The organism is Shewanella sp. ECSMB14102 (assembly GCF_000813075.1).
Taxonomy (GTDB): Bacteria; Pseudomonadota; Gammaproteobacteria; order Enterobacterales; family Shewanellaceae; genus Shewanella; species Shewanella indica.
Genome location: NZ_JWGX01000002.1, coordinates 115,343 through 173,013, shown reverse-complemented (window position 1 = coordinate 173,013; position 57,671 = coordinate 115,343). Strand labels below are relative to the sequence as shown.

Annotated in this window: 43 protein-coding genes and 1 pseudogene (1 of these 44 cut by a window edge); 25 read left to right on the top strand and 19 right to left on the bottom strand. The window is 52.9% G+C overall.

What is annotated here, in order from left to right; all coding sequences use genetic code 11:
* The 5 genes from RC73_RS00770 to RC73_RS20710 form a co-directional block, all read left to right on the top strand.
* Positions 1–264, top strand: partial view of a FecCD family ABC transporter permease gene (locus RC73_RS00770; protein WP_052247902.1) — the final stretch only. It extends 786 nt beyond the left edge of the window; the window shows 264 of its 1,050 coding nt (coding positions 787–1,050); its start codon lies beyond the left edge, outside the window; the stop codon is at positions 262–264.
* Positions 261–1,322, top strand: a complete 1,062-nt coding sequence (locus RC73_RS00765) for a FecCD family ABC transporter permease (protein WP_052247901.1) — start codon at positions 261–263, stop codon at positions 1,320–1,322. Before RC73_RS00770 ends, RC73_RS00765 begins: the two co-directional genes overlap by 4 nt.
* Positions 1,319–2,194: an ABC transporter ATP-binding protein gene (locus RC73_RS00760; protein ID WP_052247900.1), complete on the top strand. Its 876-nt coding sequence runs from the start codon at positions 1,319–1,321 to the stop codon at positions 2,192–2,194. The genes RC73_RS00765 and RC73_RS00760 overlap by 4 nt, the downstream gene beginning before the upstream one ends.
* The gene (fhuF, locus tag RC73_RS00755; protein WP_082014196.1) at positions 2,185–3,039 is read left to right on the top strand and encodes a siderophore-iron reductase FhuF; all 855 of its coding nucleotides are present in this window, start codon (positions 2,185–2,187) and stop codon (positions 3,037–3,039) included. Before RC73_RS00760 ends, fhuF begins: the two co-directional genes overlap by 10 nt.
* 530 nt (positions 3,040–3,569) lie before the next feature.
* A complete protein-coding gene (locus RC73_RS20710; RefSeq protein WP_039032833.1) occupies positions 3,570–3,971 on the top strand; it encodes a hypothetical protein in 402 nt (133 codons plus the stop codon).
* A 60-nt stretch (positions 3,972–4,031) separates the two neighbouring features.
* On the opposite strand, the pseudogene RC73_RS21055 reads toward RC73_RS20710, so the two are convergent.
* The 3 genes and pseudogenes from RC73_RS21055 to fadI form a co-directional block, all read right to left on the bottom strand.
* Positions 4,032–4,274 (bottom strand): annotated as a pseudogene (locus RC73_RS21055) (IS5/IS1182 family transposase); the annotation flags it as partial.
* Between the two features lie 248 nt (positions 4,275–4,522).
* A complete protein-coding gene (gene fadJ / locus RC73_RS00745) occupies positions 4,523–6,661 on the bottom strand; it encodes a fatty acid oxidation complex subunit alpha FadJ (RefSeq protein ID WP_039032832.1) in 2,139 nt (712 codons plus the stop codon).
* Positions 6,662–6,667: 6 nt separating this feature from the next.
* Positions 6,668–7,978, bottom strand: a complete 1,311-nt coding sequence (fadI, locus tag RC73_RS00740) for an acetyl-CoA C-acyltransferase FadI (RefSeq protein WP_039032831.1) — start codon at positions 7,976–7,978, stop codon at positions 6,668–6,670.
* Positions 7,979–8,221: 243 nt separating this feature from the next.
* Between fadI and RC73_RS00735 the strand changes: the two genes are divergently transcribed.
* The 8 genes from RC73_RS00735 (at position 8,222) to RC73_RS00700 (ending at position 16,925) form a co-directional block, all read left to right on the top strand.
* On the top strand, positions 8,222–9,178 hold the full coding sequence (locus tag RC73_RS00735) for an AAA family ATPase (RefSeq protein ID WP_039032830.1): 957 nt from the start codon (positions 8,222–8,224) through the stop codon (positions 9,176–9,178).
* Complete coding sequence (locus RC73_RS00730; protein ID WP_039032829.1) at positions 9,178–10,122, top strand: DUF58 domain-containing protein; 945 nt, start codon at positions 9,178–9,180, stop codon at positions 10,120–10,122. Before RC73_RS00735 ends, RC73_RS00730 begins: the two co-directional genes overlap by 1 nt.
* Positions 10,119–10,622 (top strand): DUF4381 domain-containing protein, encoded by a 504-nt coding sequence (locus RC73_RS19760; RefSeq protein ID WP_052247899.1) that lies wholly within the window; start codon positions 10,119–10,121, stop codon positions 10,620–10,622. The genes RC73_RS00730 and RC73_RS19760 overlap by 4 nt, the downstream gene beginning before the upstream one ends.
* On the top strand, positions 10,616–11,605 hold the full coding sequence (locus tag RC73_RS00720) for a vWA domain-containing protein (protein ID WP_039032828.1): 990 nt from the start codon (positions 10,616–10,618) through the stop codon (positions 11,603–11,605). Before RC73_RS19760 ends, RC73_RS00720 begins: the two co-directional genes overlap by 7 nt.
* Positions 11,602–13,608, top strand: coding sequence for a vWA domain-containing protein (locus tag RC73_RS00715; protein WP_039032827.1), 2,007 nt, complete (start codon positions 11,602–11,604; stop codon positions 13,606–13,608). The genes RC73_RS00720 and RC73_RS00715 overlap by 4 nt, the downstream gene beginning before the upstream one ends.
* Positions 13,602–15,221 carry a BatD family protein gene (locus RC73_RS00710; protein WP_039032826.1) on the top strand — a complete coding sequence of 540 codons (1,620 nt, stop codon included), beginning with the start codon at positions 13,602–13,604 and terminating at the stop codon, positions 15,219–15,221. The genes RC73_RS00715 and RC73_RS00710 overlap by 7 nt, the downstream gene beginning before the upstream one ends.
* 443 nt (positions 15,222–15,664) lie before the next feature.
* Positions 15,665–16,228, top strand: coding sequence for a sigma-70 family RNA polymerase sigma factor (locus RC73_RS00705; RefSeq protein ID WP_039032825.1), 564 nt, complete (start codon positions 15,665–15,667; stop codon positions 16,226–16,228).
* Positions 16,221–16,925 carry a DUF3379 domain-containing protein gene (locus tag RC73_RS00700; RefSeq protein ID WP_039032824.1) on the top strand — a complete coding sequence of 235 codons (705 nt, stop codon included), beginning with the start codon at positions 16,221–16,223 and terminating at the stop codon, positions 16,923–16,925. Before RC73_RS00705 ends, RC73_RS00700 begins: the two co-directional genes overlap by 8 nt.
* A 168-nt stretch (positions 16,926–17,093) precedes the next feature.
* Here RC73_RS00700 and RC73_RS00695 read toward each other — a convergent pair whose 3' ends face one another.
* From RC73_RS00695 to RC73_RS00645, 11 genes are all read right to left on the bottom strand, one after another.
* A complete protein-coding gene (locus tag RC73_RS00695; RefSeq protein ID WP_039032823.1) occupies positions 17,094–17,765 on the bottom strand; it encodes an exonuclease domain-containing protein in 672 nt (223 codons plus the stop codon).
* Between the two features lies 1 nt (position 17,766).
* Positions 17,767–19,614 carry a DUF294 nucleotidyltransferase-like domain-containing protein gene (locus tag RC73_RS00690; protein ID WP_039032822.1) on the bottom strand — a complete coding sequence of 616 codons (1,848 nt, stop codon included), beginning with the start codon at positions 19,612–19,614 and terminating at the stop codon, positions 17,767–17,769.
* Positions 19,615–19,817: 203 nt separating this feature from the next.
* Complete coding sequence (locus RC73_RS00685) at positions 19,818–21,551, bottom strand: sodium:solute symporter family protein (protein ID WP_039032821.1); 1,734 nt, start codon at positions 21,549–21,551, stop codon at positions 19,818–19,820.
* Positions 21,552–21,562: 11 nt separating this feature from the next.
* Positions 21,563–21,829 (bottom strand): DUF4212 domain-containing protein, encoded by a 267-nt coding sequence (locus RC73_RS00680; protein ID WP_039032820.1) that lies wholly within the window; start codon positions 21,827–21,829, stop codon positions 21,563–21,565.
* Between the two features lie 413 nt (positions 21,830–22,242).
* Positions 22,243–22,863: a thiol:disulfide interchange protein DsbA/DsbL gene (locus tag RC73_RS00675; RefSeq protein WP_039032819.1), complete on the bottom strand. Its 621-nt coding sequence runs from the start codon at positions 22,861–22,863 to the stop codon at positions 22,243–22,245.
* A 34-nt stretch (positions 22,864–22,897) separates the two neighbouring features.
* Positions 22,898–23,719, bottom strand: coding sequence for an SDR family oxidoreductase (locus tag RC73_RS00670; RefSeq protein ID WP_039032818.1), 822 nt, complete (start codon positions 23,717–23,719; stop codon positions 22,898–22,900).
* Positions 23,720–23,836: 117 nt separating this feature from the next.
* The gene (locus tag RC73_RS00665; RefSeq protein WP_039032817.1) at positions 23,837–25,045 is read right to left on the bottom strand and encodes an HD-GYP domain-containing protein; all 1,209 of its coding nucleotides are present in this window, start codon (positions 25,043–25,045) and stop codon (positions 23,837–23,839) included.
* Positions 25,046–25,336: 291 nt separating this feature from the next.
* Entirely contained in the window at positions 25,337–25,822 is a 486-nt protein-coding gene (locus RC73_RS00660; RefSeq protein WP_101094802.1) for a DUF2919 domain-containing protein, read from the bottom strand.
* A gap of 357 nt (positions 25,823–26,179) precedes the next feature.
* Positions 26,180–28,186: an NAD-dependent DNA ligase LigA gene (gene ligA / locus RC73_RS00655; protein ID WP_052247898.1), complete on the bottom strand. Its 2,007-nt coding sequence runs from the start codon at positions 28,184–28,186 to the stop codon at positions 26,180–26,182.
* Between the two features lie 74 nt (positions 28,187–28,260).
* Positions 28,261–29,232, bottom strand: coding sequence for a cell division protein ZipA (gene zipA / locus RC73_RS00650; protein ID WP_039032815.1), 972 nt, complete (start codon positions 29,230–29,232; stop codon positions 28,261–28,263).
* 21 nt (positions 29,233–29,253) lie between these two features.
* Positions 29,254–32,679, bottom strand: a complete 3,426-nt coding sequence (locus RC73_RS00645) for a chromosome segregation protein SMC (RefSeq protein ID WP_039032814.1) — start codon at positions 32,677–32,679, stop codon at positions 29,254–29,256.
* Between the two features lie 242 nt (positions 32,680–32,921).
* On the opposite strand from RC73_RS00645, the gene cysZ reads away from it, so the two are divergent.
* On the top strand, positions 32,922–33,692 hold the full coding sequence (gene cysZ / locus RC73_RS00640) for a sulfate transporter CysZ (protein WP_039032813.1): 771 nt from the start codon (positions 32,922–32,924) through the stop codon (positions 33,690–33,692).
* An 80-nt stretch (positions 33,693–33,772) separates the two neighbouring features.
* On the opposite strand, the gene RC73_RS00635 is transcribed toward cysZ, so the two are convergent.
* Both RC73_RS00635 and RC73_RS00630 read right to left on the bottom strand, forming a co-directional pair.
* A complete protein-coding gene (locus RC73_RS00635) occupies positions 33,773–34,897 on the bottom strand; it encodes a beta-ketoacyl-ACP synthase III (protein ID WP_039032812.1) in 1,125 nt (374 codons plus the stop codon).
* 11 nt (positions 34,898–34,908) lie between these two features.
* Complete coding sequence (locus RC73_RS00630; protein WP_052247897.1) at positions 34,909–36,081, bottom strand: RDD family protein; 1,173 nt, start codon at positions 36,079–36,081, stop codon at positions 34,909–34,911.
* A 212-nt stretch (positions 36,082–36,293) separates the two neighbouring features.
* On the opposite strand from RC73_RS00630, the gene cysK reads away from it, so the two are divergent.
* The 5 genes from cysK to RC73_RS00605 all read left to right on the top strand — a co-directional run bounded on the left by cysK (position 36,294) and on the right by RC73_RS00605 (position 45,924).
* Complete coding sequence (cysK, locus tag RC73_RS00625) at positions 36,294–37,262, top strand: cysteine synthase A (protein ID WP_039032811.1); 969 nt, start codon at positions 36,294–36,296, stop codon at positions 37,260–37,262.
* Between the two features lie 221 nt (positions 37,263–37,483).
* A complete protein-coding gene (locus RC73_RS00620; RefSeq protein WP_039032810.1) occupies positions 37,484–38,554 on the top strand; it encodes a methyltransferase in 1,071 nt (356 codons plus the stop codon).
* Positions 38,555–38,645: 91 nt separating this feature from the next.
* Complete coding sequence (locus RC73_RS00615) at positions 38,646–39,650, top strand: TDT family transporter (RefSeq protein ID WP_039032809.1); 1,005 nt, start codon at positions 38,646–38,648, stop codon at positions 39,648–39,650.
* 426 nt (positions 39,651–40,076) lie between these two features.
* Positions 40,077–42,971 (top strand): TonB-dependent receptor domain-containing protein, encoded by a 2,895-nt coding sequence (locus tag RC73_RS00610; protein WP_039032808.1) that lies wholly within the window; start codon positions 40,077–40,079, stop codon positions 42,969–42,971.
* A 304-nt stretch (positions 42,972–43,275) separates the two neighbouring features.
* Positions 43,276–45,924 carry a TonB-dependent receptor plug domain-containing protein gene (locus tag RC73_RS00605; RefSeq protein ID WP_039032807.1) on the top strand — a complete coding sequence of 883 codons (2,649 nt, stop codon included), beginning with the start codon at positions 43,276–43,278 and terminating at the stop codon, positions 45,922–45,924.
* Positions 45,925–46,006: 82 nt separating this feature from the next.
* Here the strand turns inward: RC73_RS00605 and panF are convergent, their stop codons facing one another.
* Entirely contained in the window at positions 46,007–47,455 is a 1,449-nt protein-coding gene (panF, locus tag RC73_RS00600; RefSeq protein WP_039032806.1) for a sodium/pantothenate symporter, read from the bottom strand.
* Entirely contained in the window at positions 47,452–47,664 is a 213-nt protein-coding gene (locus tag RC73_RS00595) for a DUF997 family protein (protein WP_039032805.1), read from the bottom strand. Before RC73_RS00595 ends, panF begins: the two co-directional genes overlap by 4 nt.
* Positions 47,665–48,603: 939 nt before the next feature.
* Here RC73_RS00595 and focA point away from each other — a divergent pair.
* From focA to pflA, 3 genes are read left to right on the top strand one after another with little or no spacing between them, the layout of a single operon-like run.
* Positions 48,604–49,485 (top strand): formate transporter FocA, encoded by an 882-nt coding sequence (gene focA / locus RC73_RS00590; protein WP_039032804.1) that lies wholly within the window; start codon positions 48,604–48,606, stop codon positions 49,483–49,485.
* 29 nt (positions 49,486–49,514) lie between these two features.
* Positions 49,515–51,797 (top strand): formate C-acetyltransferase, encoded by a 2,283-nt coding sequence (gene pflB / locus RC73_RS00585; RefSeq protein WP_039032803.1) that lies wholly within the window; start codon positions 49,515–49,517, stop codon positions 51,795–51,797.
* A 57-nt stretch (positions 51,798–51,854) separates the two neighbouring features.
* The gene (pflA, locus tag RC73_RS00580; protein ID WP_039032802.1) at positions 51,855–52,595 is read left to right on the top strand and encodes a pyruvate formate lyase 1-activating protein; all 741 of its coding nucleotides are present in this window, start codon (positions 51,855–51,857) and stop codon (positions 52,593–52,595) included.
* Between the two features lies 1 nt (position 52,596).
* Here the strand turns inward: pflA and yfbV are convergent, their stop codons facing one another.
* Positions 52,597–53,040, bottom strand: a complete 444-nt coding sequence (gene yfbV / locus RC73_RS00575; protein ID WP_028779375.1) for a terminus macrodomain insulation protein YfbV — start codon at positions 53,038–53,040, stop codon at positions 52,597–52,599.
* 159 nt (positions 53,041–53,199) lie between these two features.
* Here yfbV and ackA point away from each other — a divergent pair, with 159 nt between their 5' ends.
* The 3 genes from ackA (at position 53,200) to RC73_RS00560 (ending at position 57,586) form a co-directional block, all read left to right on the top strand.
* Positions 53,200–54,399 carry an acetate kinase gene (ackA, locus tag RC73_RS00570; protein WP_025011777.1) on the top strand — a complete coding sequence of 400 codons (1,200 nt, stop codon included), beginning with the start codon at positions 53,200–53,202 and terminating at the stop codon, positions 54,397–54,399.
* Between the two features lie 93 nt (positions 54,400–54,492).
* Positions 54,493–56,634, top strand: coding sequence for a phosphate acetyltransferase (pta, locus tag RC73_RS00565; protein ID WP_039032801.1), 2,142 nt, complete (start codon positions 54,493–54,495; stop codon positions 56,632–56,634).
* Between the two features lie 511 nt (positions 56,635–57,145).
* A complete protein-coding gene (locus RC73_RS00560) occupies positions 57,146–57,586 on the top strand; it encodes a hypothetical protein (protein WP_039032800.1) in 441 nt (146 codons plus the stop codon).
* The last annotated feature ends 85 nt before the right edge of the window (positions 57,587–57,671 follow it).

Genomic DNA, 57,671 nt, shown 5'->3' with positions numbered 1-57,671 from the left:
GCCGCAGCCACCGCCATTGTCGGCCCGCTGGCCTTTGTCGGCTTGGCCAGTACCCATCTGGCCAGGCGTTATCTGACACTCAATTTCCGCCTGCTATTACCGGGAGCCGCTTTAATAGGCGGCGCCATGGTGTTACTGGCAGATCTGTTGGCGCGGGTATTGATGCCGCCGGCCGAACTGCTGACCGGCATCATGGTCGCCCTACTGGGAGCGCCGTTTCTGTACCTGATGGCCCGAGGGCAAAACCTGAAGGAGGCGTCATGAACCACACCCGTTTTCCCATCTGGCAATGGGGCCCGATAACCTTAAGAGCCCCCTCCACCGGCGCCATAAGGGCTGCCTTGCTGGCTGTACTTTTGCTTGTCGGTGCACTGCTACTTAGCCTGATGCTGGGACATCAGGGCCTGGCGCCGGTGAGCCTTGCCAAGGCCCTGTTTGCCGAAGCTTCCGACTATGAAAACTGGCTTTTGTGGCAATCACGCCTGCCAAGGGCCCTGTGCGCCCTCGGCGCCGGCATGGCGCTGGGACTCTCCGGCGCCGTGTTTCAAAGTCTGAGCCGTAACCCGCTGGGGAGCCCGGATATTCTCGGGGTCAATGCCGGCGCCAGTGCCGGCGCCGTCCTCTGGTTATTATGGCTGCCGGAACTGCCATTGCTGCCCGGCGCCCTCTTGGGCACTGGGGTTGTGCTCCTGCTGTTTTTCGCAGGGCTTGGACGCCAATGGCAGTTTTCCCGCAATCTGGTGCTGATGGGCATCGCTATCAACGCCTTTGCCATCGCCCTGGTGCAGTTTGTACTGACACTGGTGCAAAGAGAGCAAGCGCAGCAGATGCTGGGGTATCTGTCCGGCAGTCTGGCACACCGCACCTGGGGTGATGTGCTGCTGATAACCTCAGTGTTACTGCTGGCGCTGCCCGCTCTGTTGCTGCTCTCCCGCCGTCTGTCACTGCTGAGCTTGGGCCAGGAACTGGCTCAGGCGCTTGGCAACCCGGTGCGCCAAAGCCAAACACTGGCGCTGCTGTTTGCCACCTTGCTGGCGCTGGGCGCCGTACTCTGCGCCGGCCCTGTAGCCTTCGTCGCCTTGGTGGCGCCACATCTGGCCCGCTTTGGCAATCGTCAACTGGCACTGCTGCGCTCGGCGCTGATAGGCGCGCTGTTGCTGCTAGGGGCCGACACCCTCACCTTATTGCTGCCGGGCAACCAAAGGCTGCCGGTGGGCGTATTGACCGCCCTCATCGGCGGCGTCTATCTGGCGCTACTGTTGAGCCGCGAAATCTGGGGACAACCGCAACTGGCCAAGGGACTGAAAGGAGAAAAATCATGACCCAATACCCTGACTATGACATTGCCCTCAGTGGGCATGAGCTTTATCTCGAGTACGGCCAGAGGCCCATCATAAGCGCCATGAACCTGGCCATCCCCAAGGGTAAGCTGACGGTGATCCTTGGCCCCAATGGTTGTGGCAAGTCGACCCTGCTCAAGTGTTTGAGCCAGGTACTGCCGCCCACACGCGGCCAGGTCATCTTGGGTCACACCCCTTTGGCGCAGATGAGCAACAAGGCCAGAGCCAGGGAGCTGGCATTGCTGGTGCAAAAGCCGGAATTGCCGGAAGGAATAGATGTGCAGGAGCTGGTCAGTCGCGGCCGCTACCCTCATCAGAGCCTGTGGCACCAATGGTCAGAGCAAGATGAGCTGGCGGTTGCCCAAGCCCTGGCTGCCACAGGGTTAACGACACTGGCACAAAGGCCTGTGGCCGAGCTCTCGGGCGGCCAGCAACAGCGAGTCTGGCTGGCGATGGTGCTGGCGCAGCAAACCGACTTGCTGCTGCTCGATGAACCCACCTCGTTTCTCGATATCCGCGCCCAGCTGGCAGTACTCGACTTTTGCCGTGCATTGGTGGATCAGGGTCGCACCTTGGTATTGGTGCTGCATGACATCAATCAGGCTCTGCGCTACGGCGATCACTTGCTGTTGATGCGTGATGGCAAGCTGATTGCCTGCGGCGCACCCGAGTCACTGTTGACCGAGGCCCTACTGGAACAGGTGTTCGATATCAATGCCAGCATAATCACAGATCCCGAGGCCAACTGCCCGATGATTATCCCCAGGCCCAGAGCCCGCCCCAGATCTGCCGGACGCCATGACGGCGAGGATTCGACCAACACTGCCACCGGAGGACTGCCGTCATGGGAATGAATATTGCCAGCGAGCTCAACCAACTATTGGCGCAAAAAGCCGCCTTCTATGGCGAGCATTTCAAGGCCATAGAGAGTCTGGAGCAGTTACCCCAAGAAGCCATCAGCTTGAACTCGGTCTTGAGCCAGGCATATTACCCGGCGCTGCTGCAGCAATTTGCCCTGAGTTATCAAACCAAGGTGTCCACGACTTGTGCCACAAAGCCCGAGATCGACGCCCGGGCACTGCACTCCATGTGGAGTCAGTGGTTTTTCGGCCTGCAACTGCCACCCCTACTGCTGTGGTTATTTGCCAGTCAGCCCGGCAGCGCACTTAACCGCGCCATAACATCAGCAGCTTGCAGTGACAACTGGTACCTTGAACCTTTTGATAACGGCCGGGCAGAAACTTTTTATCTGCTGCTTGATGCGGATGTCAGCCATCCGGCTCCCGCCGGGCAACTTGCCAGTTGGGAAAGCTTACTAGAGCGGTTGCTTATTCCGATTGTCGAGCGTCTGGCAGCGCTGGGGCCAGTGCCATCAAAGCTGCACTTCAGCCATCAAGCCTATATTGTGCATTGGTATCTGGGTGAGTTGTCACTGCCCGTCAGTTGGCGGAAGCAATTGATAAGAGAGATGTTCGAGCAAGCTGAGCTGCAGCCACGTACCTATGTTGCACCGATTGTCCATCCGTTTTGGCGTAAGCTAAGGCTCAAGCAGCAGCAAAGCCCGCGTATCGCCTGTTGCCTGCGGCACAAGCTTCCCTGCACCCCAATGTGCGCCGATTGCCCGCTGGATAAGAACAGGCGCCGTAAGGGTGGCAGTAGCGGGGAAGATACCAGCAAATCTTGTGTATGCTCGGCATAGATTGACAGACTAGGATACAAGGTGCCACTCCTGGGAAATAGCGAATCCTATGTTAGAAACATCGTTAGAAATATCGTTAGAAACATTGCGATTTTTTCATGCCGAGACTCAAGCGGCTAATACACGAGAAAATTCTACTTTTGGCTGCTGTTATGTTTCGGGAGGACAAGCAAACCAGTCCTCCCCCCATTTACTGGGTCGGGCACGGAAGCGGCGGCGCCTAGGGATTTACCCGTTCAGATCCCACAGGACTCAGGATTTGACGACCAAAGCCATTTAAACCAGCCCGCTCACAAAAAAAACATTTTAATTCATAATATTACGCGCCTTCACTTTCTGAGGCTGTACTCTTTTTTGTACCTATTCCGATCAGAACATCACCTTAATTCGGCACTGACACTATCCACTAAATGGCTTAAATATCAGTAGGATGATACAAAGTATTACTGAGATAATACTTTAGTGATATGGACAAAAAGCATACAGCGGATAGCATGGTGTTGCACTTTAGTTAATCATAAGGAGTTGATATGAAAAATATAAGTGTGGCAATGGCATTGGTTTCAGCTGTTGTGTTCTCTCAAACCACGTTAGCGAGCGACAATAGACTTTGCCTTACCAACGATACAGAGTTTGTAGCCAGTGGTTACTCCGTGCAGGATGGCATAGACGACCCAAACTTTGACCCAAGTATTGAGGTCCAGGTTACTTATTCAGGGAAGGTTTGCACATCATCGCCAAAAGAAGTGGATACCCTCTCAGTTCCGGTTCCAAACACTCCTATTGAAGGAGATAAAAGGACAATAGTGCAAACTCGTGGAGGGTGGGTATATACCTGGGAACAGCTCTATACCAGTAGTGGATGGCAGACTACTTTGTTTTCGCAACGCTATATTGGTAATGGCAATGGTAAACATGAAACCCAACGTTAAGTAACAAGTTCTGGGCCGTTCTAGGCCCAGTTTCTTACTTGTTTTCCCCTTCCTGAAAAAGATTGTCGGGCGAACAGGCCTACCAAGTCTTATGACTTTGTTTAATGCCTTAACGCCAGCCAATGCTTCACCCACCTGTCCGTTATAATCACGCAGGCTTAATTTGGCACTGATAAGTTGTTTATCGCGATACATGGCGCTCTCGGACAAGGAGCGCAGATGGCAGTTATTCATCAACTTCCATAGCTTCAACTCTTCTGCCTTGAGTGCATCCACAGTCTTATTTCGAGGATGTCTTGGTTCCCTTTGTCGTCTTGGTTCCCTTTGTCTACTCTGTGCCGAACTCATTTTTAGCTCACTCCAGACTGCGAAAAATATAAAAAAACGCCCCGGTGATTTACAGCCTTACCGGGGCGTTTGGTTGGAGGTTTGCGGCCTGAGGCCGCTTTTACACTAAAGCTGCACTGTTATTCAAAGGCTGTTACTCAAAGGCTGTTACTCAAAGTGCTGTTACTCAAAGGCGATTCGAAGAACAGCCATTCCAATCAGTGTCAGTCGAAGAAGCGTCGTCCTTCTGCGGCCATGGTCTTGAGCAATTCACTCGGGGCGAATCTGTCGCCGAAGCGGCTCTGGAAGCGTTCCAGCTTGGCCAGCAACTGATCGGCGCCCATGGTGTCTATATAGTGGAAAGGCCCACCGAGGAAAGGCGGGAAACCTATGCCGAAGATGGCGCCAATATCCCCATCGCGGGCAGAGGCTATGATGCCCTCTTCCAGACACCGCACCGCTTCATTGAGCATCTGCACCACACAGCGCTCTGCCAGGTTGGCATTTTCGGCGCCAACACCCGGCGCTATCCCCAGCACCTGATAAACGCTCTTGTCCACTTCCTTCTTCTTGCCGGCTTTAGGACCGTAGAGATAGAAGCCCTTGGCATTCTTGCGCCCCTTGCGGTCATCGGCGAGCAGCTTATCGAAGGCAGAGGGGGCAGCGAAACGCTCACCCAACTCTTTTTCGAGTATCGGCGAAATCTTGGCGCCCACATCGATACCCACTTCATCGAGCAGAGTGATAGGGCCGACCGGGAAACCAAACTTCACCAGCGCCTTATCCAGGCTCTCGACACTGTTGCCCTCGAGCAGCAGCTGCGCCGCTTCATTCATATAGAGCGCCAGAATACGGTTAACATAGAAACCGGCGCCATCTTTCACCACTATCGGTGTCTTGCCCTGTTTGCGGGCAAAGGCCACTGTGGTGGCTATCGTCTGGGGCGAGGTTTTATCGTGGGCAATCACTTCCACCAACGGCATCTTCTCTACCGGCGAGAAGTAATGCAGGCCGATGACGTTTTCCGGTCTGGCGGCGGCTTCGGCAATCTGACCTATGGGCAGCGACGAGGTGTTGGAAGCAAAAATAGTGTGTTCACCGCATTCGCGCTCGATATCCCGCACCATTTGATGCTTGAGATTGAGATCCTCAAATACCGCCTCGACCACTATGTCGGCATCCTTGACCCCAACATAGTCTGTAGTCGTCGTCATCAAGGCCATCTGCTTATCGCGCACCGCCGGGGTCATATGCCGACGCTTGACGCCCTTATCCAGCAACTTATAGGCATAGCCCAGCGCATTGCTGAGTCCCTGCTCACTGATATCCTTGACCCGCACCGGGATTTTGGCCTTGGTAGTGGTCACTGAGGCGATACCGCCGCCCATCAGGCCACCGCCGAGCACTACGGCCTTGTGAACCGGACTCGGCTCAGCACCTTCGGCGCCGGTTTCCTTTTTCATTTCTGTGGTGGCAAAGAAGATGGAGCGCAGCGCCGCCGACTCGGGCGTCATCACCAGCTCGCCGAAATGGCGCGCCTCGGTGGCCAAACCTGCCTCTATCCCCTGACTCATCCCCACCCGCACACAGTCGATGATCTTGTCCGGCGCCGGATAGTTACCCTGGGTTTTTCTGGCAACCTGTTTACGGGCCTGATCAAAGATGATTTTCTGCCCAAAGCCGTTGCTTTCGAGCAGCTTGTTCATCATAGGTTGATTATTTTTGCCTTTACCGCGCTTGGCTTTGCCGGCCAATGCCAGTTCAACCGCCGCCTCCAGCAGAATCGACTTGGGTACCACATCGTCCACCAGCCCCATCTTCAGCGCCTGCTTGGGGCGAACCTGTTTACCGGTAAGCATCATATCCAGCGCTGTGGTGATCCCCACCAGGCGTGGCAGACGCTGGGTTCCACCACCGCCCGGCAGCAGACCGAGCTGAACTTCCGGCACCCCCAACATGGTTTTCTTGTCGTCACTGCACACCCGCAGATGACAAGCCAGTGCCAGCTCGAGGCCGCCACCGAGACAGGCGCCGTGAATGGCTGCGACTACAGGAATTTTCAGCCCTTCCAGTTCGGCAAACACCTTATGCCCTGAGCTCGACAGCTCGCGGGCATCGGCGGCGCTTTGACAGGCATCGAGCATGGAGATATCTGCGCCGGCCACGAAGGAGTCGGGCTTGCCTGAAATGATCACCAAGCCCTTGATACTGCTGTCCGCTTTGATTTCGCTCAGCAAGGCGCTGATCTCAGGGCCGAATTCGGCCTTGAGGGTATTCATGCTTTCGCCGGGTACATCCATGGAAAGAATGGCAATGCCGTCGTCGCGGCGGCTGAGGCTAAAACTCTTGTTGCTGTTTTCCATCTGCAATTACTCCACTTCCACTATCATTGCCACACCCAGACCACCGGCCGCACAGGCGGTTGTCAGACCCGTACCGCCACCGCGGCGCTTCAGTTCATTACACACTTGGGTGATCAAGCGAGTACCCGTGGCCGCAAACGGATGGCCATAGGCCAGCGAGCCGCCGAGCACGTTGAACTTGCTCATATCGATTTCACCAATGGCGCGGCTCTGACCGAGTTTTTCCTCGGCAAACTTCTTCGAGGCAAACATCTTCATATTGGCCAAAGTCTGGGCAGCAAAGGCTTCGTGCATCTCTATCAGGGTCAGATCTTCGAGCTGCATACCGGCGCGTTTCAGCGCCAGTGGCGTGGCGTAGGATGGCCCCATCAGCATGTCTTGCCAGACATCTATGGCGCTGAAAGCATAGCTCTTGATATAGCCAATGGGGGTGTAACCCAGGGCCTTGGCTCGGCCTTCACTCATCAGGATCACCGCAGAGGCGCCATCGGTCAACGGGGTACTGTTGGCGGCAGTGACACTGCCGTGCTTGCGGTCGAATACGGGTCTGAGTTTGGCGTAAGACTCAAGGGACGAGTTGTCGCGGATATTGTTGTCACGCTCGATAAAACTTTTGTAGGGCGGCACATGAGCCACCATGACTTCATCCTTGAGCTTGCCTTCGTTCCAGCTCTGGCTCGCCAGGGTATGAGAGCGGTGGGCCAGCGCGTCCTGATCGGCGCGGCTGATGTCGTGGCTCTTGGCCATCTGCTCGGCGGTTTGCCCCATGGACAGGCCGGTGGAATATTCGGCCACAGCAGGCGGCACAGGCAAGAGATCTTTAAACCCCAGACGGCGAACTATGTTCCACTTCTGTCCCAGGGTACGGGCCTTATTAAGATCGACCAAGGCATGGGCCAACTTGCGGGACACCCCGATAGGCAGCACAGAGGAGGAATCCGAGCCCCCGGCTATGCCTATTTCGATATTGCCCGTCATGATCGACTCGGCAATATTGACAGTGGACTGAAAACTGGTGGCACAGGCACGGGTAACACTATAGGCATCTGTGTGCAAATTCATGCCGGTACCCAGGACAATTTCACGGGCAATATTGGGCGCTGCCGGCATCTGTACGACCTGGCCGTAGACAAGCTGCTCAATCAGCTTGGGGTCCAATTCACTGCGACTGAGCAGCTCATTGACCACCATCTTGCCCATATCCAGCGCCGACACGCCGTGAAACGCCGTCGCCTGTTTGGCAAACGGGGTACGCAGACCGGCCACTATGGCAATCCGCTCGCCCCTGGCATTGGTTACCTGTTGTCTGTCACTCATTTGTCACCCTCTTATTAAGCAGCGCACGCCGAAAATGGCCCTGACACTGCGCTTTATTGTTTTTCCATAAGAGACCCGTACTGCCCTAAACAGGTCTGACCATTAAAAGTGTGATCTGATTCTAACTTCTTGTTGGCCGGTTTTAAACACTTGTTTGTTTTTTTAACACTAGCCAAGGGCGCAGGGAATTCTTTACCATAACCGCTGTCTATAGTTGGGCCTTAAAATAAAACGAGTAGCATCATGCCTTTGAGTCGATTTCATGCACTGCAGACCTATCTGGATCAAGTGATCATAGGTCAGCCAATTTTGACCGAAAACCTGCTTATCGCTCTGATAGCCGATGGCCACCTGTTAGTGGAAGGACCACCGGGGCTGGCCAAGACCCGGGCCGTTAAAGCGCTGTGTGATGGCATTGAGGGCGACTTTCACCGCATTCAGTTTACCCCGGACCTGCTGCCGGCCGATTTGACCGGCACCGACATCTATCGAGCCCAAACCGCGACCTTTGAATTTGAGGCCGGGCCGATATTTCACAACCTTATTCTGGCGGATGAAATCAACCGTGCCCCGGCCAAGGTGCAGTCGGCCCTTTTGGAAGCCATGGCCGAAGGCCAGGTGACAGTGGGCAAACACTCCTACAAGTTACCGCCGCTGTTTTTAGTGATGGCGACCCAAAACCCGCTGGAAAACGAGGGCACCTACCCGCTACCGGAAGCCCAGCTTGACCGCTTCCTGATGCACCTGAACCTGGATTACCCGGAAGCAGACACTGAGCTTGAGATCCTGCGTTTGTCCCGCAGCGAAGCCAAGACCCACGGCATGGAGAAAGTCACTCCCATAGGCCAGCAGGAAGTATTCCTCGCCCGGGAGCAGGCGCTGGAGCTGTATCTGGCCGAGCCGCTTGAGCGTTATATTGTCGACTTGGTGATGGCGACCCGTCAGCCTCAGCGCTACAGCGACCAGCTTGCCAAGTGGCTGGAATACGGCGTCAGCCCGCGGGCGACCCAATCCATCGAGCGCTGCGCCCGCGCCCGCGCCTGGTTATATGAACGTGACTTTGTCTCCCCTGAAGATATTCAAGCCGTGGTGCCCAATGTACTGCGTCACCGTTTGCTGCTGAGTTATCAGGCGCAGGCCGAAGGGGTCAGCCGCGATCAGGTGATTGACCATGTGCTCAATCAGGTGGCCGTTCCCTGATGAAAGCCGCAGCAACAGACTCTTCACTGCCACTGTTTGCCGACGGCCTCCACCTGTGTGAGGCCGAGCTGCTTGCCTGCCAGAATATCGCCCGCGCTCTGGGTGACCGGCAAGGAAAAGCCCGCGCGGCCATGGCCGGTCACAGAGCCAGCCTGGTCAAGGGCCGCGGCATGGAATTTGCTGAAGTGCGCCACTATCAACAGGGTGATGATGTCCGCACCATAGATTGGCGGGTCACCGCCCGCACCGGCAAGGCGCATACCAAGCTGTTTGTCGAGGAGCGTGAGCGCCCTATTCTGCTGTTGGTGGATATGAAGCACAGCCTCTATTTCGGCTCCCAGCTGTTATTGCAGTCGGTACAGGTGGCGCATCTGGCGGCGACCTTGGGCTGGAATGCCATCATGCAGGGCGACCGTCTCGGCGCGCTGGTGGTGGGCGATAGCGCCCACAGAGAGCTTAAGCCAAGAGCACGCAATCAGGGGATCCTGGCACTGATATCGGCGCTGGTGGCGGTACACAAGTCGCAGCTCGAAGCGCTGGACAGCCCCCATGAAGATGGTCAGGCGTTAATGCTCCAGGCCTGTCAGCGTCTGGCACGACTGGCCAAACCCGGCTCCCTTATCTGGATAATCACAGACGGCAACGGTTTTGGCAGCGAATGTCAGCAGGCGCTGTCGGAACTCAAACGCCACTGCGAGCTGGCGGCCTTTGTGGTAACAGATCCCATGCGCCAAGGCACACTCGAGCTGCCGCGGCAGTTTGCCCTGCCGGTACGGGAGTCGGGCCGCAGCCTGATCCTGGATCGCAGCGGTTATGATGCCTGGCTCGGTCGTCAGCGCGCCAACCTGGCGCAGTTTGATACCCTGATGCAACAACTCAAGGTCCCGGTTCGCACTCTGGATGCCGGCCGGCGCCTCAATCAACAATTGACACTGTTAAGATGAATCCCAATCAAGCCAATCCGGCGCTGAGTGCGCTCAAGGATATTCAACTACCGGCCGAGGTGCCCTTTTGGCCTCCGGCTCCCGGTATTTGGCTGCTGATGCTGCTGGCCTTGTTACTGCTTGGCGCCGCGGCATTCTTTGGCTATCGGCGCCTGCAGACAGCCAAGGCTCACAAGGCGGTGGCTCAAGCCGCCATGACTGAACTGATGCAGTTGCAGGACCAGGACCCGGAGCTGCTATCCAAGATGAGTGCATTATTGAAACGCACCGCCATCAGCTATGGTGAGCGTGCCCAGGTGGCCGGACTCAGCGGTAAACCCTGGGCCGAGTATCTGGATAACGCACTGCCAGCCAAGCTGCGTGGGCGCTTCGCCTCTTTGCTCGAAAATCAATACAGTGGTCAACCGAGCGCAGCCCCTGCCGAGTTGCGGGCGCTTTGTGTTTGCTGGCTCAAGTGCGCACCGAAACACTTTGCCAAGGGAGGTAAACCAAGATGCTGACCCTCCATTGGCCCTGGTTACTGCTGCTTATTCCATTGCCGCTGCTGCTTGCCTATCGCCCCGCCGTCAACAGCGGTGGTCAACTGCAACTGCCCGGCGTCGATGCCCATGCCCGCGAGCAGCAACAAAGCAAACGCAGAGCGCCCTTGAGTCTCTGGCTGCTGTGGTGCCTGTTGCTTTTGGCCATCGCCCGGCCACAGTGGCTTGGCGATCCCATAGAGCTGCCTACCGAAGGGCGGGATCTGATGCTGGCGGTGGATCTCTCCGGCAGTATGCAGATTGAAGACATGGTGCTCGATGGCAAAGCGGTAGACAGATTCACCCTGATCCAGAAAGTGGTCAGCGACTTTATCGAGCGCCGCGCCGGCGATCGTATCGGCCTGATATTGTTTGCCGATGCCGCCTACCTGCAGGCGCCACTGACTCAGGACAGACGCTCTGTGGCTCAGTATCTCAAGGAAGCTCAAATCGGCCTGGTGGGCAAACAGACCGCCATTGGCGATGCCATTGCCCTGGCGGTAAAACGCTTCGATAAGGTCAAAGACAGCAACCGGGTGTTGGTGCTCTTGACCGATGGCTCCAACAATGCCGGTAGCATAGTGCCGGATCAGGCCGCCGCCATTGCCGCCAAGCGCGGCATCACCATCTACACCATAGGTGTGGGCGCCGATGTGATGGAACGTCGCACCCTATTTGGCCGTGAGCGGGTCAACCCCTCGATGGATCTGGATGAAGCCCAGCTGCAACGGATAAGCGATGCCACCAAGGGGCGCTATTTCCGTGCCCGGAATACCGAAGAACTGGAGCAGATCTATCAGGAAATCGACAAGCTGGAGCCCGTCAGCCGTGACGCCCTCAGTTACCGGCCGCAATCCGAGCTGTTTTACTGGCCGCTGGGACTTGCGCTGGCACTGAGCGTACTATTGCAGCTGCAAAGCCTGTTGCTCAGCGTCTGGCCAAGGCCTTGGGGGAGGAAATCATGAGTTTGCACTTTATCCGTCCCGAATGGCTGTGGGCCTTAGTGCCACTGGCATTGCTGTTAGTGCTGCAAAGTCGCCGTCAAACGGGCCAATCTGACTGGGATCGTTATATTGCGCCGCATCTGGCGCCACTGCTGTTGACCCAAGGCAGCAAAAGTCGCCAAAACCGCCTGCCCTGGCTTGGTCTGGCCTGGTTGGTGGCGGTACTGGCCTTAAGCGGCCCGGCGCTCTACAAGAAACCCCTGCCGGTATTTGCCAGCAGCACAGGACGGGTGCTGGTGATGGATATGTCTTTGTCCATGTATGCCACAGACGCCGCCCCCAACCGTTTGACCCAGGCCAGGTTCCGCGCCACGGATCTGCTGGGGCAACTCAATGAGGGGGAAACCGCGCTGCTGGCCTACGCGGGTGATGCCTTTATCATCAGCCCCTTGACCCGGGATCGCAACACCCTGCTCAATCTGTTGCCAACCCTGAGCCCGGCCATCATGCCAGTGCGCGGCTCCAATTTAACCGCGGCGCTGGAGAAAGCCAAGGAGCTGCTCAGCCAGGGCGGCCACCTGCAGGGCGATATCATCTTGATAACAGATGGCGTCGGCAGCCGTCAGCTCAATGCCGCCAAACAGGCGATTGAGGGCAGTCACTACCGCTTGGGCATTCTGGCGATAGGTTCATCCCAGGGTGCACCGATAAGGCTGCCGGATGGGCAACTGCTCAAGGACAGCCGAAATGAAGTGGTAGTACCGGCCACCGACTTTGGTCTGCTCAGCGAGCTGGCGAGTGCCGGGAACGGCATTTTGGTGCCCTACAGCAACGACGGCAAGGATCTGCAAACGCTGGTGCAGTGGCTCGCCACCAGCTCGGATGCCACAGAAACAGATCTTGCCGGCGATACCTGGGTCGACCTTGGCCCCTATCTGGCATTCTTGCTGTTGTTGCCGCTGCTTTTAAGCTTTCGCAGCGGCCTGCCGGTGCTATTGCTGCCCTTGAGTCTTGGCCTGCTTGTCAGCCCACCTAGCCAGGCAAGCGGCTGGGATGACCTCTGGCAAACCCGAGATCAGCAGGGAATGCAAGCATTCAAGCAGGAGGATTTTGCCACTGCTGCCGACAAGTTTGTTGACCCCGCCTGGCAAGGCAGCGCCCGCTACCGCAGCGGCGATTATCAGGGTGCGCTGCAAGCCTTCGAGCAAGATGGCAGTGCCACAGGCTTATACAACCAAGGCAATGCCCTGATGCAGCTTGGCCAATATGAAGAAGCCATCAAGCGCTACAGTGACGCCCTGACACAAGTGCCCGATATGCAGGATGCCATTGACAATAAGGCGTTGGCGGAATCCTTGCTAAAGCAGCGAGAGCAGCAACAAGATCAACAGAGCCAGGATAAGCAAGAGGATCAAAGCCAGCAGGATCAACAACAGAGTTCTCAGTCCGGCAAGGATCAGAGTCAGGGCAGTCAGGACAGCGCCCAGGGTGACAACAGCCAGGGCCAAAATCCAAGCAAAGAGCAAGGTCAAGACAGCCAAGCCGACCAAGGCTCAAGCAAGGACTCGGACCAGGGCTCAGATAAAGACGCTAACAAAGAGAATAGCGCTCCTTCCACTGCCGACTCGCAGCAAAATGCCGAGGATAACACCGGCGCAGGCTCTGAGCCTGAGATGCAGGCTTCATTGCCACAAGAGCAAGAGCCGCAAAATGAGTCAAGCACAGCTGCAGGTCAAAACGGTGCAGCTAAGCAGGATGGCTCTGAGTCTGATGCCGACAAGGCCAACTCGGCGAGTCTTGCCGAACAACAACAGGGGCCAAACGATGAGCAAAGCGATGATCAGGTTAAGGCACAAGTTGCCGCCTCGTCACTCGATGACACCGAGCCCCTGCCCCCCGAAATGGAGCGGGCGCTGAAGGCATTGGTGGATGACCCGGCCACTTTGCTGCGCAACAAGATGCAACTCGAGTATCAAAAACGCCGCCAGCGCGGCGAGACACCCAAGGACAATGAACAGTGGTAACTAGACTTATTCCTCTATTGCTTCTGTGCCTGCTGCCGCTCAAGGCACTGGCACTGACACAGCTTCAGGCCTCGGTCGATCGCAATCCCGTGACCGAGAGCGAGTACTTTATGCTGTCCGTGGTGGCAGATGATGAACTCGAAGCCCAGGCACTGGACACCTCGGCCCTGTTGAAAGACTTTATCGTCGGCCGCACCAGCGTCAGTCGCAGTACCCAGATCATCAATTTTGATGCCCGCAAGGAAACCCGCTGGCAAGTGATGCTGGCCCCCAAAACCACAGGTCAGGTCACTATTCCGGCCCTGAGTATCGATGGCGTCAGCAGCGATGCCATCGAATTGAAGGTGATGCCGGCCGGTAGCCGCCCGGAGGCGCAAAAAAACCTGTTCCTGCGTACCAGTATCTCGGCCAAGGAGGCCTATGTCGGCCAGTTGCTCACCTACAAGGTAAAACTCTTTCTGGCCGTTGAGCTGCAGCGTGGAGTGTTGTCGGCCCCCTCTATCAGCGGCGCCCAGATAAAACAGCTCGGCGAGGATAAAGAAAGCAGTGAAATAGTCAACGGCCGCCGTTTTCGGGTGATAGAGCGCAGCTACGGCATCATAGCCGATGAACCCGGCGAGCTGGCGATTTCCGGTGCCAACTTCTCGGGAGATGTGCTGGTCGATACCCCAAGACGCGGCATGTTCGCCTTTCAGGAAAGTCGCCCCATGCAGGCCCAGAGTGACAGCATGCTGGTCAGCATCAAGCCGATCCCGGCCGAATATCACGGCGACTGGCTGGTATCGGATCTGGTGATGCTCAAAGAGGAATGGGACGACAAGCAGACTTTTGAAGTGGGTCGCCCTATTACCCGCAACCTGACACTGCTGGCATTCAATGCCGATGAAACCAGCCTGCCGGAGCTGAAACTGAGCTTGCCGGACAATCTCAAGAGCTATCCGGAAAAGGCGCAGCGCAAGACCTTCGTTCGCGACAACCAACTTGTCTCTCAACTGACCCAAACCATTGCCATAGTGCCCTCCAAACCGGGGAGTTATACCCTGCCGGAGATCAAGGTGCCTTGGTGGAATCCGCATTTAAAGCAGCAGGAGTTCGCCCTGCTGCCGGCGCGCACTATCCAGGTAGCCCCCGCGGCCGATATGCCACAGCCCGTCATCAACCCGCCGCAGGAAGAATTAAACCTCAGTACCGGCTTCTGGCCTTGGTTGACCGCTCTGTTTGCGTTGCTGTGGCTGGCCACCTGTGTGTTGTGGCTAAAGGCGCGCAAACAACAAGCGATAGCCGCTCCGGCAACAGTGGCGCAAGCTCAAACAAGCGAAACCCGGCCGGGGTTGGTTCAGGCTTGTCAGCAAGGGGACTTGAGCCGGGTATTCAAGGCATTGCTACAGGAACTCAGTGATATCACGGGCCATAGCGTCACACTCGATGAACTGCCTAAACTGGCACCTGAGTTGGCCGCCATCGTCGCCAAGATTCAGGCCAGTCGCTATGGCAGACAAGGCAGCGATCCCGCTCAGTATTTCCCGGCGCTGTTGCAAGCCTTTGAACGCTTCCAGAGCCAATACTCCAAGGCGGCTGATTCGGCCTCGGCGCTGGCGCCGCTAAACCCTTAACAGCAGGCCCCGGGCTCATCAAGCTACTAGCTTGTTAAGCCCGGGGTAATCCCAATGAACTTCAGTGTCTGATCCACCGCCGCGAATCCGCGCCATGGTTATAGCTAAAGTTATGGCTAATGTTATGGTTAGGCGGCATACCCATTGGAGGAGATGCTTATCCATTAATATCAGCTCATTCGTCCGCTATTGAGCATTCGTTAAAGATAACAATGGAGTTGCAACATAAACTAGCACCATAGTCATGCTATCGGCCTCGCGATTGTCATCAAAAAGTTGCGAGATGAACAAAAAATATCGTTAATAGCCTTAGAGTTTTATCCGTTAATATTGCAAAACCCAGTCCAATTCATGGTTTAGACACACTTTATGCCACCGCCATTTGCCAGAACACCTGCAACGCCATTAAGCTTAATGATGACAAAAATAAAACAAGCATGAAAATGTTCGATAGCTGGCGAAAGAAAAAGTCTGATGATGCGGTCATTTCTGACATGCTGAATAAACAAAGACGTTACGATAGCCTGGTCAGGGCGCTGCATGCCGATATCTACCGCTACGCCTTCTGGCTTTGCGGCGATCGCCATATAGCCGAAGATATTACCCAGGAAACGTTTCTCCGGGCCTGGCGCTCGCTGGATTCATTGAAAGATGACAAGGCGGCCAAGGCGTGGTTAATCACTATTTTACGGCGGGAAAATGCCCGCCGCTTTGAGCGTAAGCAGTTTGATTATGCCGATATCGGCGAAGAGCATTGGCAGGATCCCGGTTCCCAGAGCCAGGAAGAACATGCCGAGCACTACCTGCTCAGGCGTCAAATAGCCCAATTGGAACCCGAGTATCGGGAGCCTTTGTTATTACAGCTGATAGCCGGATTCAGTGGCGATGAAATTGCCCAATTACTGGATCTAAACCGAAATACTGTCATGACCCGCTTGTTTCGGGCCAGAAATCAGTTAAAAGAAGCACTGGAACACTCCAAGGTCAGAGGTCAATCCAATGGATGAGCTGAAGTTTCGCCGCCAGGCCTATGGCGACCCCAATAATCAGGATCCCGAGTTTCTCGAGGCCCTAAGCCAAAACGAAGACAATCAGGCGTTTGTCGCCGAACTCAAGGCACTCGATGGCAAGATAAGTCAGGCGCTCAGAATTCCTGTGGCCGAAGACCTGAGCGAAAAACTGCTGCTGAAACAACAGTTGGCCGTGCACCATCATCAACGCAAACGTACAGGCTGGATGCTGGCGATGGCCGCATCCATCGCATTTGTTGCCGGAGTCAGTTTCAGTCTCTGGCGTCAGGGACCGGTGGACTTAGGACAACACGCACTTGCCCATGTGCGCCATGAAACCATGGCCATGACCAGTAATGCCGATATCTCTTATCAAGCGATCAATGCCGAACTGGCATCACTTAAGGGATTGGGCAATGCCAGATTCAACAGCCAACCAGGAAGGGTGTTTTACAGCACTTTCTGCGATTTTCAGGGAATTGAGAGTATTCACCTGGTATTGGCCGGTGAACAAGGCAAGGTAACAGTGTTTATTGTGCCCCCTGAACACAGGGTAATGCTGGCCGAAGCCTTTGCCGATAGCGAATACCGGGGAGAGGCGATAAAAACCGACTCAGCTTACCTGGTGTTGGTAGCCGAATATCCTCAAGACCTGGACGCTGTTAAAGAAGAAATAAAACAGAGCTTTATTTGAAGAATCAGGCTTTGCAGTACCAAATATGAGGCAGTATTGCCTAGTAGTTGACTCATAGGTAAGCATGAAAAGCCTTGGGGAAGGTTGGCCTTGAAAAGTTTATCGGATTAAACCGACTTAATCCTCGGTCTTAAATGCAGTTTTTTAATATAATTTTTCAGTACCTTGTCATATCCAGGATAGGAAATCGGCCACGGGCTCTTTGGCGGCATCACTACTTTGAGCCAGAAACAGCTCGCCACAAGCCAGCGCATCGGTCAGCGCGTTGTGGGCCGAGTACGGCGGCAAATGATAGCGGCTGCGACAGGCACCGAGGCGCAGACTACCGCTTGACAACACCTCCTGCTGTCGCTGCAGGCGCGTCTTTTCCAACAATAGCGTATCTATCACAGGAAGATGCAGCTTAGTACCATACGCCTGCTGACAAAGCCTGCTGAGAAAAGCGCAGTCCAACGGAGCATGATGCATCAGTAAAATGCGCCCCTGACTTTGCCGTAGCAGCCAAGGCAAGAGCTGTTCGGGCGCCAGCGCCCCCTGTTCAAGATGGCGATCCATAATGCCGTGAATCGTGGCGCTCTGACCGACACTGCCGTCAATACTCACCAATTTGTGGCGCGCGCCGCTGAGCTCCAGTCTGCCTTTGTTGATCGGCACCACACCTATGGAGAGGATCTGATCGCAACCCGGCTTAAGGCCGGTCATTTCCAGGTCCAGCGCCATCAGGGGTGCCTCTGCCACAGGCTTAGATAACACAAGGCTCAAGGCCTGATAAAAAGACTTGAGTGGCTCTCTTGCCTGCCAGCAATGCCAGGCCAGACGGGTTCTATGCAGCAAATGCATCCTAGAAACTCCGGGTAAATTTGAGTTTCAGCGCCGCCTGGGCATCATGCACCACTTTGAAGGCATCCCTGAGTTGGTGGCGCATCAGCGAAGAGAGCGCCTGCGGCATCAGAAAATTGCTTATCTTCTGGCCCTGGTCAAACTGACGCCCCTGATTGGCCAGCCGCATATGGGCAATAAATTCATGGGCATCGGCGAGATTTAGGGCATCTTTGCGGCTCAACAGCTTGCTCTCCATCAAGGCGCGGATCCGTTTGGCGGTATTAACCTCTTTAACGCCGGCGGCCAGGGCATATACCCGGGCGATATCATTGATAAGGGCGCTGCCCCTGTGTTTAAGGTCCATCCCCTTGATCTCACTGCCATCCCTGTCAAGCACGAATTTACGGAAGAACCCCAATGGCGGCGACTCACTTAAGGCGTTGCCGGTCAAGGCCGCCAGAAAGATATCGTTATCTTTGGTCTGCGCCAGCACCTTGTCCTGCAGCGCAGCAAACAGGCTGTCCGGCCCATATACGGAGCGCATATCAAAAAAGATGCTGGCATGCATCAAGGCCTTGGGCTCAGGGGTGTTAACCCAGGAGGCGAACTTCTGCTGCCAGCTTGCCAGCGACAAACACCAGTTGGGGTTTTGCGCCATGATATCCCCGGGGCAGTATACATAACCGCATTCATTGAGCCCGGCGCACACCCCCTTTGCCAAGGCCTGAAAGTAACCTCTGGCATGCTCATCCGGCTCTTCGGCCAGCAATAAACCATTGTCCTGATCCGAGCAGGCGGCCTGATCCTGCCGTCCCTGTGAGCCAAATGCCAACCAACAAAACGCCATCGGCGCCTCCCCGAGCAGCGCCTGATTGAGCTGGATAAGTCTGCGGGTAAGCGCATCGGTAACTGAGGTCAGTACCCGGCCAATCTCCTCGGCACGGGCATCGGCGCTGATAAGATTTTGCAGCAAAAGTGGGATCTGCCGACTGACACTGATGAGGCTTTGTAAATCTTTTTGCCGTTCTATCTCGCCAATCAGCAGCAAAGGTTGGGATGCCTGGCTGCGCAATATGTCTGTGCTGGTGATCATCCCCACCGGCTGCCCTTGCTCCATGACCGGCAGATGGTGAATATTGTGCTCGCTCATCAGCAGCATGGCTTCAAATACCAAAGCCTGAGCCTCTATATGCACAGGCTGACCTGTCATGGCCTGAAACACGGCTTCATTGCCGGTAAGCCCCTCGGCCAGCACCCGATTACGCAGGTCCCTGTCGGTGAGTATCCCCACCAGTTTGTGATTATCCAGTACCAGTACAGACGACACCCTGTGCTTCCGCATCAGCTTGGCCGCGTCTGTGATGGAAAAGCGGTGATCGACGCCAATGGGCTCATGGGTCATCAGGGTGCTGATCCGGCTGGTAGTGGTCAGATCCCTGGCCCGAAAACGCCCTTGATGACGCAACCTCTTGGCATAGGCTCGGTTAAAAAAACGATCGAAGCTGCGGCATTCCAGACGCAGAGTATCAAACAGCGCCGGCGGCACATGATAGACCAAGCCATCTTCAAGGATCAGTACCTTGTTACAACTCTCTTCACCCGACAGCAGAGAGGGAAAACCGAAATAATCGCCCTCTCCCAGGCGGTCAAGTAGTTCGCCCTCGGCATCACGAACTTCAAAGGCGCCACTGCGAACGATATAGAGCATGGGATTGGCTGAATCCAGCGGCACGGCTTTCATCGACTTGCTGTAATACCCTATGCTGATGGCGCGGCAACATTGATCCAGCATGGGTTGCGGCAGTTCATCGAAAGGAACCGTCTGTTGCAGAAAGTTGCGAATGGGCAGCAGTTCACTCTCATCCATGGGCGGCCTTTAAAGTTGAATTGACTCATCACAGTATTGCCCACTCTGAAGAGTACTGACTATCTGGCTTTAGTCGAATATCGCCGGCTCTGAAACAGAAGGCCCAAACCAAAGAAAAATAGCAAGGTGAGCATCCAACCCAAGCGAGATTGATAAAAAATCCCCCGGCTAAGCGGGGGATCTTCTATTTATGCGACTGCAGATCAATGATCCTGCGCCGTGCCTGCCCCTTTAGGGAAGCGAATAGACTCAACCATTTCCTGCACATGTTCAGGAACAGCGGCTGTCATCTTGGCAACGATAATCGCTACAACAAAGTTGATTATCATGCCAACCATGCCGATACCTTCCGGCGAAATACCAAACAACCAGTTATCGGCATTATTGCCAGCCGGATTGATAAACTTGAAGTAGATGATATAGCCCGCAGTAAAACCAAGCCCCATCACCATACCGGCAATGGCCCCTTCCTTGTTCATCGACTTGGAGAAAATCCCCATCACAATTGCCGGGAACAGTGACGATGCCGCCAACCCGAATGCCAAAGCCACCACTGCCGCCACAAAACCGGGTGGGTTGATCCCGAAGTAGCCTGCGATAACAACGCCTACAGCCGCCGCGGTTCGCGCATAGAACAGCTCCTTCTTGTCTGAAATGTCCGGCATTAAGTTTTTCTTCAATAAGTCATGGGATACCGAAGTTGAGATCACCAGCAACAAGCCCGCAGAAGTAGACAGCGCTGCCGCCAGACCACCGGCCGCCACCAAGGCAATCACCCAAGCCGGCAGATCGGCGATTTCAGGGGTCGCCAGCACCATGATATCGCGATCGATATCCATTTCATTATTGCTGTCGTCGGTGAGGTTACCCTTGGCATAGTACATCTTGCCGTCACCGTTCTTATCGTTCCACTTGATAAGCCCGGTACTTTCCCAGTTTTTAATCCACTGCGGCGCAGACTCATAGGCGACACCGGTAGATTCAGGGCCATTGATGGTTTCTATCATGTTTACCCGGGAGAATGCTGACAAGGCCGGCACAGTGGTATACATGATGGAAATAAATACCAGTGCCCAACCGGCGCTAATACGGGCATCTTTTACCTTGGGTACGGTAAAAAAGCGCACAATCACGTGGGGCAGACCGGCAGTCCCCACCATAAGCGCTGCCGTGATAGCAAATACATCTATGGTGCTTTTAGCGCCTTCGGTATATTCAGAGAACCCCAGCTGGGTTTGCAGGCCGTCGAGCTTTTGCAACAGATACACCCCGGTATCATTCCCGGCGGCATCTATCAGCTCAGCGCCAAAACCGATTTGCGGAATGACATGACCTGTCATCATCACAGAGATAAAGATGGCCGGAACCATAAAAGCGAAGATCAGCACACAGTATTGCGCCACCTGAGTGTAGGTGATCCCCTTCATGCCTCCGAGTACCGCGTAGAAGAACACTACTGCCATACCTATATACACCCCGGTATCGACATCCACTTCCAGGAAGCGAGAGAACACCACACCAACACCACGCATTTGTCCGGCAATATAGGTAAAACAGATGAAAATGGCACAGATCACAGCCACTACTCGAGCCGCCTGGGAGTAATAACGCTCACCAATAAAGTCAGGCACAGTAAACTTGCCGAACTTACGAAGGTAAGGTGCCATACACAAAGCCAGCAACACATAGCCGCCGGTCCAGCCCATCAGGTACACGCTGCCGTCAAACCCCACGAAGGAGACGATACCTGCCAGCGAGATAAAGGAAGCTGCCGACATCCAGTCTGCCGCCGTCGCCATCCCATTCATCACAGGGTGCACCCCACCACCTGCAACATAAAAATCTTTGGTAGAACCGGCTCTTGACCAGATGGCAATCCCGATATAAAGGGCAAACGAGAGCCCCACAATTAAAAATGTTAGTGTTTGAACATCCATCGGCCCGCTCCTTAGTCTTCGTGTACGTTATATTTTTTATCTAAGGCATTCGCTTTGGCCGCATAAACGAAAATCAGCACTACGAACACATACATGGAACCTTGCTGGGCGAACCAGAAGCCAAGCTTGAATCCCATAAAATGAATTTCATTGAGAACGTCCACCAGTAAAATCCCACAACCGTAGGAAACAGCAAACCAGATGGCCAGCAGTCCCAGTACCAAGCGCAAATTTTCGCGCCAGTACCCCTTTGCCTTGTCATTGTTTTCAAAACCCATAGCGACTCCCCTGTGGTAATAATTATTAAGTCACAGTTAATCTAGCAACCGCCGGGAGCGCTACAATCAAGACCTTAGTCTAAGCTAAAATTCACACACCATTAACAATCAAAGTAAAGCAAATACAATCATAAAGTTAAGATAAAAATCATCAATTAAACGCTCGTTTATTTGCTACGAATTATTAGACCAATGTCGAAGTGATTTTCAGGATATTTTGATAAAAAAGCTGCTCTATTCCCCATTTAGTGAATAAAGCAAGAGTCCAATCTCCTTAATGAAAAGTGGTCAAGATGGAGTTACGGCTAACCAAACCCAGCCACTAACCCGTACAGAATTAACTCTAAGCATTAGAAACGAGATAAAAAAAGAGGCCTTTTGGCCTCTTGATTGTATTTAAAACAGTGTTGTATCTATGGTGCTTCCTGGTTCAGGTAGAGGATAAGCGCCGCCAGTTCCTTGGGGTCTGAACTTTTCGAGGTGATCAAATATTTGCCATTGACCAAGAGAGAAGGCACTCCCCGGATCCCGGAGAGCTGAGTTTGAGTATCATAATTGGCCAGTGCCAGCTTGCTGTCGGCCGAGCCCAAAGTCTGGTTGAGTTCTTGCTCATTGACCCCCTGCGCCAAAAAGAAGTCCTTCAACTGCTGAGGTCGTTCGAAGGCCTGATGCTTCTCATGGATCCGGTTAAAAATATTGCCGTGCACCTGATTGGTAATCCTGAATTTTTGCGCCAGATAATAGGCTTCCTGACTGAGGATCCAGGAAGGGCGCCCCGCACCGACCGGAGTGCGCTCAAAATCCAGCTTACCCTTGAGCAGTTCAGCAGTCTGCTGCATCAAGGGATCTTTGTAGTAGCAATGGGGGCAGTTATAGGAGAAAAACTCTCTGACTATACCGCTCTTTGCTTCAGGGATCCCAGGCACCTTGATATAGTCTCGCCCTTCCTGAAAATCGGCCGCACTGACACTTACACTACTGAGGGCCAGGAGTATCAAAGGTAAGACTCTAACCATTTTGGATAACAAAGACATAGGTTTTCCTCATGTTCTTTTTTAATCACGCTTTTTATTGGCAAGCAGCAATAAGACTCTCTGCCTCGGGATAACAGTATTCAAACTCAAGCTCGCGGCAGATGAGAGAACCATCCACCCACTTACCCGTTCCATTATCAGTAGCAAATTCGGGCACCGCCAAACCGATCGCTTTGGCAGCTGCCGGATAAAACTCTTTCCTGGTTGGATGACAGGGCGTGCAAAGGTTATAGATAGCCCCGGGGTTAGCGACGGTCAATAACTGCAGGCAAGCATTTATGCAGTCATCGAGATGCACCAGATTCACCACGGCGTTTGCGCCGGGCAACCCGGTCTTCCCTGCGAGGAAGCGCCCGGGGTGGCGCCCTGGGCCGACTAAACCGGCAAAGCGAATGACAGTGACTTTGAGACCTTCACTGGCAAGCGCCAGTATCTTCCGCTCAGCCATCGCCAAGGTGCCGGAATAACTGTCCGGCGATGCATCAACAGGAGTCGCCTCAGTGACTACACCTTGGGATTGAGGGTAAACCCCTGAACTACTGATAAACAACAGACGTTTGATACCGCTTACTGCAACTACTGGCAATAAACGCTCGAGAGAAGCTAGATAATCATTGTCGCCGCGCCTGAGACCGGGGGGAATATTGAGTACCAGAGCATCACAGTCATCCGGCAACGAAGGTAAAGGTGCGGGCTCAGCAAGGTTGAGGGTCACGGCATCCATCCCTTCTTTTCTTAACAGCTCCGCCCCCTCCTCGGTACGCTTACTGCCGCATACCTTAACCCCTCTGGTGACCAGTTCCCTTGCCAATGGCAAACCGAACCAACCGCAGCCCCAAACCGCAACATGTTTCATCGACCTACTCCGCTGTATACCGAGCTCAAGCATAAGACAAATGAGAATAAAAACCAGAGGTGGTTATATGAGTGGCCAAAGTTTGGCCGCTCACGGCAAGAGAGCGTGGGTTGCAAGCTACTCCAACGCGCTGAAATAGAAACTGATGCCAGCACCGGCCTGCAGGGTTCTTGAAGCACCTTCAGTCAGCTCTTCAGACTTGAGTACGGCTTCCACGCTAACCTCTTCGTCCATCAAAAAACGCAACTTAGGCTCGCTACCATCGTTTTTACAAGCCCATACCTGAGGTTGGCGCACCTCCGATGTGGTCATCATCACCTTACCAACATTATTATCAGACAAGCTCACCAAGGTGCCTGGCGGGTAAATCCCCAAGACCTTCACCAGCGCCGAAATCAGCTGCTCCTGATGCTTGCCAACCCGATTCTTAAACAGATATCCCAAAGCAATTTGCGGCGAGACTATCTCTTGACGAGCCAATTGACTGTCATAATCATTGGCCAGCGCGACTATCTGAGTGGTCAATGGCAGCTTGGCCAGCTTAAGCCTATCGGGATAACCTGAGCCATCGATAAACTCATGGTGATGCTTCACAATATGCAACACCTCATTACCAAACAAGCCACTGCGTTTGAGCATGTCATAACCAAAATTGGGATGCATGGAGAGAAAGTTGCTTTCATGCTGACTCAAGGGATTGCGCTTACGCCTGATGGCATCTGGCACCTTGAGTTTGCCGATATCATGCAGCAACGCACCCAATGCTATATCCCTCAGCTTGTCCTTGGACAACTCAAGCGAATGGCCGATCATCAAGGCCAGTACCGCAACTGATATCCCGTGCTGTGTCACGCTGGGAGTCCCTTCACCACTGGACACCAAGGCTAACTTGGGATTACCAGACTCCAATAGATGGTCCAGCATTTGCTCAACTAAAGCAGAGGCTTCACGAATGGCGCCTTCAGGATCAGACACTAACTTACTGACTACGGTACGACAGTCATTAATGGCATTCAAAAAGCGTCCCTGACTCTTGCGTATCGCCTTGCGGGCAGAGGCTTTGGGATCCGGTTGGTTGTCCTTTGTTCGCTCTGTTGCTTGCTGCGCCTCGTTTTCCTCTTCAATCACATCATTAAGTAGGTCTTCGTCAGAGATTAAAATGACATAGGGCACCCCAAGATTACGGATCATTTCTATCTGACCGGCATCTTTGATTTCAATGCGATTGAACAAAAAAGGATGATCTGTCCAGGACAGCGGCAGTTTGACTGTGATGCCGGTTTGCAGGCGTGACAGAGGGAGATGGATCCTTTCAGCTTTGGCCACTCAAAGTTTCTCCAGAAAACAACTTGATAAAACAAGGTTTTAAAAAATGAAATCCAAGAATCTTAACTATAGACCATTGGAAACCAAACGTAAGAATGAAATGACAAATTTATGACAAAAATCGCTTGTTTGACAGTGTTTTAGTCGTTAATCCACCATACATACAATTTTCTGTTCAGATTTCATCCCAAAAGTCGCTAGTGATAACTTTTCAAGCCGAAATCTGCCAGCCACTCTCTGTTTTATATAGTAAAAATTTGTCGACCTTGCCTTATTGGATCGCTCCTTATCTCACTCCAATTTCTCCTGTTTTTGCCAGTCGTTGAGATAATGGCGCAAATGAACCGACTTGACGAGGTAGAGCAAGGACCAGAACAGCAATAAAGCATCCAACGCCAGATTCCAGCTAAACAACCAATCGTTGTGACCAAGACGCTGAATAAGCAGCACGCCGTCTATCCCCAGCAACAGCACCAACCACCCGCGAATTTGCCGAAACAGTGGGATCAATGCCTCAAATACCCGTTTACGCTCGGCCAGAATCAAACCATAGATCAACAAGGCGCCGGCGCCGGCGGCCAGAGATGATAGAAAGTCACTCTTTTCCGGATAAAACAGCCGCACCAGAGCGGCCCTGTCGCTGGCTTGGGTCAGGGATGCAACAAACACACACCAGCCGCGGGCCAGAAACAGCACTATGATGTAAAGCAGTAATGGCGGCTTAATATGGCCGTCATTGTCAAGCCAGCGCACATGTTCAAATTTAAGCAAGGACATAATCCCATCATTGTGACTCCACCCGGCAAGGCCTGGCATAGCCATGATAAAAATAACCGACCGCGTTCACCCGTATGACTGACTCTTTTTTTAAGCAGCGGGATACGCCTCTTCCATAAGCAGCCTCAATGAGGCGATCTGAGAGCGAGTCTCGGCCAGCCATCTTACGAAATAATGAGGTGGGTCCTGTGGCAACACAATTCAAGTTATGTGGCGCAATAAATAGAAGCCAGGTACAAGCTGTTTGGCTATTTTGACTCTACAATCTCAAGAGTCCCATATCCCCCGGATTGGTTGCCACTGAGTAAAGAGAAAAAAGCCCCGCTGCCTGCCGGGGCTCAAGCAGATAGATTAAGCTCAGGATTGCAGCAGCGCCAGCAGGCCGGCTTCATCCAACACCTTGACCCCAAGCTCATTGGCCTTGGTCAATTTAGAGCCAGCGGCCTCGCCGGCCACCACGCAGTCTGTCTTCTTGGAGACACTGCCGGACACTTTGGCGCCAAGCGCCTCAAGCTGCGCCTTGGCGTCAGTGCGGCTCATCTGGCTCAAAGTGCCGGTCAATACCCAGGTCTGGCCCTTGAGCGGTTGCTTGTCTTCAGACGGCGCTTCGATGGCCGGCCAAGTCACCCCGGCAGCCAGCAGTTTATCGATAACTTCAAGATTGTGGGGCTGAGCAAAGAAGTGCGCCACATGCTGAGCCACTATGGCACCAACATCTTCCACTTCAATAAGCTGCTCGACACTCGCTTGCTTGAGGGCATCCAGCTCTTTGAAGTGCCGTGCCAAGTTGGCGGCGGTGGATTCACCCACCTCACGGATCCCCAAAGCGTAGAGAAACTTGGCCAGGGTTGTTTGTTTGGCCGCTTCTATGGCCTGCACCAGATTGGTGGCCGACTTGAGCCCCATCCGCTCCAGCATGGTCAGGGCCGAAGCCGTGAGTGAGAACAGATCCGCCGGGCTCTCTACCAGCTCCTTATCGATCAGCTGCTCGACTATCTTGTCGCCCATGCCGTCTATATCCAGCGCCTTGCGGGAGGCAAAGTGTTTGATGGCTTCCTTGCGCTGCGCTTCGCAGAACAGGCCACCGGTGCAGCGGGCCACGGCTTCGCCCTCGAGGCGTTCTACCTGAGAGCCACAAACCGGGCATTGCGCCGGGAAACAGATCTCTTTGGCATCCTCAAGTCTTTTTTCCGGCACCACAGCAACCACTTGCGGGATAACATCACCGGCACGGCGAATGATCACAGTATCGCCAATTTTAACCCCGAGGCGGGCGATTTCGTCGGCGTTGTGCAAAGTGGCGTTGGAAACTGTCACCCCACCGACAAACACAGGCTTGAGCCTGGCGACCGGTGTCACGGCGCCGGTGCGGCCTACCTGAAAGTCGACCCCTTCGAGCAGAGTCATCTCTTCCTGGGCCGGAAACTTATAGGCGATGGCCCAGCGCGGTGCACGGGAGACAAATCCCAGTGTCTGCTGCGCTTCTATGCTGTTGACCTTGAATACCACACCATCGATTTCATAGGCCAAAGCACTGCGGCGCGCCATAATATCCCGGTAGTAGTCATCCACTTCGCTGAGGTCCTTGGCAAGGCGGATTTCACTGCTGATCGGCAATCCCCAGGTTTTAAGCTGCTGCAGTTGCCCAAGATGGGTGTCCGCCAGCGGGAAGGATTCCGGCTCAACCACGCCCAATGCATAAGCGTAAAACGCCAGTGCCCGAGAGGCAGTGATCTTGGAGTCCAGCTGCCGCAAACTGCCGGCAGCGGCATTACGCGGATTGACAAACAGCTTGTCTCCCTTGACCCGGTTACGCTCGTTGAGCGCCTCGAAGGCCGCCTTGGGCATGAATACTTCACCACGCACTTCCAACAGCGGCGGATAGTCATCGCCCCTGAGTTTCAGCGGCACCGCCCGAATGGTGCGAACGTTTTCGGTAATATCTTCACCGACCGCACCATCACCACGGGTGGCGGCACGCTCCAGCACGCCATCGCGATAGAGGATACTGACAGCCAGCCCATCGAGCTTGGGCTCGCAGCAATAGCTGAACTCGCCTACTCTGTCAGTCACCCGCTTATGGAAGGCGGCAAAATCTTCTTCGCTGAAGGCGTTGTCCAGACTAAGCATAGGTTTGAGGTGAGTTACCTGTTCAAACTTGGCCAACGCCAGCCCACCGACTCTGAGGCTTGGCGAGTCGCTACGTTGCAACTCAGGGTGCTCGGTCTCCAGCGCCTTGAGCCGCTGCATCAGGCGGTCATATTCGGCATCGGGAATGCTGGGGTTGTCATCCACATAGTAGCGAATGTTGTGCTCATTAATGGCGCTTATCAGCTGATCAATTTCGTTTTCAATGGCTTGCATAAAAATTCCGCACAAAACAAAGGCCGCAGAGGCGGCCTTGAATAGAGAGACTCACACTGGCTCCCTGATGAATATCAGCCCTGAGCCCGAATACGGCCCAGGTAGGCTTGTTTGGTATCCTGATGCCATGGCTGACGCTGGCCGTCCAGCAGTTCGGCACCGAGGTCATCCGCCAATTGATGGGCGGAGTTGAGCATGATGGAAAAGTTCATCAGCGGATCGCCATGACAAGGCAAGGTCATAAACAGGACTACCCCCTGAGTGCTGAACTGCTCCATATTGTCCGGGTCAAACACCCCGGGCTTAACCATGTTGGCCAGGGAAAACAGCACCCGCCCCGTACCGGCGTTGTCTTCATGGCGATGGAAAATATTCATATCACCGAACTTGAAGTTCAGTGCCAACAGGCAAGGCAGCAACTCGGCGCCGCTGAGGCTCTCGCCCTCTTTGGCAACCACATGCAGTACCAAAACATCCTTGGGATCGGGCAACTCATCGTGGCGCGACTCTTCCTTGGCCTGCTCGCGGGTCTGTTGTTCAGTAGCCAGTTGTGGCTCTGGCTGGCTGTTTTCCTGATATTCGGCTTCAACTGTGGAATGGGCATTGTCTGTCTGTGCATCGGCACCGAGCCCCAACTCCATCTGCATTTCGGCGGTATCTTGGTCATCATCGAGATGCAACACAGGCTCCTGCCGTTGTGGCTTGCTGTTCACTCTGGGCTCGGGTTTGGCCCCTGAGAGGGAAAACGCCTGTTCACTTTCGCTCTCATCTGCTTGAGGCGACTGAAAGCCAGGTTTACGCAACTTGCTGCTCTTGAGCTTGGGTGGCTTTTCATCCGGTGAGACTTTACGCACCCTCACCTCTCCAATTCCATCGGCATCGAAACCTTCACTGTCACGCCGGGCCTGGTCCTTGTAGAAACCTGTCAGCGGATTTTCTTTCAGCGACTTGGGCTGTTGTTTGCGGATAGACCAGAAACCGTGAACCAGCACGGCAATAATGGCAATCGCGCCCAACACAGACAATACCAGTTGCAAATCTTCCATTGGTTACCTGTTTTCCTATGGTTATCCGGCGTCGGCCATAGCCACCGCTTCTTCAATATCGACTGCGACTATGCGAGAGACACCCGGCTCATGCATAGTGACACCTATCAGTTGATCAGCCATCTCCATAGTGAGTTTATTGTGGCTGATATAGATAAACTGTACGCTGTCCGACATCTCCTGCAAAAGACGGCAGAATCTGTCGACGTTGGCGTCATCCAAAGGTGCATCGACCTCATCCAGCATACAAAAAGGCGCCGGGTTGAGTCTGAAAATCGCAAACACCAATGATAAAGCCGTCAGCGCCTTTTCTCCACCCGAAAGTAGATGAATCGTGCTGTTCTTCTTGCCCGGTGGCCGGGCCATGATGGTCACTCCGGTATCGAGTAAATCATCATCTGTCAGCGCCAAATAGGCACTGCCGCCACCAAATACCTTGGGAAACAACTCTCCCAGTCCGGCATTGACCTGCTCAAAAGTCGCCTTGAAACGACTGCGGGTCTCCCTATCTATCTTGCGGATCGCCTCTTCGAGACTGGCCAGCGCCTTGTTGAGGTCTTCATCCTGGGCATCGAGATAAGCCTTACGCTCTTTTTGCTGCTCATACTCTTCAATGGCCGCCAGGTTAATGGCGCCGAGGCGACTTATCTTGCGCCGAACCGATTCCAGTTGGTCCTGCCAGGGCGCGATTTTTGCTTCATCAGGCAGGTTTGCCGCCACTTCATGCAGCTTGATCTGCTGCTCACTGAGCTGCGCCAATTGGCTGTCGGCCTGACCTTTCAATCCCTCGCGACGTAACTTTAACGTGCTGATTGTCTGAGTCAAGTGCTCCAGTTGTCCAAGCTGTTGTTTTTGCTTTAAAGCTGTACTATCCAACTGCTGTTGCTGCTTGGCAAGTTTGGCCCGGGTATGCTCAAGCTCCGTCTGCATCCTGTGTTGCTGCGTAAGCAATCCTTCCAGGCGTTGCTCAAGCGGTTGCAGCTCGGCGCTATCTGCACCCTGCTGCGGTTTATCCAGCAACTCACTGCGTTTGTGCTCGGCCTGCTGCAACTGCTCGGTCAACTGTTTGCGCCGCTGCGCTGCCAACGCCAAGGCGGTTTTCTGCTCCGCCAGAGTTCCGTTCAAGGTTTTTAACTGGCGCTCAAGTTCACTCAGGCTGACTTTAAGGCTTTTTTTTTGCTGATTGGCCTCGTTGTGACGCTCACTCAGCAATCGCTCCTGCCGCTGACGCTCATAAAGAGTATCATCGGCAGCAAACTGACTCTCAATCAGCGTCTCCAGCTCAAACTGCTCCTGCTCGAGGCGCTCTTTCAGCTCGGTAATTTCCGCTTCTATCTGTTGCTTTTGTCTAAGTTCGCGTGCCGCCTGCTCGGTGGCCGCCTCACAAGCCATCACTGCGCGGGTCAATGCCAGTTGCTGTTGCTGTAGCGCCTCGGACTTGAGTTGCTGAGCCAGCCTTAATTCGTTGAACCTATCCTGGGCCGCTGTAGTTTGCTGCTGCGCCTGCCGGCTCTCGCTCGCAAGCTTATCGAGCTCAGATTGAAGGGCGCCCTGCTCGGCGGTCAGCTTCACCAGTGACTGGCCATCCTCGGCAAGCGTCAGCTTTACATCTTGCGCAAAAAGGTCGCCATCACGGCAGAGGATCAGCTCCCCCTCTGCCAGCCCCTGCTCGAGCAAGCTGGATGCCTGCTGCGCCGACTCGGCCCAGCGCACCCTGTTAAGCCAAGGGCTTAAGTTGACGCCGGCGCTGACCGGCCCCCAACTTTGGCGACGAGTCTGAGCAAAACCTTTGCCATCAAATGGTTTGCAGTCAGGATAGACAGCGGCGCGCATCAAGGGGCCAAGCCAGGCCTCAACCACCTTTTCCCAACCGGCCTCAACCTGAATGTCCTGCCAAAGCGGAATCAAGGCAGTTTGTGTCTCTTGCGTTGCTTGAGCGGCACCTTCGAGCCACTGACTTATCAGCTCCAGGCGCCCAGTTAGCCCCGAGCGGCGCTGCACCAACTGTTGCTCCACTTGTCTTGCCAGCTCCAACGCCTCCTGGGCCTTAATCAACTCTGCGCCATGGCGTTCGACATCGGCTTTAGCTGCCGCCAATTGTGACTTACATAAGCTGACCTGCTGCTGAAGCTCAGCCGGGTTTGCCCCGTTATCGGTCTCAGGTTGCTGCAATCTTGCACTGAGCTTCTCAAGCTGCTCGCTGCGCTGTGCATGTTGCTGCTTAAGATGCTGCTCCCGGGTGGCGGCGAGTTCCTGCTGATGCTTGATATCTCTGACCGCAGTCACCGCTTGTTGCAACTCACCGGCAAGACTTTCACTTTGCCAGAGCGCCGCTTCATACTGTTGGCTCAGTTCAAACTGCTGTTCTTCCAGCACCTGCTGGCGCGGCAAATGTTGCTGCAAACTGTCATCCAGGGTTTGCTCCTGCTGCTTGGCCTGAGCCAGCTGTTCATTCAATGTGGCGATTTGCTGTTGCAGCGCACCCAATTCAGATGCCTGCTGTTTATCCCGCTCTTTGAGATACTTGAGTTGCTGCTCGATACGGGCGATTTCAGTGTTGTTATGATAAAAATCGGCAACCTGGCGCTGCTCCTTTTCACTGAGTTCATCCAGAGCCAGCTTTTGCTGAGTCAAACTCAACTCCAACTCTTGTTTCAGCGCCTGCTGCTGCGCCCGCTCAGTCTCCAGCCTTTCTATCTCGCTGTTTTGCGCCTCGGCCTGCTCATTGAGCTCCAGGAAACGCATCACCAAGAGTTCGGCATGCAAGCGCCGCTCACTTTGCTTGTATTCCCGATAGCGTTTGGCGGCCTGAGCCTGAATCGTCAACTTATCCAGTTGCTTACCCAGCTCGGAGCGAATATCCCCCAGGCGCTCAAGGTTTTCACGGGTATGGCGAATCCGGTTTTCCGTGTCCTTGCGCCGCTCTTTATAACGGGAGATGCCCGCGGCCTCTTCGATAAAGACCCTGAGTTCCTGGGGTTTGCATTCTATCAAGCGGGAGATGGTGCCTTGACCTATGATGGCATAGCTGCGCGGCCCAAGGCCGGTGCCCATAAAGATATCCGTAATATCCTTGCGGCGGCATTTTTGACCGTTGAGAAAATAAAGGGCTTCGCCATCGCGGGAGACCTGGCGCTTGACGGAAATTTCACCGTAGTTGGCATACTGGCCGCCGATACGCCCAAGGGCGTTGTCGAATACCAGCTCAACGCCGGCGACAGAAACAGGCTTACGGGCACTGGAGCCGTTAAAGATAACATCGGCCATGGAGTCACCGCGCAGATGTTTGGCCGAGCTTTCACCCAGCACCCAGCGCACGGCATCAATCACATTGGATTTACCGCAGCCATTGGGGCCGATAATGGCCGTCAGCGGATTGAGAAAAGGGATTTTGGTAGCATCGACAAATGACTTGAAGCCAGCGAGTTTTATCTGTTTGAGTCTCATATTTGCCGTTGGATGTCAGTGCCGATTGTTTTTGTTTTACGGGCCAATCCTGAAGGAAATTCAATAGCCTGATTGAAACGCCGCCGTCCTGGCCCAAGAAGCTGTATAAGCGCTGTCACTTTAGCAAAGCGGGCCGCATTTTGTAACGCTTTTTATTCCCTTGGCTGCGTTTTTCCCTTGTTTTCGTGGCCTTGGTTGCTCAAAATCGGCCTAAGTATTCTTTTATTGAGAGTAAGTGGTACATGTCCGCATCTTCAAGACCCGCCAAGAGCGGCGTCAACTATTTTCTCCAAGGCTTTAGCCTGATCAAGCAACCGGGCTTGCGCAGCTTTGTGTTTATTCCGCTGATGATCAACCTGCTGTTGTTTGCCGGCGTCATCTATTTTGCCATAGGCCAACTGGGAAATGTGTTTGCCTGGCTCGAAGGCCAACTGCCGGACTATCTCAGTTGGCTTAATGTGATCCTCTGGCCACTGGCGATTATCACCTTGCTGGTGCTGCTGTCGTTTATCTTCAGTTCCGTGATGAACTGGCTGGCAGCGCCATTTAACGGCCTGTTGGCCGAAAAGGTAGAGCAACTGCTGACCGGCAAGCCGCTCAATACCGGCGGCACCTTGGATTTTATCAAGGATCTGCCGCGGATCCTCGGCCGCGAATGGCAAAAGCTGGTGTATTACCTGCCGCGGGCCATATTGATCTTACTGCTGTTTTTTATCCCTGTGATTGGCCAAACCGTTTTCCCTGTGGTCTGGTTTATTTTCAGTGCCTGGATGATGAGTATCCAATACTGTGACTATCCTTTCGATAACCACAAGGTGGCGTTCAAAGAGATGAAGTTTGCCCTGAAAAATACCAAGGGCAGCAGTATGAGCTTCGGCGCCGCCGTCACCCTGTTTTCCATGATCCCTATAGTCAACTTTATCGTGATGCCGGTTGCCATTTGCGGTGCCACTTCAATGTGGGTCGACAAGTATCGCGAAGCTTATCGCAACCCGGCCATAGCGCCAGATTAAGCGCCGTAGGTCGATTGAGACACAAAAATGCCTGCTGTTGCAGGCATTTTTTATGCTTCATGGTAGAGGAAAGCCAGGTCTTAACAAGCTCGCAGAATTAAACTGCCGATGGAGTAACCTGCGCCGAAGGAGCTCAACAGGCCCAAGTCCCCCGGTTTGAAGTCCTGGTGATATTTATGGAAAGCGATTACAGAACCGGCCGATGCCGTATTGGCGTATTGATCCAGCACCACAGGCGCCTTCAAAGGCTCAGGCGTTTCACCCAGGAGCTTTTTCACCACAAACTGATTCATATTGATATTGGCCTGATGCAGCCACAGACGCTTAAACTGTTCCGGCGTGATACCAGCTTCTTCGAGCTGTACATCCAAATGCTTGTATATCATGGGCAGCAGCTCTTTAAAGACCTTGCGTCCCTGTTGATGAAACAGCTTATCGGCCTCGCCGGACGTGGCCGGATCACAACGGTTAAGGAAACCAAAGTTGCTGCGGATATTGTTTGAGTAATGGGTAAAACAGCGGCTCGACAGAATTTCAAAGGCTTGCTGGGCGCGGCAAGTCGCAGCCGGCTCCAATACCAAAGCCGTAGCCACATCACCGAAAATAAAGTGGCTGTCGCGGTCACGATAATTGACCTGAGCCGAACATATCTCAGGATTGATGACCAACACACGCCTGGCGCTACCACTGCGAATGGCATTAGCCGCTGTCACCAGGGCAAAAGTCGCCGAGGAACAGGCGACCTGCATATCAAAGCCATAACCCCGGGTACCAAGAGCCTGCTGAATTTCAATCGCCATCGCCGGATAGGCCCGCTGGGTGTAGGCACAGGCAACTATCACCAAGTCAATGTCATCCGCCTTGAGGCCGGCGTTATCAAGCGCTTGCTTGGCCGCATGCACGCCCATTTCAGCCTGCAGTGACAGGTTGTCGCTGGCACGCTCAGGGATCAACGGCATCATGACTTCAGGATCCAAGATCCCCTCTTTGACCATCACAAATCTGTGTTTGATGCCTGAAGCCTTCTCGATAAACTCACTCGATGAGTAATTCAGCGCCGCCACATGGCCAAGATCTATCTGGGCGCGGTTCTCGGTATTGAATAGGTCAACATACTGATTGAAGCTGTCCACCAATTCTTGATTGGTTATTCCTTCCGGTGGGGTAAACAGCCCGGTACCGGAAATGACAATCGCATCCTTCATAAACTACCTTCTTATTGTTTTGTGACCTGTTCTGCCTGCAGCATCGTCTCTGTTGGACTCACGCGTGGCTTACTCAGATCAATGACAACTGTTGCTGAGATCTTATCCTGGATGGCTTGCCTGTTGGCATCCCAAAAAATCTGCAAGAAACCCAGCAGTCCAGTGGCAAAGCCTGCGCCGTATCCCCCGTAACGGCCAAAGGCGTCCCATAGGGAAAGCTTACCACCTCCGAGGGCAATCACCCGCACCCGCATGATTTTTTTGCCTAAAGTCTGACCATCAAACCAGGCAGTGAACAAGGTAAAATAGAATGCCGCCCAGCCAAATCCAAACCCGAGGTCATTGAGCATCCCCTTGGCCCAAGCAAGCAGACTGTATTGTGTTTCTTCCTCCTGCTCGTCCTCTTCAGCTTCCGGTCTTGAGTCGTCTTCGGCAGATACTGGCTTGGTTTGTGTGTCGATTTTTGCATTGTTTTTTACATCAGTTTTTACATCGTTTTTTGCATCGGTTTGTGCGTTAGTCTGTGCATTGAGTGCCGCTACAGACTCGTGCTTCATTGAAGCCAATTGCGGCATCAAGTCTGCATTTATCGCCGCAATATCGGCTGAAGCAAGCGGCAAGTCATCCAATGCACCTTGCAGCATAGTCTCGGCCTGGGTGCGTGACAGCCCTGCCTCAGCCGCAGCATGAACCAGCAAACCCGCTTCATGTTGAGCGCAGGCCTTGTTCTCACACAGACTCAAACGCAGTAGTTGCGGCGTCAAGGTCAGCAGTGTCTGCCCCTGAATCTCATTATCGCGACTCTGTTGCAGGCCGTTGACCTTAATCATCTGTGGCACCGCAGACCAAAGCAAAACCGCCGCCATAAACAGATACAAAAGCCCCTTGGCCCAAGTGGAGATCCTGTTGGCATGATTGTGTATATAGTAAGCCAGCAGGCACACCAAAAGCACAAACAAGGGGCCGGCCTGTTCTGCCAGTATAGCCACCAATAAACCATCTATCATGATAGCCAGCGCCCGTTTCCAAGGTTTTGCCAAGGGGGTGTAGAGCAGCTCCGGCGCCACGCTGAATGCGGCCGGCGTCACTATGCTGCGGGGATCTTTACCCGGATACCGTTTACGACCGCCCTGTTCCCCGGTGCGATTCGGATTTGCCTCCTGGGCATTACCCTTGTAATCCAAGGCTATTCTCCTATTTGAAATAGAATGTTGTTTTTTGGTTAACATCAATTCGGCGTTGAGATTAACATAAAGCGAAACTGGCTTACTCCGAAGTTACGAATAACAGAGATTCATGTAATAACTAAAAAGAATAAAGAAGAACAAAGATTCACTTCTCTTTGATCTCATGAGGATTATGCTTTAGGGATGCAATCAAAGGAGGCCAGCAAGCCATGAGCAAAATTTTCGAAGACAATTCCTATACCATTGGTAACACCCCACTGGTTCGTCTTAACCGCGTCAGCAACGGCAAGGTGCTGGCCAAGGTAGAAGCCCGTAACCCAAGCTTCAGTGTCAAATGCCGTATTGGTGCCAATATGATTTGGGACGCCGAGAAAAAAGGCCTGTTGACCAAAGACATAGAGCTGATTGAACCCACCTCAGGAAATACGGGTATTGCGCTGGCCTATGTTGCCGCGGCCAGAGGTTACAAATTGACTTTAACCATGCCCAACACCATGAGTCTCGAGCGCCGTAAGCTGCTCAAGGCTCTGGGCGCCAACCTGGTACTGACTGATGGTGCCAAGGGCATGAAAGGGGCCATCGAAAAGGCCGAGGAAATCCGCCAATCAGCGCCGGATAAATATCTGCTGCTGCAGCAGTTTGACAACCCGGCCAACCCTGAAATCCACGAAAAAACCACAGGTCCAGAGATCTGGAACGATACCGATGGTCAAATCGATGTATTTGTTGCCGGTGTCGGTACCGGCGGCACCATCACAGGTGTGAGCCGCTATATCAAAAACACCCAAGGCAAGGCAATCACAGCTGTGGCCGTTGAACCAACCGACTCGCCGGTGATCAGCCAAACTCTGGCGGGCCAACCCGTGCAGCCGGGTCCGCACAAGATCCAGGGCATAGGCGCTGGCTTTATTCCGGGTAACCTGGATCTGGAACTGATTGACAAGGTAGAACTGGTCACCAATGACGAAGCGATAGAGATGGCTCACAGGCTGATGAAAGAGGAAGGCATTTTAGTGGGTATCTCCTCCGGTGCTGCCGTCGTTGCCGCCAACCGCATCGCCGCCCTACCGGAATTTGCAGACAAAAACATAGTGGTGATCCTGCCATCGGCTGCCGAGCGTTATCTGTCCTCAGCCCTGTTTGTCGGCCAATTCGGCGATCAGGAAAACGTGCAGTAAGTAAAATCGCAACTTGAAAGCCCTGTCTAATGATGGGGCTTTTTTATGCCAGCCTCTCGTCCTGAACTCTATCGCTCAAAATATCCCGTTTGATCCCGAAATCAAAAGCGGCATTAACCACATATTTGCCCTCTTGATCAAAGTTTCATTCAGCTGGCCTGTACTTGCCTTGTGCTTTGCGCCATAAAGACTCTTTTTGAACCTTTTCCACGGCTAAGACAATGCCCTTTTTTAGTGAACCCGCCAAACTCAGTGCCTTCGAGGCCAAATTTGAAGCACAAAAAATCGCCTTCGCTCCGGTCAGTTTTCAGGTGACCCGCTGCCTGCTGCAGTTCGACATCCTCAAGCATATAGATGCCGCAGGCGATGAAGGTACCAGCCTTGAGATACTCAAAGAAAAAACCGGGCTGACAGAATATGCTCTGGGCGTTTTACTCGATATGGCGCTCTCCATGGGACTAGTTTGGCACAAGGGAGACAATTACATTCTCGACAAGACAGGCTGGTTTCTGCTGCATGACGATATGGCCGCCACCAATCTCAATTTTATCCACGACATTTGCTACCAAGGCCTGTTTCATCTGCAGCAAGCGCTGGAACAAGGCGCTCCCGAGGGACTGAAAGTTTTCGGCGATTGGCCCACTATTTACCCGGCTCTGAGCCAGTTACCGACAGAAGCCAAACACAGCTGGTTCGCCTTTGACCACTATTATTCAGATCATGCCTTTGACAGCCTGATGCCGCGCATATTTGCCAATGGGCCGACTCATTTGGTGGATATCGGCGGCAATACCGGCAAGTGGGCCTTGAAGTGTGCCGAATACAACACACAGTGCCGGGTAACCATAATGGATCTCGCTCCCCAGCTTGAACTGGCCGCAGAGGCCGCAAAAGCTGCAGGTTTAAGCGAGCGGATATCCGGTCTGGCGTGCGATCTGCTTGCTCCTGACGGCCCCTTTGTTAGCGACGGCGATCTCTATTGGATGAGCCAATTCCTCGACTGTTTCAGCGAGGCACAAATCCTGGCCATCCTGCAGGCTTGTGCCAAAGCCATGCCGGCGACAGCCGAGCTCTGCATTCTGGAAACCTTCTGGGACAGACAACCCAATGCCGCCTCCGCCTATTGTGTCAATGCCACCTCGCTCTACTTCACCGCCATGGCCAACGGCAACAGTCGTATGTATCACTCCAAGGTACTGCTGAAACTACTGCAACAAGCGGGTTTTTATGTCGATGAAGATATCGATGACATAGGACTTGGACATACTCTGCTGCGCTGCAAGCTTAAATAAATTTGAATCAATGAATAATTTAATTTCAATTTTATTAACCAAAGACCGATTTTAGACTAGGACCATCAAATTGGAATCTAGAGGTCACAGTATGAAACTCGTTGCCACTACCACTGAAGAACTCAGCACTCGCGAGTCCAAGTTTAGTAAAGCCGCTTTCAAGCGACTGCCAAGCCCATTGGCCGGATTGGCGCTGGCTATCGCTAGCCTGGGCTGGGCCTGGGAAAACGTATCAGCAGAATTTCCCGGTCTGGCATTGGGCGCGGTGGTTGCCGGCATATTACTGTCTCTGCTGACAGTCAAATTCATTCTGCATCCTGAATTACTGAATGAAGAACTGCGCCACCCAGTGGTCGGCAGTGTGCTGCCCACCTTTGCCATGGCACTGATGGTGATCTCCAAAGCCGTAGGGATCCATCTTCCTTTGTGTGGCTTCCTGATCTGGCTGGCGGCTATCGCCATTCACTGCTGTTTACTGGCTGCCTTTGTGCTGCATAGAGCAATGGACTTCAACCTGGAGCATATGGTGCCCAGTTGGTTTGTGCCCCCTATCGGCATGGTGGTAGCAGCTGTGACCTTTCCCGGCGCCGAAGCCGGCGAGGTAGGCGCTCAAATCGCTCACATCATTCTGATGTTCGGCCTGGTGAGTTACTTGGTGATGCTGCCTGTGATGCTCTATCGCTTGATTTTCTGTAATCCGGTCGCGGATGCAGCCAAGCCTACCATAGCGATTCTGGCAGCACCGGCCAGCTTGTCTTTGGCCGGCTATCTGACCCTGACTCCTGAGCCTGAGCTTTGGTTGGTCGCCCTGCTGCTGAGTCTGGCCCTGCTGATGACCCTGGTCATCTATCTGGCCTTCCTGCACTTGCTGCGCCTCCCTTTCAGCCCTGGGTTTGCTGCTTACACCTTCCCCATGGTGATAGGCGCCACAGCTCTACTGAAAACAGCCGCCTGGTGCAACAGCCAACCCATGCTGCAATCACTGCACCGGCCACTGGCGCTACTTGGAAATATTGAGCTTGTGATAGCCAGTGCTATCGTCGGCTTCGTTGCTATCAGTTACCTCAGACACTACCGCCCCTGGTCATCTGTATGATGAAACCGAGTTACAACAACGCCAAAAGTGTGACGCTTGTCACGCTTTTGGCAAATTAATAGATCTTCAATGGCCAACAAATATTCACTCAAGTATCTAGACAAATAAAAACATCTCTTAAATAAAAAAGTAAAAAAACAAAAATACCACACCATAAAAACAAAACCACCACAAACAACACACCTTGAAAAAACAAAAATAAAACACAACACGACATTATCAAGCAATTAAAAAAATAAACACCGTACGTTATATCTTTGTTACAAAAAGAGCTTTATTTGTTATTAATTCAAACAATTTATATCTGTTTCATCTATGTTGCACTTTTTATTTCTGCAAGGTTATATTCTTGATACATCCGTAAACATCTATTAATTAATTCGGGTGTAAAAATAAAAAATCATACATAAGTATCAGGGAGATATAATGCAAGTTAATTCTAAATTAGCCAAAGCGGTGCGCTTTGCGTTAATTGGTGGTGTTGCAACTGCAGCCTATTCCGCACCAGCATTGTCGGCAGAACAAGAACAACAAACGGCAAATTCAGCCGTTGAGCGAATCTCTATCACAGGCTCACGTATCATTCGTGAAGGTGCCGTGGCGCCAACGCCAGTGACTGTAATCTCAGGTGAAGAACTCCTGTCTACCGGTGTGACCAACATAGGTGAAGCCCTCAACCAGTTGCCTGCGCTGGGTAACACTTATTCCCTTGCCAACTCCGGGCGTTACATTGGTACTGCCGGTGCCAACCTGTTGGATCTGCGTACCATGGGTACCGACAGAACCTTGGTGCTGGTAAACGGCAAACGTCATGTTGCCAGCTCAGCGGGAAGCTCTTCGGTTGACGTCAACACGATTCCAAGTGCCTGGGTCGAAAAAGTAGAAGTCATTACCGGCGGAGCATCTGCCATTTATGGTGCCGATGCGGTCACTGGTGTGGTTAACTTTATTCTGAAAAAAGATATTGTCGGCTTGGATATCTCGGCTATTAAAGGTCGGGCTGATGACAGTAACTTTGGTAAAGACAGAATTTCGCTTTCTTACGGCAAAGATATTAATGATGGTCGCGGTAATATCGCCTTCGCTGCGGAATACAGCGCTCAGGATAGACTCAGAGCTTTCGATCGTGATCAAACCAGAACCTCATTTACCAGTCTGAAAAATACCGATAGACCCAAGGATGCTAACGGTAATTACATTGACTCCAACAACCCGTCTGATCCGGACAAGTATTTCCTGCCAAACGGCGGACATTACAGGATCAGCAACGCCGGTACCTTCTTTTTGGATGGTTGGAAAACCTTCAATCCAGACGGAACCATAGGTGATGTTTACATAGGCCCAAAAGTCGACGGTAACTACTGTGTCGACTGCGACTTTACCAACTTGAGACAGTTTGAAGATCTGCAGCCCGAGTTCAAACGCTATAACCTCAACTTGAAAAGCAATTATCAGTTGAATGACGATATGAACCTCTACTTTGAGGCAAAATATGTCAACAGCCAGGCCAGTAATTATAGCCAACCGGCCTTCTTCTTTGGCAATAAGCTTAACTCAGTGAAGATTGACAACCCTTATCTGGATCCCAACCTGGTTGCTCTGATGAAGAACAACAAGAATGCGGACGGTACTCCTCAACCACTGGATTCAATCGTCATCAACCGTTTCATGGCTGACCTGGGCCAACGTATAGAAGATGACACCCGTGAAACCCAGCGCTATGTATTGGGCCTTGAAGGCGTCTTGGCCGACGATTGGGACTATGATCTGTACGCCATCTATGGTCAGACAGATCTGGAGCGGGTAAACAAAAACAACCTGATCTATGCCAACTACCAAAATGCCCTCGATGCCGTTATGCTCGACGGTAACATAGTCTGTCGCAGCGAAACCGCCCGCGCTGAAGGTTGTGTACCGGTCAACATTTTTGGTGCCGGTAATCCAAGCCAGGAAGCCATTGACTATATCAATACCACTTCTGTTGGCAATGCAGTAATTAAGCAAACTGTTTTGGGTGGCACCATCACCAATTCCGGGCTATTTGAATTACCGGCGGGCTATGTAGGCTTGTCTACCGGGGTTGAGTACCGCAAAGAAGAAAGTGAGACTAAAGAGCCTGAGAATGCCGGAGGTACATTCTTCAATGCCTTGGGCGAAGACAAAGGTGATTTCGATGTTAAGGAAGTATTTGCGGAAGTATCAATCCCGCTGTTGGCCGACTTACCGCTGATCCGCCAGCTGGATATGGATCTGGCAGTCCGGTTCGCCGATTACAGCACCATAGGCAATGCGACCACCTGGAAAGCCGGTCTAAGCTGGGAAATCAACGATGAGCTGAGAATGCGCAGTACCTATGCCGAAGCCATCAGAGCTCCAAATATCAGCGAACTGTTTGGTGCACCGAGTCAAACATACTTTAGTGTTAAAGACAGCTGCCGTATCGATAACCTCAATACATTGGCTGATTCAGCCACCCGCCGTAAGAACTGTGCTGCAATGGGTGTACCTGCCGATTTCAATGATGAGTACGATGCCAAAAGGATAGAAGGTAAGAGCAGTGGTAACCGGGAACTGAAGCCAGAAGAGTCCACCAGCTACACTGTTGGGCTTATCTACCAGCCTGAGTTTATCGAAGGTCTATCTTTGACACTCGATTACTGGAACATCAAGATCGACGATGCCATCAGCTCCATCGGAGCACAGACCATAGTTGACCGATGCCTGGATTCGGCCAGTGGTATAAATAATCAGTACTGTGACTTGATCACCCGCGATCCTTCAACCCACCAAATAACCTTGATCCAAAGCCATGCGCTGAACGTGGCATCACTGGAAGCAGCCGGGGTGGATCTGGATCTGGCCTATAAGGCTGATATTCTCGGCGGTGATTTCAGTGCTAACCTGATCGCGACCCACCTGATAAAACGTCGTAACTTCTCCTTCCAAGATGATCCCAGTGATTATGAAGAGTTGGCGGGTACTTTGGGATATGCCGATTGGCAGGCTAACTTGACTCTGAATTACAAGTATGAAAACTGGCTCAGCTACTGGCGTACCCGTTTCGTCAATGATGTCAGCTTGTACACAGATAAGGATCTGGCCCTTAATGCCAACCCAAGTTCCAACATGCAGTACGACGATTACTTCATCAGTGATGTTGCTTTGGGTTATCAATTTGATTCCGGCATAACCCTCAAGTTTGGTATCGATAACTTATTCGATAAGGACTTGCCTTATGGTTCAACCGGAACCAGTGCAGGATCTGCTGCATACGATAACATCGGCCGCTTCTACTACACTAGTTTGAACTATTCCTTCTAAACTGGATTAAACAGAACTTAATCCTGTAAATAAGCGGCGCATTCGCGCCGCTTATTATTTGCTCATCTTAATTTCTCGCCAATTGTTGCAACATTGTTTTCTTTGTGTTTTTTATTTTAATAACCTTTGTATCAATAATATTTAAAAATACTTGGTTACATCTTTATTACAACAAAAAGATAGTCAATAAGCATTTAACCACTTGTATTATTTGTATCTTAATGGTTACATTTTGTCGCCGAATTGTTCTTTATCGGCCCTAATAAATACAAAAAGATAAAACAAATATCATAAAAGGATATAAATGATGAATCTCAGTGTCAGCAAAGCTGTGCGCTTCGCCTTGTTTGGCGGCGCTGCAGCTGCCTCTCTTAGCTTACCCGCTGTTCAAGCCAACGAAAACGAACAACAACTGGAGCGCATCGAAGTTACCGGCTCGCGCATTAAGCGTACCGACATGGAATCGGCACTGCCGGTGACGGTAATGAGTTCTGAAGACATAGCCAAAACCGGTCTGACAGATGTTTCTGCGGTACTGGCACAAATGCCATACAATACGGCGGGCAGCTTTATCAGCGACGCTGGTAGCTCTGCCAGTAACCACGCCAGCTCAGGCATGCGAGGCCTGGGTTCAAACCGTACCCTGACCCTGATCAATGGCCGCCGGATTGCACCATCAGCCACCTTCGGTGCCGATGCAACCAACCTTAACCTAATCCCCATGGACGCCATCGAGCGTATTGAAATTCTTCGTGACGGTGCATCAGCCATCTATGGTTCCGATGCCATTGGCGGTGTAATCAACATCATTCTGAAGAAAAATTATGATGGCCTCGGATTTGATCTGAAATTCGCCAACCCGACTCAGGGTGGCCGTGATGAAATGTCGGCGTCGATGACCTTTGGTAACACCAGCGACAAGAGCAGCAGTCTGGTTATCATAGAGCATAAGAAGTTTGATCCTCTCAAGGGTGGCCAGCGTGAACATCTCACTGCCAACTGGGATAAAGCTTATGGTCGCAGTTCTCTGTATGCACCGGAAGGCACCTGGCGCCCTGTAGCTGCTCGCCCAGGCAAAAAAGAAGATGGAACCTTTGAGACGCCAAGCTACACTGGTGACTATGTTCCAGGTAAAGACTGCCCCGCCGATCAAATCGTTCAGAGTAAAGATGGTCCACGTTGTGGCTACAGTATGTTTGATGGTACCGATTATCTGCCGGACCAGACCAAAGACTCCTTGTTCAGCAACCTGACTTACAAGATCACCGATAATCTGGAGTGGTTCGGTCAGGCGATTGTGATGCGTGACAAGTCCACCACTTCTTCAACCGCACTGTGGACCCCCAACCTGTTTATAGCAGCCGACAACCCACTGAACCCAACTTATGGCACAGCCGGTGCAACTGAAGTACAGGCTTACCACCGTCTGACAGGCGTGGCCGATCGCAGCACGACGTTCAAGTCCGATGTTGTTGACGTGGTGACAGGGCTGAACCTGGAGCTGGATGCCGGTTCACTGAACTGGTACGTACAGTACTCAGATCAGCAGGTGGATATAAGCACAGACTCTTATGTGTTTGAAGACAACCTGCAGCAAGCCGTCGATGCCGGGCTTTATAACCCATTTGTTCTGGGCGGTAATGCCACTCAGGCAACCCTGGACAGCTTCCTGCACACAGCCACCCGTCAGGCGGATTCCAAGACCACAGCAACAGCCATTTCCTGGGCAGCCCTGGCACCTATCGCCCTGCCAGGCGGTGACATAGGTTACGCTGTGGGCGCCGAGTACCAGAAGATGGAATTCAGCGATCGCCGCGATGCGCAGCAAGCTGCCGGCAAAGTACTGGGTACTTACGGTGGCGACTCTGCCGGTGAGCGTAACTACAAGGCTGCCTTCGTTGAGTTGGAACTGCCGGTCACCGACGATCTGAACGTTAAACTGGCCAGCCGTTATGACCAATACAGCCTGCCGGATGAAGGCCAGCTGTCCAGCTCTATCAACCTGCGTTACCAGTTGTTGGATAACCTGGTCCTGCGCGCCTCTTACGGCCAGGGCTTCCGTGCTCCGTCACTGGATGATCTGCTGGGCGAAGCTGCTACCAGTTATGACCGAGTGATCGACACCAAAGGTTGTCAGATGCTACCGCCTGACCAACGCGAAGGCGCCGATGTGTGTGAGTCAACTCAGTATCTGCGCAAGAGCTCAGGTAATCCGGAGCTGAAACCTGAAGAGTCTGATCAGTATGCCTTCGGTGCTGTGTGGAACATCACAGATGATATCTCTCTGGTTGTGGACTACTACAACATTGAGATCAGCAACCAGGTCAGCTATGTCGGTGCCCAGACTATCCTGGATCTGGAAGCCACTACAGGTCTCGGTGCCTACGATCCTAAATATGTCTATGTGAAGCGTGATACCGACGGCAAGATTGAAGAGATTGGCGCCGGTTACATCAACATGGACGGGGTGCAAACCTCGGGTCTGGACGTCTCTTTCAGCTCGCGCTTCGAGCTGGGTAACTACGGCAGTCTGAAATTTGCCCTAGACGGCACCTATGCACTGGAGTACACAGAGCAAGCCAGTCCGGTCGATCCACGTTACGACGTGCTGGGTACCAAGGGATATCCTGAGCTGCGTTTCAACTCCACCTTCAGCTATGAGTACGATGCCTTCAGCGCCTCGCTGATCGCCAAGTACATCGACTCCTATGCCGGTGAAACACCACAGCAGCAAGCTGCCAACATCGACAAGCAGGACTTTGGTTCCTTCACCACTTGGGATCTGGCCATGAACTATGACTTTGACCAGTTCGGTAAAGTCACGGTCGGTGCCCGTAACCTGTTCGATGCCATGCCTACGGTTAACTATGAGCTGTCCTACCCAGGTTATGACGCCGATACCCACAACATTATCGGCCGCGTAGTCTACGCGGGTTATCAGATCCGTTTCTGATAAGCGCTTTAATAGCCAAAAGCGCAGTCAATGACTGCGCTTTTTTTGTTTCATCCCTTACTCAACAATCAAGCATAGCTCTTTACTCTGCCTTATCCGGCGCTACCGCCAAAACCGCTCGCGCAGACAACCATGCATGGCAGCCCAACATGGCCAAGAGTGAAACCAGCAAGGCCGGGACCACAGGGTGAATATGAAATGGTAAAGGCAAGGCCTGCCATTGCAGCATTCCATAACTCAGCAATCCGGAAATCATCGCGGCAAATACGGCGTTGCCAGTCAATGAAGGCCAGAATACCGCCGCTAAAATTGGCCAGAGAAACACCGCCTGCAGCGCACCGAAAGCCGCCAGATTGAGCCAGACTATCATGGCCGGAGGCTCCAGCGCCCAGTAGCAGGCGAGCGCAGCAATCATCAACATGGCAATGCGACTCAAACGCAGCTGGCTTTGCGCCGAGGTTTGTGGCCTGACTTTAACCCAGGCATCCCGCACCAGACTGACCGCCGCCTGCAGCAACATAGAGTCCACCGACGACATCACGGCGGCAATGGGCGCCGCCAGCAGCACCCCGGCCAAAAGTGGCGAAAACAGTCCGGAGATCAAAGTTGGCATGATCTCATCCGGTACTTGCAAATCGGGATAAAGCGCCCGCCCCATCAATCCAATGAGATGCGGTAACAGTGTCATCAAGACACTGATAAGGGTGCCCCAAATAATACCTTTCTTGAGCGCCTGGGTATTTTTAACCGCCAGCAAACGCACCACAGTATGTGGCAACCCAAGCGTGCCAAAACAGATAAGCACCCAAAACGACAGCATCATGGGCCAGCCCAGTTGTCCTTCATTGCCGTGGGGTTGCAACAATGCCGGGTCTTCACTGGCCACCTTGGACATCAACTCTGTCATCCCCCCATGGCCAAGCAAGGTGAAAAACAGCAGCAATAGCCCCAGCAGCATCACTATCCCCTGAAAGGCATCAGTGATGGTCACCGCCCGAAAACCTCCGCTCAGGGTGTAAGCCAGCACAGTCACCACAAACAGAGCCAGCCCCAAGCTGTAGTCGATACCGCTGACGCCGGCAAACAACCTGGCGCCACCGATAAACTGCACCGTAATCATGGCGACAAATCCAAGCACCAAGGAGCCCAGCGCCAACATGCTGACTCCTTTATGCTCAAAGCGAGCATCCAACCACTCAATCAAAGTGGCGTAAGGCGCCTTGGCCGCGAGAATTTTCGGCCCCAACACTCCCAGGGTCAGCATGGCAACCGGCACCTGGATCAAGGCAAGCCATACCCAGCCCAAACCTATCTTGTAAGCGGCGCCCGGACCACCGATAAAAGAGCTGGCGCTGGTATAGGTGGCCACCAGCGTCAAGGCCAACATGGGGCCATTGAGAAAACGGCCACCGATAAAAAAGCGCGCCGCCTTATCCTGATAGAGGCTGGCCTTGTCTTGTCTGGCGGCAATAAAGCGGGTCAACACCAGGCTGAGCAACAGATAAACCAATACGGGGATAAGGGTGGTCACTCTTTATGCCCTCCCCGGCCAAACAGGTAGAAGAGCCCCAGAATGAAACATAATGGAGTCAGAATACAGGACAGCCAAAACCACAAAGGCAGGCCGTAATAATCAGCTTGTGCTCCCCAGATCCCTATATCGGTCAACAGGGGCCCAAGAGCCCAAAACAGGGCATAAATCAGGGTAAGTATGATGGCCAGACGTGCCATGGATGGCATAACGGCCTCCTTGGATAGCTCCTTGAAATGGAGCGTGACAGCAAAAGAAAGCCTTGATTCTAATCAACTCTTCCCTCGAGTGCCAAGGCATGACGCAAGTTACGCTTTGGTTGTTGGATAAAGTTACCACCCGGTTACCTGATGATATTCCGTTAACTTTTTGACTGCATGCCTAATGAACCATGACAGGACTCACAGCCCTGAGCCTGCTCCCAGGCGGGTCACAACAGCCCAAAAATCAAGACCCGAATCAAGTTTTGATATGGGTTTGTGAGGCCACAGGCATAAGCCTTTACTGAAATAAACTGGCGCCAGCTCCCCCCGCGTCGACGCAATGACATACAATTGTTAACCTGCTCGCAAAATTTAGCTTTTCCCTATGGGTAAAGGCCGATATCAGATGCCGACAGCACGGCTCTGTGTTAATATTTTTATGGTAAATTGGTAAGACCAATTTTAAGGTTCAATGCATGTAAGGCGATTCTTTACACAGTTCCTCAGAGGTCACTAAAACCTCATCAAGGCTCTGTAAGTCAAAGAAGGCGAGGATTGCGACAACACGGGAAAGGTCAACATTTCTGTTTGCAGCCATTCACCGCGAGCAAGAGCACAGACTGGACTTTTATAACGTGTTACAAGCTTATACTTGAACCAAACACCAATTAAAAGCACAAACCTTGGTAGATGACACTGGAAGATAACTCGAATTTCGGTGAATTATTTCAAGGAAATTTTAGACAAAAAAGAGTAGCAAAACGTAGTTTAATTTCATAATTTAGATTAATCAGCGGTTAGATTGATCTAAATCACGTAATTTAATTACACCTTGCTTATAGTTGATGAACTCGATGGCTCGCAGCCATCACTATAGATAAGCGATAAATGAACTTTATAACCTAAACCGGTGGCCAGCCACCAAATGAGCGAAAGAAGGCAACTATGAACAACAGTCCTAGCCCATTTGATGCATCAACCCCTGCCAATACTGCGCAGAAGGTCGAGGATGCGGCCGTCGTCAAAATCGGCCGTGATACCCAGTCGACCTTGTTGCTGGCCATGACTGCGGGGGTGTTTATTGGCCTCGCGTTTATCTTCTATGTCGTCGCCACTGCCGGCGGCAGCGCCCTTCCCTACGGTCTCAACAAACTCATCGGCGGTCTGTGCTTCAGCCTGGGCCTGATGTTGGTGGTGGTACTGGGCGGCGAACTTTTCACCTCAACAGTATTAACCATTACTGCCAGAGCCAGCAAACGGGTCACCACCAAAGCCTTACTGCGTAACTGGGGGCTGGTCTATCTGGGCAACTTTATCGGCGCCATGCTACTGGTAGGCCTGATGATCACCGCCAAACACTATGATGCCGGCCACGGTTTAATAGGCCTAGGTTATATGAAAACCGCCCAGGCGAAACTGCACCATGACTTTACCCAGGCTATCGCCCTCGGGATCATGTGTAACATCATGGTGTGTCTGGCGGTATGGATGGCCTATGCCGGTCGCTCGGTCACTGACAAGCTGCTGGCCGTGGTGCTACCGGTTGCTATGTTTGTCGCCGCGGGCTTTGAGCACTGCATCGCCAACATGTTCCTTATTCCTATGGCCATTATCAGCAAAAATATGGCTGGCACTGAATTCTGGACAAGCGCCGGGGTCAGCCCCGAGCAGTTTGCCGATCTCACATGGAGCCAATTCGTGTTCCATAATCTGGTTCCCGTCACTCTGGGTAATATCGTGGGGGGAGCTTTATTTGTAGGGTTGACTTACTGGTTTGTGTATCGCCGTCCTTTGCTGGCCAAGCAAGGCAGCGAAACCAGCAAGTAACTTTATCTCAACTAGAAGGTATGAGTACTATGACCGAGAAAACTGAGCTGTTTGCAAGCGCATGGGAAGGCTTTGTTCCCGGCGATTGGAAGACCGAAGTCAATGTACGTGACTTTATCCAGAAGAACTACACCCCCTATGAAGGTGATGAGTCTTTCCTGGCTGGCCCCACCACTGCGACCACAGCCCTGTGGGACAAAGTCATGGAAGGCATCAAGCAGGAAAACCGCACCCACGCTCCGGTCGACTTTGATACAGACAAAGTCTCTACCATAGATTCCCATGATGCCGGCTACATCAATCAAGAACTGGAAACCATTGTTGGTTTGCAGACTGATGCGCCACTCAAACGCGCCATGCTGCCCAACGGTGGTATCCGCATGGTTGAAGGCTCCTGCGCCGCCTATGATCGCGAGTTGGATCCTGAAATCAAATATGTCTACTCCGAACTGCGTAAGACCCACAACCAGGGCGTGTTCGATGTTTACACTCCGGAAATCCTCGCTTGCCGTAAGTCAGGTGTACTGACAGGTTTGCCCGATGCCTACGGTCGTGGCCGTATCATTGGTGACTACCGCCGCGTAGCCCTCTACGGTATCGACTACCTGATGAAAGACAAGGTTGCCCAGTTCACTTCACTGCAGGCTCAAATGGAAGCCGGTGAAGATCTGAGCAACGTTATCCAGTTACGTGAAGAGATTGCCGAGCAGCACAGAGCGCTGGGCAAGATGAAAAAGATGGCAGCCAAATACGGTTATGACATCTCCGGCCCTGCCAAGAATGCCAAAGAAGCCATCCAGTGGACCTACTTCGGTTATCTGGCTGCGGTGAAGAGCCAAAACGGCGCCGCCATGTCTCTGGGCCGTACTTCAACCTTCATCGACGTTTATATCGAACGCGATCTGAAAAACGGCGTGCTCACCGAAGAGCAGGCTCAGGAAATGATCGACCATTTCGTGATGAAGCTGCGTATGGTGCGCTTCCTGCGTACTCCTGAATACGATGAGCTGTTCTCCGGCGACCCAATCTGGGCTACCGAATCTATCGGTGGTATGGGTCTGGACGGTCGTCCACTGGTGAGCAAGACCAGCTTCCGCTTCCTGCACACCCTGTACAACATGGGCCCAAGCCCAGAGCCAAACATCACTGTGCTTTGGTCCGAGCAGCTGCCTCAGCCATTCAAAAAATACTGCGCCAAAGTGTCTATCGACACCAGCTCTATCCAGTATGAAAACGATGACCTGATGCGCCCTGACTTCGAGTCCGATGACTACGCCATCGCCTGCTGCGTGAGCCCCATGGTTGTCGGCAAACACATGCAGTTCTTTGGTGCCCGTGCCAACCTGGCCAAGACCATGCTGTACGCCATCAACGGCGGTGTGGATGAAAAGCTGAAAATTCAGGTCGCTCCCAAGGCAGATCCTATCACAGACGAAGTGCTCAACTATGATGACGTCATGAGTCGCCTCGACGGTCTGATGGACTGGTTGGCAACTCAGTATGTCACTGCGCTGAACACCATCCACTACATGCACGACAAGTACTCCTACGAAGCCGCGCTGATGGCGCTGCATGACAGAGACGTACGTCGCACCATGGCCTGTGGTATCGCCGGTCTGTCTATTGCTGCCGACTCCCTGTCTGCCATCAAGTATGCCAAGGTGAAACCGGTTCGCGATGAAAACGGTATTGCCGTAGACTTCGAAATCGAGGGTGATTATCCCAAGTTCGGTAACAACGACGCCCGTGTTGATGACATCGCCTGCATGCTGGTCGAAGGCTTTATGGCCAAAATTCGTGACAAAAAGATGTACCGCAACGCCATCCCAACCCAGTCAATCCTGACCATTACTTCCAACGTGGTGTATGGTAAGAAGACAGGTAACACTCCGGATGGTCGCCGCGCTGGTGCACCATTTGCCCCGGGAGCCAACCCAATGCACGGCCGTGACGAAAAAGGCGCTATCGCTTCACTGACCTCAGTGGCCAAGCTGCCCTTCGCTCACGCTCAGGACGGTATCTCTTACACCTTCTCCATTGTGCCCAATGCACTGGGTAAAGATGAAGATGCCCGCCGCACCAACCTGGCCGCGCTGATGGACGGATACTTCGCCCACAAGCCAGGTCATGAAGGTGGTCAGCACCTGAACGTCAACGTGATGAACCGTGAAATGCTGGAAGATGCTGTCGTCAACCCTGACAAGTATCCACAGCTGACCATACGCGTTTCAGGCTACGCAGTGCGCTTCAACTCACTGACCCCTGAGCAGCAGCAAGACGTGATTACCCGTACTTTCACCAAAGCACTGTAATTCACGTTTGAAACCAGGCTGCAGCGGCCGCCGCTGCAGCCATTCCAAGGAGAGCACATGACAGTAAAAGGACGGATCCACTCGGTGGAATCCTTTGGCACAGTAGATGGTCCCGGCATTCGCTTTATCGCCTTTATGCAGGGTTGCCTGATGCGCTGTAAATACTGTCACAATCGCGACACCTGGGATCTGGATGGCGGCAAGGAAGTGACGGTCGAGGAGCTGATGGAACAGATAGTCAGCTACCGACCTTTTTTGGAAGCCAGCGGTGGTGGCGTGACCGCCAGCGGTGGTGAAGCCGTGTTACAGGCAGAATTCGTTGCCGAGCTATTCAAAGCCTGTAAGGCCGAAGGCATACACACCTGTCTGGATACCAACGGCTTTGTTCGTAAGTACACAGAAGTAATTGACCAGTTGCTGGATAACACAGATCTGGTGCTGCTGGACATCAAACAGATGGATGATGCCAAGCACATAGATCTCACCAAGGTCAGTAATCAGCGAACATTGCAGTTTGCCGAATATCTGGCACAACGAGGCCAGAAAACCTGGATCCGTTACGTGGTTGTCGGTGGCTATACAGACGATGAAGCCTCGGCCGAAAAACTGGCAGAGTTCATCAAGCCAATGACCAATGTGGAAAAAGTAGAGTTGCTGCCCTACCACGAACTGGGCAAACACAAGTGGGAAGCTATGGGTGAGCACTATGAACTCGACGGCGTGTCGCCACCGAATCGCGAAACCATGGAGCGAATAAAGGCTATATTTATTCAGAAAGGGATCAACGCCGACTACTGATTCAGAGCTCTTCCCAAAATCCGGCGTCGAGACGTTCAAAGGCCAATTTGAGGATCTGCGCCATATCCATATAGCAGGCCTTGGCCCCTAAAGGGCGGCTGCTTACCCCAAGCCCGGAAAGCTTGGCATTGAGTTGATTACCCCAATCGAGCAAGGACAGCGGCAAGGGATGGCGAGCACGCCAACCCAGCCACAAATAGCCCTGCAAAGGCAGGCTGAGAAAGAACAGAAAGATAGCAATGGCCTGGGGCAGATAGTCCCAACCATAGAAATAGAGTGGCGCGGCAGCCGATAGCATGGCCAACACAGGCATCAATTGCAACGCCAACTGAGTGGCACGAATAACGCGAAACTCAGGAAAAAAGAAACCCAGTTGTCTGACCATGGGCCAGGTCTTCATATAACGATGACCTTCCCTCACGGTTTTGAGAAAGTTAAGGCTCAATCAAGGCACCTGAAAACAAGCATAATATTGCTTTTACCTTAGCACAGTTCCCTATTCGGCCCCAACAACGGCTTGACGGCAGGAACACAGTGAAACAGGTTACAGGCGAGTCCAGTTCACCCGTAACTCATTAATTAAAAACGGCGAAAGGTTTTTAACATGTCTAAAAAACTGGTATTGGTTCTAAATTGCGGCAGCTCTTCTTTGAAATTTGCAGTCATGGATGCACTCACGGGCGATGATCAGATCTCAGGTCTGGCCGAGTGCTTTGGTCTGGAAAACTCCCGCATCAAATGGAAACACAATGGCGAAAAGCATGAAGCCGCACTGGGCGCATTTACCGCGCACCGTGAAGCCGTGGAGTTTATTGTAAACCAGATTTTGGCTCCCCTGCCTGAACTGGCGTCACAGATCCTGGCGGTGGGTCACCGTATCGTGCACGGCGGCGAAAAATTCACCCGCTCGGTTATCATTGACGATCAGGTGATTAAAGGTATCGAAGACTGTGCCTCACTGGCACCGCTGCACAACCCGGCGCACCTGATAGGTATTCGCGCCGCCATGGCCTCGTTCCCAAGCCTGCCTCAGGTTGCTGTGTTTGACACCGCCTTCCACCAAAGTATGCCTGAGCACGCCTTTGTCTACGCCTTGCCCTATAAACTTTACCGTGAACACGGCATTCGTCGTTACGGTATGCACGGCACCAGCCATCTGTTTGTCAGCCGCGAAGCGGCCAAGGTGCTGGGTAAAGAGCTGGCTGATACCAATGTGATCTGTGCTCACCTGGGCAACGGCGCTTCGGTTACGGCAGTTAAAGGTGGCAAGAGCATGGATACTTCCATGGGGCTGACACCACTGGAAGGCTTGGTGATGGGAACCCGCTGCGGCGATATCGACCCCTCCATCATCTATCACTTGGTACACCAGTTGGGCTACACCCTGGAAGAGGTCAACAACCTGCTGAACAAGCAAAGTGGCCTTTTGGGGATCAGCGAACTGACCAATGATTGCCGTGGTATCGAAGAAGGATATGCCGAAGGTCACAAAGGTGCGACACTGGCACTGGAAATCTTCTGCTATCGTCTGGCAAAATACATCGCCTCCTACACTGTGCCATTGGGCCGTCTGGATGCCGTGGTCTTTACCGGCGGCATAGGTGAAAACTCCGACATTATCCGCAAGAAAGTGCTGGAACTACTGTCCATCTTCAACTTCCAGGTCGATGATGAACGCAACCTGGCCGCCCGCTTCGGCAATGGCGGAATTATCACTAAAGATGAAGGCACTCTGGCCATGGTCATTCCCACCAATGAAGAGTGGGTCATCGCCGAAGACGCTATTAGTTTGATAGAAGAATAATATGACCAATCAGCCGCCGGGTTAACCTGGCGGCTTTCATGTTTTTGACTTTACAAGATTCACCGGAAAACCATCGACTCCGAAGAGGTTTTTATGTCCCGTAACATTATGTTGATCCCCATAGGCACAGGCGTCGGCCTGACGTCTATCAGCCTGGGGATGGTTCGCGCATTGGAACGCCACGGCGTTAAAGTGCAATTCTTTAAACCCATTTCCCAGTTGCGCCCGCAGGACCACGGCCCTGAGCGTTCAACCACCATCCTCAGCAAATCCCCTACGGTCAACCCGCTTGAACCGTTTGAGATGATCCACGCCGAAGCGCTGATCCGTGCCGATCAGACAGATGTGCTGATGGAGCAAATCATCGCCCGCGCCAGTGAAATTGCCGACAACACTGAAACCCTGATCATCGAAGGCCTGGTGCACACCCGTAGCCATCCGTTTGCCGATGATGTCAATTATGCCATTGCCAAGGCGCTCGACGCCGATGTGATCTTTGTGGCAACCCCAGGCAACGACAGCCCGACCGGACTGATGAACCGCCTCGAAATCGCCTTTAATTCCTGGGGTGGCAACAAGAACAAACGCCTTATCGGTGCCATCATCAACAAGATTGGTGCGCCTGTGGACGACGAAGGCCGTGCCCGTCCGGATCTGTCTGAAGTATTCGACCATCAGGGTGTTCAGCGCAGCGATACTGCCGGTATGTTCCAGTTGCCGGGCAAGAGCCCACTGAGGATCCTCGGCAGCGTGCCTTATAACCTGGATCTGGTGTCCCCCAGGGCCTCTGATTTAGCCAAGCACCTGCGCGCCCGCATCATCAATGCCGGTGAGATGAACACTCGCCGTCTGCGCAAGGTAACCTTCTGTGCCCGCTCGATTCCCAACATGGTGCAGCACATCAAGACAGACTCGCTGCTGGTCACCTCTGGCGATCGCTCCGACGTTATCGTTTCAGCCTGTCTGGCGGCGATGAACGGCGTCAAAATTGGTGCCTTGCTGCTGAGTGGCGGTTATGAACCTGAGCCCGAGATCATGGCTTTGTGTGAACAAGCTTTTGAAACCGGCCTGCCTGTGTTCCTTATCGACACCAATACCTGGCAGACCTCACTCAATATTCAACGCTTTGACCACGAAGTCCCTGTGGACGATGCAGTGCGTATTGAACTGGTACAGGAATACGTTGCCGGTCATATCGATCAGAGCTGGATAGAAAGCGTCACCGAAAACTCGCCTCGCGAGCACCGCCTGTCGCCACCGGCTTTCCGCTACAAGCTTACCGAGCTGGCCCGCGCAGCGCACAAGACAGTGGTACTGCCTGAAGGCGATGAGCCGCGCACCATCAAAGCCGCCGCCATCTGCGCCGAGCGTGGCATTGCCCGCTGCGTACTGCTTGGCAAACGCGATGAAATTCTGCGTATCGCAGCCCAGCAGGACGTTATTCTGGGAGAAGGTGTCGAGATTATCGATCCCGATGAAGTGCGTGATCGCTATGTCGAACCTATGCTGGATCTTCGCCGTCACAAGGGCCTGACCGAAGTAGTTGCCCGTGAACAGTTGGAAGACAACATGGTGCTGGGCACCATGATGCTGGCCCAGAATGAAGTGGACGGTATCGTTTCCGGTGCGGTCAATACCACGGCCAACACCATTCGTCCGCCACTGCAGCTGATTAAGACAGCGCCCGGCTCCAGCCTGGTCTCTTCCATCTTCTTCATGCTGATGCCGGATCAAGTGCTGGTATATGGTGACTGCGCCATCAACCCGGATCCCAATGCCGAGCAGTTGGCCGATATCGCCATCCAATCGGCCGAGTCGGCCAAAGCCTTCGGCATTGAGCCCAGAGTGGCGATGATCAGCTACTCAACCGGTGACTCAGGTACAGGCTCGGATGTGGATAAGGTGCGTGAAGCCACCCGGATTGCCAAAGAGAAGCGTCCGGATCTGGTGATTGACGGCCCACTGCAATACGACGCTGCGGTAATGCCCAACGTGGCTCGCTCCAAGGCGCCGGACAGCCCGGTTGCCGGTAAGGCGACTGTGTTTGTGTTCCCGGATCTCAACACGGGTAACACCACTTATAAGGCCGTTCAACGAAGCGCCGATCTGATCAGCATAGGTCCTATGCTGCAAGGTATGCGTAAGCCGGTGAACGATCTGTCCCGCGGCGCCCTGGTGGATGATATTGTTTACACCATCGCCCTGACCGCCATTCAGGCCACCCAGAACGATTAACGGCCTATAGCCAATTCAAAAGCGTCTGCTACTGCAGGCGCTTTTTTTTGGTTCATCGCGGCTCTCCGGGGAATGTCACTCTGACAGTCAAAAGGAAGTATTTGATATCCGGTAGCCATAGCCCATTCGCTTCAGCAGTTTGATTTTGTTATTTAAACGGTATTATGGACTGACTGCGGCTTTTATCAGCAAATGCTGTACAAATTCGACGCAAAGGATCATTTACGCCAGGGATGATTAAGTCAGAAATAAGTAATCAGGGAAGAAATTGATAGGGGAAAACGCCAAGCGTCAAAAATTGACCAGCGACAATTTAACGACGATATCAATCGCTTAGGAAGTATCTATTGAGTCTTCAACACACTTGTCCACAGATTCTGTGGATAAGAATCTTTATACTACCCTTTCTATATGCCACAGGATCGCCGATCCCGTCAAGCCCGAGGCAGCGGCTTGCGATAAATGCTAAAAAAAACGATACTGTTTGGCACCAATCACCAGGGTCAACACTATGAGATATCTGCTTTTTCTTTGTCTGCTCGGCCTATTTGGCTGCAATGATGACCCGAGTCAAGCCACCATAGATACCCCAGAGCAAGTCGCCCTGGGATTCTTTCAGGCCATCTACGTAGATAAGGATGTCGAGAAGGCGAGCCTGTATGTCGACGACCCTATGAAGGAGGTGCTGAAAAGTTACTATATCGCCGCCTCTGTGCAGCGCCATATGCTCAATCTACAGATGACAGATGTCACCCTGGAGATTGAGGAGATAGATATCGACTTCTTTCGCAAGTTCACCGATGACGTGACTGTCGTGGTCAAATTTACCGGTCGTAGAGGTGGTCGTCCCTGGGTCGATGACAGAACCATTCGCCTGCATAAACGAGGCCGGGCCTGGGTGATAGTGGAAATTATCCCGGAGACCGGCAAGATCAACTCAGGTTCCCTGTAATAATTGTGCACTGACCCACGCAAGGGCCGAAGAGGTTTATCCCTCAAAGCCCGCCGTGCTAAACTCACAGGCAATTTTCACTCAG

Excerpts from the sequence above, each read along its gene's own strand:
- RC73_RS00720 (WP_039032828.1), top strand. The coding sequence starts at position 10,616 with ATGCTGACCCTCCATTGGCCCTGGTTACTGCTGCTTATTCCATTGCCG.
- RC73_RS00730 (WP_039032829.1), top strand. The coding sequence starts at position 9,178 with ATGAAAGCCGCAGCAACAGACTCTTCACTGCCACTGTTTGCCGACGGC.
- cysK (WP_039032811.1), top strand. The coding sequence starts at position 36,294 with ATGAGCAAAATTTTCGAAGACAATTCCTATACCATTGGTAACACCCCA.
- ackA (WP_025011777.1), top strand. The coding sequence starts at position 53,200 with ATGTCTAAAAAACTGGTATTGGTTCTAAATTGCGGCAGCTCTTCTTTG.
- fadI (WP_039032831.1), bottom strand. The coding sequence starts at position 7,978 with ATGAGTGACAGACAACAGGTAACCAATGCCAGGGGCGAGCGGATTGCC.
- RC73_RS00705 (WP_039032825.1), top strand. The coding sequence starts at position 15,665 with ATGTTCGATAGCTGGCGAAAGAAAAAGTCTGATGATGCGGTCATTTCT.
- RC73_RS00685 (WP_039032821.1), bottom strand. The coding sequence starts at position 21,551 with ATGGATGTTCAAACACTAACATTTTTAATTGTGGGGCTCTCGTTTGCC.
- RC73_RS20710 (WP_039032833.1), top strand. The coding sequence starts at position 3,570 with ATGAAAAATATAAGTGTGGCAATGGCATTGGTTTCAGCTGTTGTGTTC.
- RC73_RS00595 (WP_039032805.1), bottom strand. The coding sequence starts at position 47,664 with ATGCCATCCATGGCACGTCTGGCCATCATACTTACCCTGATTTATGCC.
- RC73_RS00620 (WP_039032810.1), top strand. The coding sequence starts at position 37,484 with ATGCCCTTTTTTAGTGAACCCGCCAAACTCAGTGCCTTCGAGGCCAAA.
- RC73_RS00605 (WP_039032807.1), top strand. The coding sequence starts at position 43,276 with ATGATGAATCTCAGTGTCAGCAAAGCTGTGCGCTTCGCCTTGTTTGGC.
- RC73_RS00735 (WP_039032830.1), top strand. The coding sequence starts at position 8,222 with ATGCCTTTGAGTCGATTTCATGCACTGCAGACCTATCTGGATCAAGTG.
- RC73_RS00615 (WP_039032809.1), top strand. The coding sequence starts at position 38,646 with ATGAAACTCGTTGCCACTACCACTGAAGAACTCAGCACTCGCGAGTCC.
- pflB (WP_039032803.1), top strand. The coding sequence starts at position 49,515 with ATGACCGAGAAAACTGAGCTGTTTGCAAGCGCATGGGAAGGCTTTGTT.
- RC73_RS00675 (WP_039032819.1), bottom strand. The coding sequence starts at position 22,863 with ATGTCTTTGTTATCCAAAATGGTTAGAGTCTTACCTTTGATACTCCTG.
- fhuF (WP_082014196.1), top strand. The coding sequence starts at position 2,185 with ATGGGAATGAATATTGCCAGCGAGCTCAACCAACTATTGGCGCAAAAA.
- RC73_RS00690 (WP_039032822.1), bottom strand. The coding sequence starts at position 19,614 with ATGGATGAGAGTGAACTGCTGCCCATTCGCAACTTTCTGCAACAGACG.
- RC73_RS00610 (WP_039032808.1), top strand. The coding sequence starts at position 40,077 with ATGCAAGTTAATTCTAAATTAGCCAAAGCGGTGCGCTTTGCGTTAATT.
- RC73_RS00695 (WP_039032823.1), bottom strand. The coding sequence starts at position 17,765 with ATGCATTTGCTGCATAGAACCCGTCTGGCCTGGCATTGCTGGCAGGCA.
- RC73_RS00700 (WP_039032824.1), top strand. The coding sequence starts at position 16,221 with ATGGATGAGCTGAAGTTTCGCCGCCAGGCCTATGGCGACCCCAATAAT.
- RC73_RS00645 (WP_039032814.1), bottom strand. The coding sequence starts at position 32,679 with ATGAGACTCAAACAGATAAAACTCGCTGGCTTCAAGTCATTTGTCGAT.
- zipA (WP_039032815.1), bottom strand. The coding sequence starts at position 29,232 with ATGGAAGATTTGCAACTGGTATTGTCTGTGTTGGGCGCGATTGCCATT.
- RC73_RS00670 (WP_039032818.1), bottom strand. The coding sequence starts at position 23,719 with ATGAAACATGTTGCGGTTTGGGGCTGCGGTTGGTTCGGTTTGCCATTG.
- cysZ (WP_039032813.1), top strand. The coding sequence starts at position 32,922 with ATGTCCGCATCTTCAAGACCCGCCAAGAGCGGCGTCAACTATTTTCTC.
- RC73_RS00560 (WP_039032800.1), top strand. The coding sequence starts at position 57,146 with ATGAGATATCTGCTTTTTCTTTGTCTGCTCGGCCTATTTGGCTGCAAT.
- RC73_RS00680 (WP_039032820.1), bottom strand. The coding sequence starts at position 21,829 with ATGGGTTTTGAAAACAATGACAAGGCAAAGGGGTACTGGCGCGAAAAT.
- pta (WP_039032801.1), top strand. The coding sequence starts at position 54,493 with ATGTCCCGTAACATTATGTTGATCCCCATAGGCACAGGCGTCGGCCTG.
- RC73_RS00715 (WP_039032827.1), top strand. The coding sequence starts at position 11,602 with ATGAGTTTGCACTTTATCCGTCCCGAATGGCTGTGGGCCTTAGTGCCA.
- ligA (WP_052247898.1), bottom strand. The coding sequence starts at position 28,186 with ATGCAAGCCATTGAAAACGAAATTGATCAGCTGATAAGCGCCATTAAT.
- fadJ (WP_039032832.1), bottom strand. The coding sequence starts at position 6,661 with ATGGAAAACAGCAACAAGAGTTTTAGCCTCAGCCGCCGCGACGACGGC.
- RC73_RS00660 (WP_101094802.1), bottom strand. The coding sequence starts at position 25,822 with ATGTCCTTGCTTAAATTTGAACATGTGCGCTGGCTTGACAATGACGGC.
- RC73_RS00760 (WP_052247900.1), top strand. The coding sequence starts at position 1,319 with ATGACCCAATACCCTGACTATGACATTGCCCTCAGTGGGCATGAGCTT.
- RC73_RS00765 (WP_052247901.1), top strand. The coding sequence starts at position 261 with ATGAACCACACCCGTTTTCCCATCTGGCAATGGGGCCCGATAACCTTA.
- RC73_RS00635 (WP_039032812.1), bottom strand. The coding sequence starts at position 34,897 with ATGAAGGATGCGATTGTCATTTCCGGTACCGGGCTGTTTACCCCACCG.
- RC73_RS19760 (WP_052247899.1), top strand. The coding sequence starts at position 10,119 with ATGAATCCCAATCAAGCCAATCCGGCGCTGAGTGCGCTCAAGGATATT.
- pflA (WP_039032802.1), top strand. The coding sequence starts at position 51,855 with ATGACAGTAAAAGGACGGATCCACTCGGTGGAATCCTTTGGCACAGTA.
- focA (WP_039032804.1), top strand. The coding sequence starts at position 48,604 with ATGAACAACAGTCCTAGCCCATTTGATGCATCAACCCCTGCCAATACT.